Source organism: Tateyamaria sp., from assembly GCF_039945315.1.
Taxonomy (GTDB): domain Bacteria; phylum Pseudomonadota; class Alphaproteobacteria; order Rhodobacterales; family Rhodobacteraceae; genus Tateyamaria.
In genome coordinates this window covers 168,282-223,826 of record NZ_JBDUXB010000036.1, presented here as the reverse complement: position 1 = coordinate 223,826, position 55,545 = coordinate 168,282, and the positions used below count along the sequence as shown (strand labels likewise).

The window sequence follows — 55,545 nt, the reverse complement described above, 5'->3', positions numbered from 1 at the left end:
CAGGCTTATCTTTATGAATGCGCTTGGCGAGAATGAAAAAAACGGTGCGCGGATCATTGAAACAGCGGTAAGTTTTGATCCCGATGTTATCATCTTCGCAGAGAGCAGCGCCGTCGAAGATCACCTTGAGCCTTTAGACGGTCTCTACCGTTTCTTGTCGCCTTGCGCCGAACAAGAATGCGAACTGCTTGTCGCTTCCAAGGAGCAGCCAAAACGATTTTGGACTTTACCGCTGAATCCCTTCTGGGATGATCGATATGCGGTTGCTGAGCTTGAACTGCCGAATGGCAAGTCCTTCTTCTTGGCAGCCAGCCACCTGCTAAAGCCATGGCTGTCGGGCGTTGCGGAGTCAGAACTGGAAAAAGTGATTGCGCAATACAACTGGTTTTCTGGACCTTCCGTTGTGGTCGGAGATTTCAACGCAGCTCCATGGAGTCGGGCCATGTTGCACCTGTTGTCTTCAACCGAGATGCGGACTCTGCGCAATCCGAAAGGGACCTGGCCGACCTGGGCAGGCGACTACGGCGTCCCTTTAGATCATGTCTTGGTCAAGAACGGGGCTCGTGTTGTGAGTATCGCGTATTTTGGTGAGAACCTTGGGTCAAATCACCGAGGGTTTGTGGCGGACATAGCGCTGCCATAGCCCAAATATCGGGGACGCTTGTCGACCAAAGGAGTCGCACAGAAAATAAACTCCTAGTAATCTCGCAAGTCATCCAGCGTGTAAGACTGTTGCACCAAGAAGTTTGGGTCTTCCCGGTGGTCGGGGTCTGGGATCAGGCAATTCAATCCGCAGATCTGGCGTGCGATCTGTGAACGGGCGTCTACGTACCACATCCGGCCGCCGGGTGTTGCAATGTAACCGTCTGTTCCATCTTCGATATCGGTGCGCATGTCGTCAAAGGAAGGAATTTCGTTGAAATACTCCGTATTGAAGGACCCGTGCGTGTGAAAGGAGGCGAGCACTGTGAAATTGGCGTAGGCCGGATCAGGCGGCAGGCAGGTCGCAGTGCGCCCACGACGGGGTTCGGTGGCCACGTAGTTGCCCGCGTCGTCAATTCCGATGAGGCCGCAATATTCGCGATCTTCGGCAATGGATGGCACTTGAATATCGTTGAACAGGCGGCTGACGAACGCGATTTCAGTCTGGCTCTGCGCCACTGCGCGCGGCGCCATCTCAATCGAGGCGACGTCTTCGACAACGCAAGCGGACAGGGCAAACAAAAAAGGGAGGATGACAGTGCGCATGGCGCAGCTTTGCCGGGTGCGGCGCACGGTGTCAATTCGCTGACCCGTGCACACAAAAAAACGCCGCACCCCTCTGATTAAGGACGCGGCGCTGGCTTGATTTGTTACGAGGCTGCTTACGGCTGTGTCTCGTCCGAAGTATCGTCTTCCGGTGTGTCGACAGGCGCAACACCAGCAGATTCAGCCAGTTCGTCGTCTTCGGACGCAGCAGCGCCGATGTCGTCGAACAGTTCCTGAATTTCGAACTCGGCGGCGGCCTCTTCTTCGGCGGCCAGTTCCTGGATCGATTTCCCGGAGGCTTGCAGTTCGGCTTCTTCAGTCGAGCGAGCAACGTTCAGCTGAACAGTTGCGCTGACTTCGGGGTGCAGAACAACATCCACGTCGTGCAGACCCAGTTCCTTGATAGGCGTGGGGATGACGACTTGCTTGCGATCCACTGTGAAGCCTTCGGCAGTCGCAACTTCGGCAACGTCACGTGTGGTGACAGAACCGTAGAGGTTGCCGCCGTCAGAGGCCTGACGAATCACGATGAACTGCTGGCCGTTCAATTTGGACCCCAGCGCGTCGGCTTCTTTCTTGGTCTCGAGGTTGTTGGCCTCAAGCTGCGCCTTTTGGGTTTCAAAATGCGCGATGTTGGCCTGAGACGCGGTCAGAGCCTTTTTCTGGGGCAACAAGAAGTTGCGCGCGTAGCCGGATTTGACGTCGACGACGTCGCCCATCTGGCCCAGCTTGGCAACGCGTTCAAGAAGGATGACTTGCATGTGCTTTCTCCTTTTTAGACGGCGTAGGGCAGCAGGGCGAGGAAGCGGGCGCGTTTGATGGCACGGGCCAGCTCGCGTTGCTTCTTGGCCGATACGGCGGTGATGCGGGATGGAACGATCTTGCCGCGCTCAGAGATGTAGCGTTGCAGCAGACGTGTGTCTTTGTAATCGATTGCAGGTGCGTTGTCGCCCGAGAAGGGGCAGACTTTGCGGCGGCGGAAAAATGGTTTCGTGGCCATGGTTTAGCTCCCTTTCTTATCAGCGGCGCTCACGGCGTTCGCCGCGGCCTTCGCGCTCGTCACGCTTTTGCATTTGAACGGATGGGCCTTCTTTATGCTCATCCACTTTGATCGTCAGAACGCGCATGACATCATCATGCAGGCGCATCAGGCGTTCCATTTCCTGCACGGCAGGAGCAGGCGCGTCGGTGCGCAGAAAGGCGTAGTGGCCTTTGCGGTTCTTGTTGATCTTGTAGGCCATGGTTTTGACGCCCCAGTACTCGTTATCCACGAGGGTGCCACCATTGTCCGACAGGACGGTTCCAAAATGTTCGATGAGCCCTTCGGCCTGTGTGTTGGACAGGTCCTGACGGGCGATCATCACATGCTCATACAGAGGCATGGACGTACTCCACTTGTTTCAAGGCGCATTTCAAAGAGCGATCAAGTCACCCTGCGGATCGCTCACGAGAGGCTGCGCGGCAAAAGGTATTTGCAAGGACAGCGCCGTATAGGAGCGGCGTGCCGCCATGGCAAGAGAGAAGTGAACGCCCGGCATTTGTGGCCGCGATGTGGCGGGTCGTCCCAGCATAACCAAACGCGTGCCGCATTTTGGTCCAGTTTGGCTCGTTAATTGAAATTAACAAAGATACCGGGAGACGACGCTATGACTGCCATCACAGATATCTCGACCACGACGGGCGTGCCAGAGGCACCTCACATGATCGGTGGTGAGCGTTGGCTGGTAAGAGGGGCGCAAAGCGTCGGCGGCGTCGCACTGGTTTTGGCCGCTTTTGGGGTTTGGGTAGCACCAGGCGCCGGAATTGAACCTGACCTTGCCTTGTTTAAGCTTGGCGTTTCAGTCGCGCTCGGATTTGCCGGACTGGCCATCATGCAGGCGGGTCGTGCCCAACCGGCAGTCGAGTTTGAAATCGACACACTGCGCCGTGAAGTCCGCCTTGTACGCGGTAGTGGACGCAACCGTTCCTTTGTCAGCCGCATCTCAATTGCCGATCTTGGTCCAGCTGAGGTCCATGGCAACATGGCGCGCCTTTGGACTGTCGACGGCTCCCTCGTCGCCGAAGTCGCAATGAGCGATCCTGACTTGCGCCGCAGCCTGATGGGCGCGTTGCGCGATGCGGGTAAACTCTAACACTTGAACAGGCCAATTTATGCGCACGCCATCCTGTTCGCTGACGCGCAGGGTCTGTTGAGTCGTGTGTACTTGCCGGACCCCAGGACCGCCGCCATTTCTGCTCCACGTAACGCAACCTTTCGTGGAGCACCTCCCAAATGAAAACTATTCTTTTCGCCGCTGCCCTGACCGCATCTGCCTCTGTGGGCTTGGCGGCCGAACGCTACACTTTAGACGCTAGCCACAGTCAGGTCATATTTTCCTATGACCACCTGGGTTACTCGACCACTTTCGGCATGTTCTCTGGCTTTGAAGGTGAAATCACATTTGATCAAAACGACCCTTCTGCGTCGTCCGTCGCCGTGTCAATGCCGACAAAAAGCATGTTCACCGGTTGGGAACAACGCGAAGGCCATTTCATGTCGGACGACTTCTTTGGCGCGACAGACGAGGACGTGATCACGTTTGCCTCGACCTCCATCGAAGTGACCGGAACGGACACAGCATTGATTACAGGCGATCTGACCATGAACGACGTCACCAAGTCTGTTGTGCTGGATGCGACATTGAATCAGGTCGGCACTCATCCTCAGGCAAACAAAGCATGGGCCGGCTTTGATGCAACAACAACGTTGCTGCGTTCCGACTTCGGTTTGGGAGCGTTTGCCCCATATATCAGCGACGAAGTGGCTGTTCAGATTTCCGTAGAAGCTGGCATCGCCGAGTGATTTAGGTTTTACCTCGAAGCGATTAGTGGGGCCGCGCGACAGCTCGGCCCCTTTTTTGTGCCCGTTTTTGGTACCGGCGGAAGTTTATTTAATCAAACGAGCGCAGGGGGGGCACCAGCGTATCGGGTCAAAGAGCTGGCGGAGAGCGCAACTACGTTTGGAAACGCGATTTGGCCCTGCGCCCCATAGACTCTAGGCCTCAGTCTTCTCCTACGGCGCGAGTCGCCATCAACTCCACTTTGACCTCGACCGCGAATTTAAGGCTGGTTTCATCCGCCATGTTATCGCCAATCCCGAAATCCCGCCGATCAAGGGTGGCGTTGCCGGTCATCCACGCACCTTCCTCGGTGACCGACAGACCAAACGGCAAGGTGAGCGGCATGGACTGGTCCTTGATCGTCAGCGTGCCTCTGGCCTCATAACCATCCACTACCGAAATGATATCGGCAATAAATTCGGCTGTTGGAAAGCTTTCAGCGTTGAAGAAGTCGGGCCCCATTGCCTGCGAAGTCACCGATCCCAGTGTAAGCGAGCCTATCGAAACGTTGACCGCGACACTGCCTGCGGGACCATTGTCGACCTTCTCATCAAAGATGATTGCGGCCGTCCAGTCGGCAAAAGTCCCCGAGACCTCAGATCCCAACTGGGTCACCTCAATCGAGAGTGTCCCTTCCTGCACTTGCCAGTCTGATTGGACCTCCTCCAAGGCGATAGCCGTTCCTGGTGTTTCGTGAGGTGCGTAGGCTCCCAGTGCGCCCCCAACCGACAATGCAATGGCCCAGAAGGCAAGAGCGACGGCGATGGGCTTGGCATGGTTGTGACTGCCGGTTGTTTTGGGTGCATCAGTGGTCCCAAACCACATGCGCCGCAGAGTGGCATCCTTATCAATCACGTGGTGTTTGAGAGCGCCCGCAATGTGCAGCAAGAGCGACAGAGCCAGCACTTTGGTCAGTACAAAGTGCGCACCGCCAAATATTGAGGCGACAATTTCTGACTTTGGCACCGGCGGCAGGTTCTGCCCGAAAGGCCACCAGATGGGCGCAAATCCCGTTGTGGCAGCGTGATGTATCCAGCCCGAAAGCGGCACCACGACAAGGCTGCCGTAAAGCAGCCAGTGCACAGTTTCTGCCGCAAGTGTTTCGACTTTGCGATCCGGGTGCAGCAAACCCGGTTTGGGTTGGCTGATCGCCCAGACGATCCGCGCCAGTGCGACAAAGAAGACAGCCACACCAACTGTCTTATGAAGCGAAAACATCCATGCTTTGTCGGCCAGCTGCTCTGACGTCTCGTAGGGCATTCCGTTGGCGATGAGACCGAGCGGCATCAGCACGATGATCCCAAGGGCAGTGAGCCAGTGAAAGGTCTTGGACACAGACCCAAAACGGTCGGCGGTGTTGGTAAGAGGCATAGGAACACTCCGTTGCTGGTTCCATCAGTTAACACGTTGCCTATCAATGTTATGCGCTTTGTGCGCGAGGCAATTGCAAATTGGTGCACAGGGTCCGTGCAGCGGGTGCTTGTCTGGGAGGTGTGGGCCGATTACACCGAAATGCACGAACAAAAAGCGGGAGGGGCACAACATGAGCATCGCATTCGTATTTCCGGGACAGGGCGCACAGACCATAGGCATGGGCCGAGCGTTGGCGGACGCATATCCGGCGTCACGCGCTGTGTTTGAGGAAGTGGACGAGGCTTTGGGCGAGTCCCTGAGCGCGCTGATCTGGGAGGGGGATCAGGACACGCTGACCCTGACACAGAATGCGCAGCCTGCGCTAATGGCGACTTCGATTGCGGCAATGCGCGCACTGGAGGCCGAAGGGATTGGAATTGATCGTGCCTCTTATGCGGCCGGGCACAGTTTGGGTGAATATTCGGCGCTTTGTGCGGCCGGGGTTTTGAGTGTGGCCGACACCGCGCGTCTGTTGCGCACCCGTGGTCAAGCGATGCAGGAAGCCGTTCCTGTGGGCGTTGGTGCGATGGCGGCTGTGTTGGGGCTGGATTTTGCCGCCGTGGCTGAGGTTGCCGCTGAGGCGTCCCAAGGCGAAGTCTGTCAGGCCGCGAATGACAACGATCCGGGGCAGGTGGTGGTTTCAGGGCACAAAGCAGCTGTTGAACGTGCGTGCGAGATTGCCAAGGGCCGAGGTGCGAAGCGCGCGATGTTGTTGCCCGTGTCCGCACCATTTCATTGCGCAATGATGGAGCCAGCCGCGGCGGTCATGAAGGAGGCATTGGCTGGTGTGGATATGAAGGCGCCTGCGGTCACCGTTGTTCCCAATGTGCGCGCGGCAGGGGAAAGTGACCTGGCCGTTCTGCGCGGGCTGTTGGTGGATCAGGTTACGGGCGCAGTGCGCTGGCGCGAAAGTGTGATGTGGATGGCGGGGCAGGGCGTGACCGAGGTCTGGGAAATTGGAGCTGGCAAAGCCTTGTCCGGGATGATCCGTCGGATCGACCGCGAAGTCGCCACACGCGCAGTTGGAACGCCCGAGGACGTTGCGGCCGCACGCGATGCCTGATCTGATTAAGATTGCACCGGTGCAGATGGGCGGGATTGTACGGACCATTCCGATGGTCACCCGCATGCAACTGATACCGGTGCTGTTTGAGCGGCTCGATGATGCTCTGGACAAAGCGTCGGTGTTTTTTGCGGGTCCTCAAACGGCGCTTTACCGCATCGATGGAGACGAGATGGAAGTGCGTATCGGCGTGCCACTGTTTCAACCTGTCGACGGGTTCGAGATGTTTGATGCGCCGTGCGGCAATGCCTTGTGCCAACGGGTGTTGGGCCCGCTGGATGGATTGCCCGGCGTCTATCGCAGTCTTAGCGAGGAAATTTCTGCGCGTGGTCTGACGCGGGGTGTTTGGGCGCGTGAAGTGTACCGGTTTATTGCCAAGGATGCGTCGCTGAATGTCACGGATGTCAGCATTGATGTAACAGACGCGCTGCACTGAGAGTGTTGCGCTGGCTTGCGCTGCGCTGTTCGGCATGGCAGGGCAGGCAGCAAGATAACAGGTGAGGGATTAGATATGTTTGATCTGACAGGGAAATGCGCGCTGGTTACCGGTGCTTCGGGCGGCATTGGTGCAGATATCGCGCGTACGCTGCACGCCGCAGGGGCGACTGTGGGACTGAGTGGCACGCGAGTGGAGCCTCTTGAGGCGCTGGCAGCTGAACTGGGCGAGCGTGCCCATGTGCTTCCTTGCAACCTTGGGGATGCCGAAGCGGTTTCCGTCCTGCCCAAGCAAGCTGCAGAGGCGATGGGTGCCGTCGACATTCTAGTCAACAATGCCGGGATCACCCGTGACAACCTGTTTATGCGCATGTCGGATGATGAATGGCAGTCGGTGTTGGATGTGAACCTGACCGCCACATTCAAACTTTGCAAAGGTGTCATGCGCGGCATGATGAAGGCGCGTTGGGGGCGGATCGTGAATATCAGTTCCGTCGTGGGCGCGACCGGTAATCCCGGTCAGGCGAACTATGCTGCATCCAAAGCGGGCATGGTAGGTATGTCCAAATCCCTTGCCTATGAAGTTGCAAGCCGCGGCATCACAGTAAATGCTGTTGCCCCCGGGTTTATTACCACGGCGATGACGGACAAGCTGACAGACGACCAAAAGGCTGGAATCATGGGGCAAATTCCGGCAGGGCGCATGGGCGAGGCCAGCGAAATCGCTGCTGCTGTGCTGTACCTAGCCAGCCCTGAGGCTGCTTATGTGACGGGGACGACCTTGCACGTGAACGGCGGCATGGCCATGTTATGAGCGCTAACAGGTAACGCCTTGCCATCTTAACGGGATATGCTATAGGCGGCCCAGAATTCGGCGTTTGGCACGAAAATTGCCAATCGCTTCACCGCCCCAAGGGGGCAAGACCAGAGCCCCTATCGTAAGGGGACCCACTTGGGGGCGCAGACAATGCCCCGGCAGACATGAGGACAGTCATATGAGCGACATCGCGGACCGCGTGAAGAAGATCGTTGTGGAACATCTTGGTGTGGAAGAAGACAAAGTGTCTGACAACGCATCCTTCATCGACGACCTGGGCGCAGACAGCCTGGACACTGTTGAACTGGTTATGGCGTTCGAAGAAGAGTTCGGCATCGAAATTCCAGATGACGCAGCCGAAACTATCCAGACATTTGGCGACGCTGTGGGTTTCATCTCCAAAGCTTCCTAAGTCATTCGGCCTTCGGGCCGAAATATGCGGCGCTCTTTCTTGCGAAAGGGCGCCGTTTTTTGTGCGGACTTCAAACGTGGGTTGTATTTTGGTGAGGCGCCGCGCAATCTTTAAAAAAAGAACGGTGATCGGGCAGGACACCAAACATGAGCAGACACATTCCGACGATAAATACGGCGCGCATTACTTTGCGCGCGATGCGCCCTGACGACTTTGATCGTTTTGTGGAGATTTGGGCCATGCCGGAGGTCGTCCGTTTTACCAGTGGCGCGCCGCGGTCCCGCGATTTGTGCTGGCAGAAATTTCTAGCCAATGCGGGCCACTGGCAAATGACCGGTTTTGGCCAGTGGGCCATCGAGGAACATGGCAGCAAGCGCATGATCGGGCAGGTGGGTTTCTTTTACGGCGCACGTGGCATGGGCGAAGACTTTGATAGCATTCCCGAAGCAGGGTGGGTGCTGGTGCCGGATGTACACGGCAAAGGCATCGGCCAGGAGGCGGCGAAGGCGGCACATGATTGGTTCGATCGTGTGATTACCGGGCCGCTGACATGCATGGTTGAACCCGTCCACAAAGTTTCTTTGGGTCTTGCGCACCGTCTCGGATATGTCCCCATGCGAAGCGCTGATTACATGGGTGGGCCAGTAGAGTTGCTGTTGCGCAAATCTCCGCCGCAGGTGTGAGCGTGTTTGCGCTGGTCGGTCGGCGCGCCTTGCAGGCGCTTGTCCCTTTTGATTTGGCACTGCTGGATGACCTTCATGACCGAATTTTCGCGCCCAATTCACCTTTGCAGGGGCAAGGCCTCGCTTGGCCGGGGGCTTGTACACGGACCGTGCTGCGCGGTATGAGGCCAAAAGGCAAGTGAGAGGGCAGACCATGCGCAGAGTAGTGGTGACAGGGCTGGGGTTGGTGACGCCGTTGGCGGATGGGGTTGACGCCTCTTGGTCTCGGATTCTTGATGGGCTGTCGGGCGCTGGGCCGATTACCGGGTTTGACCCGGAGGGATTGGCCACCACGTATGCCTGCGAAGTCCCGCTTGGTGACGGCTCTGACGGCACCTTCAATGGCGATGCCTATATGGCGCCGAAGGAACAGCGCAAGGTCGACACCTTTATTCTCTATGGCATGGCCGCTGCGCAACAAGCGGTTGAGGACTCCGGTTGGATGCCAGAAGGGCGTGAAGCTCGTGAGCGCACGGGCGTTCTGATTGGCTCCGGTATCGGTGGTTTGAATTCTATCGCCAACACGGCTGTTATGATGGAAGAGAAGGGCCCGCGTCGCGTCAGCCCGTTTTTTGTGCCCGGGGCACTGATCAACCTGATTTCGGGTCAGGTCAGTATCCGCTATCAGTTCAAGGGACCGAACCATTCGGTAGTCACCGCATGTTCGACAGGGGCCCACGCGATTGGCGATGCGGCCCGCCTGATCATGTTGGGCGATGCCGATGTGATGGTGGCTGGTGGTGCTGAAGCAGCAATCTGCAAGATTGGGATTGCGGGCTTTAACGCCTGTAAGGCCCTTTCTACCAAACGCGCCGATGAGCCAACCAAGGCCAGCCGTCCCTATGATGCAGACCGGGACGGGTTTGTCATGGGCGAGGGCGCCGGCATTGTTGTGCTGGAAGAATACGAACACGCGGTTTCCCGTGGTGCGAAGATTTATGCCGAGGTTTGTGGTTATGGCCTGTCGGGCGATGCCTATCACATCACGGCCCCGTCCGAGGATGGTGAGGGCGGTGAGCGTTCCATGCGCGCAGCACTGCGCAATGCCGGGCTGGAGCCTTCGGACATCGATTATATCAACGCCCACGGCACCTCGACTATGGCGGACACCATCGAATTGGGTGCCGTGCAGCGGATGCTTGGAGATCACGCGGGCAATGTCACCATGTCATCGACCAAATCGGCCACGGGGCACTTGCTGGGTGCTGCGGGGGCGATCGAGGCGATATTCTCGATCCTTGCGATCCGTGATCAGGTTTGCCCGCCTACTATCAACCTCGACAACCCCGCTGTGGACACACCCATTGATCTGGCGCCCAACGCCAAACGCGAGCGGACGGTGAACTATGCCCTTTCCAACAGCTTTGGCTTTGGTGGCACCAATGCCAGCGTGATCTTTGGGAAAGTCAGCTAATGTGGCGATCCATCGCGTCTAACGCGTTGACCCTGCTCATTGTCGCCTTGTTTGTGTTGGGCGGCCTGATCCTGTGGGGTCGTGGTCAGTATGAAGGGCCAGGACCCCTCGCGGATGCGATTTGTGTGCAGGTGGATCGCGGGTCGAACTTTCGTCGGGTGAGCGAAGATTTGGCGGCCGAAGGTGCTGTTTCAAGCGCGTCAATTTTTCGGATGGGCGCAGACTATGCTGGCAAGACCAGTGAGTTGAAAGCCGGCAGCTTTTTGGTTGAACCCGGCGCGTCGATGGAAGAGATTGTCGATGTGGTTACACGTGGTGGGGCCAGCACTTGTGGTACCGAAGTCGTCTATCGCATTGGGGTTAACCGTTTGAGTGCGCTGGTGCGCGAATTGGATCCGACCACCAACCGATTTGTTGAGCGCGTTGAATTCGAGCCCGGTGTTGATGAGACACCTCCGCTGTATGCCGAAGTCAGAGACGCGCAGGACACCCGGTATCGCATTGCGCTGGCCGAAGGGGTGACCAGTTGGCAGATCGTGACCGCGTTGCGTGGCATGGACGTATTGCGCGGTGCGGTAGAGGAGATCCCGCCGGAAGGGGCGCTGGCTCCGGACAGCTATGAGGTCCGTCAGGGTGATGAGCGGGCCGACGTTCTGGCGCAGATGGCCGAACAGCAGGAGTTGTGGGTTTCTGCTGCGTGGGAAGCGCGTGATCCTGATCTGCCTTTGAGCAGCCCTGAAGAGCTGCTGACACTTGCGTCGATCATTGAAAAGGAAACCGGGGTGGCTGACGAAAGGCCGCAAGTATCCTCTGTTTTTGTCAACCGTCTGAATCGCGGCATGCGGCTGCAGACAGACCCCACGGTGATTTACGGCATTACCAAGGGGCAGGGCGTTTTGGGCCGCGGATTGCGCCGTTCCGAACTGCGCGCTGTGACCCCTTGGAACACCTACGTGATCGAAGGTTTGCCGCCGACGCCGATCGCAAATCCGGGCCGGGCCAGCCTGATGGCTGCCGCTCAACCGGCTGATACGCCTTATGTCTTCTTTGTCGCGGATGGAACTGGCGGCCACGCCTTTGCCGAGACTCTGGACGAGCACAATCGCAATGTGGCCCGCTGGCGTGAGATCGAAGCGGAGCGCGCATCACAGAGTGATGGCGGCTGAGTAGAGGTGTAACACACTTTAGGGTTGTGGTGCCTTATCAAGGCGGTAGTCGCGCAGGGTTCTGATAAATAGAGGTTTTGTTAACTGAAGCGCACGGTGCGTCCGTTGATGGAAACCGGATTTTCCTTGACTCTGCGCACGGTCACACGTATAACTTGTGGCAAGCTAGGAAAAGTGGGCAAGCGGCCGTCGGAGTAATCCGAGGTCGCTTTTTCATTTTGCTCGTGCGGGGGATACCCAACGCATGAGAGGTTTTGCACATATGACACTTATCACCCCGGGGCTTGAAGAAGCTCGCACGGATGAGCTTCTGCTCGACGTGCACAACTCACTCAGCGATCTGCGCCGTGAGTTCAGGGCCCTCAAAGAAAGGGCCGAAGCGGGGGAGGACGTCAGGGGTACAGAGCTCAAATCCAAAGGGACGGATTTGAACACTGTGCTTGTGAGTTGCCAAAGGTTGGAGACGACGCTTGCAGAAGTCAGACAAAAACGCAGCCGCATTGCTCAGGGCGGATATGCCCTCGACCTTGATGCTGCCGGAGTTGAGGTACGGTGCGCGCTTGGTCGCCTCCGCACCTGTGCAAGCGCAAGACACGTTTCTGAGTGAGTTGGGAGAGGGCGCCTTGCGCGCCCTCCCTTTTTTATTCGAGTTCTGGGCGATGCCGCATCAACTGCCGCCCGAAGGCGACTGGCGTACTTGGGTGATCATGGGGGGGCGTGGAGCGGGTAAGACGCGCGCTGGGGCCGAATGGGTGCGATCCATGGTCGAAGGGGCGACACCGTTTGACGAGGGGCGTGCGTGTCGTGTGGCTTTGGTCGGTGAAACGGTTGAGCAGGTCCGCGAAGTTATGATCTTTGGTGACAGTGGCATACTGGCATGTTCACCGCCTGACCGCCGCCCAAAGTGGGAGGCTGGACGCAAACGCTTGATCTGGCCGAACGGTGCTGTGGCGAGCGTGCATACTGCTTTTGACCCGGAAGGATTGCGGGGGCCACAGTTTGATGCTGCTTGGGTCGATGAGATGGCCAAGTGGAAGAAGGCGCAAGACACGTGGGACATGTTGCAGTTCGCGCTGCGTCTGGGTGAGAAACCGCAGGTTTGTGTGACGACGACGCCGCGCAATGTGGGCGTGTTGAAAACGCTATTGCGGTTGCCTTCTACCGTCACCACACACGCCCCGACAGAGGCGAACGCTGCTAATCTGGCAGGTTCTTTTCTGCAAGAGGTGCGAGATCGATATGCCGGAACACGTCTTGGCCGTCAGGAACTGGACGGCGTGTTGTTGAGCGATGCGGAAGGCGCGCTTTGGACCGGTGAGATGTTGGAGGCTTGCCATAGTAAGGCACCCATCGACTTTGACCGCATTGTTGTTGGGGTGGATCCAGCGGTCACCAGTGCAAAATCTGCTGACGAGTGCGGAATTGTCGTGGTGGGTGCGCAGATGCAGGGACCGCCGCAGGAGTGGACGGCGCATGTGATCCATGACGCATCGGTCCAAGGCGCGCGCCCGTCGGAATGGGCTGCTGCGGCGGTGGGTGCGGTAGATGCCTTTCAGGCGGACCGCCTGGTGGCTGAGGTCAATCAGGGTGGCCAATTGGTAGCCGAAGTCGTGCGCCAGATTGATCCGATGGTGTCTTACAAAGGCGTTCATGCCCGCCGAGGAAAGAGTGCACGCGCTGAACCCATTGCAGCACTCTATGAGCAGGGCCGAGTAAGTCATGGTCCCGGTTTGACGGCCCTGGAGGATCAGATGGTTCAGATGACGCGAGGAGGATACGTGGGCGATGGATCGCCTGACCGTGTGGATGCGCTGGTCTGGGCGTTGCACGAGTTGATGATCGAACCGGCAAAAGAATATCGCCGGCCAGGAGTCCGGCCACTTTAGATTTTAGTTTGGGTGGCACTTTTCCCTTTAGGGAAAGTTTTTGCGAAATGAAGCTGGGGATCGTTCCCCACGAGGAAGGGCGGCGCTGAAGAGGCGGGCGCCCTTTTTCTTTGTACATGGGCGGGCGATTTGCCTGACGGATAGGAGACCCAACATGGTGTTTGATTTCTTTCGGAGCCGGGCCGCAGTCAATGTGCCTGAGCAAAAAGCGAGTGCAACCGGCAAGGTTGTGGCCTGGCAAACCGGAGGCCGTGTGGCGTGGAGCCCTCGTGATGCTGTGTCGCTGACGCGCTCAGGGTTTTCGGGAAATCCGGTTGGCTTTCGCTCGGTCAAGTTGATTGCCGAAGCTGCAGCTGCCTTGCCTCTGGTTCTGCAGGATGGCGCGCAGCGGTTTGAGGTGCACCCCATCCTGGGGCTGATGAAGCGGCCCAACCCGGGTCAGGGTCGTGCCGAATTGCTGGAGGCACTTTATGCCCAGCTTTTGCTATCCGGGAACGCCTATATCGAGGCTGTTGCAGGAGAGAGTGGTGCGCCTTTGGAATTGCATGTGCTGCGGTCCGATCGGATGTCGGTTGTGCCTGGCGCGGATGGTTGGCCTGTTGCTTACGAATATGCGGTTGGGGTAAAAAACATCGCTTTGATGCCACAGGATCTGTCAGCCCGATTTGTCACATTAAGTCGTTCCATCCGCAGGACGATCATTATGGGTTTTCACCCATGCAAGCGGCGGCCATGGCGCTGGATGTGCACACAGCAGCGACGCGATGGTCGAAGTCTTTGCTCGACAACGCTGCGCGCCCTTCGGGTGCCATTGTCTATCGCGGGCAGGATGGGCAAGGCCAGCTGAGTGGGGATCAATACGATCGTCTTGTCAGCGAGATTGAGAGCAACCATGCGGGCGCACGCAATGCGGGGCGTCCAATGCTGCTCGAAGGGGGGCTGGACTGGAAGCCGATGGGCTTTTCGCCGTCCGACATGGAATTTCAGAAAACCAAGGATGCCGCTGCGCGTGACATCGCGCTGGCTTTTGGGGTGCCACCGATGCTGCTGGGTATTCAGGGCGACGCGACTTATGCAAATTATCAGGAGGCCAATCGTGCCTTTTACAGGCTCACCGTATTGCCGCTTGCCACACGGGTGACTGCGACGTTGGCCGAGTGGTTGGGCATGCATACAGGCGATGACGTCGTATTGAGCCCTGATCTGGATCAGGTGCCCGCCTTGTCAGTCGAGCGAGACGCACAATGGGCACGCGTGGTGGCCGCAGATTTTCTCAACACGTCCGAAAAGCGCCGCCTTCTTGGGCTGCCTGCCTTGCCCGAGGAGGGTGCGGATGGATGAACCAAAATACGAACGATTTGCCTGTGCGCCGGGGCTGCGTCTGGAGGCGCATGAACGGCTGACGGAGGTCCATTTCAGCAACCTCGTTCGTCGACTTGATCGGCTCGAAAAGTTGATGGAGCGGCTTGAGAAACGGTTGTGGCTGACGGTCTACGGCGTGGTCGCCGCGGTTTTGGCCACGGGGTTTCAATCAATCATGGCGGCGATTCCGCACTGAAATTCATTAGGAGTGAGATGATGCAGGCAGAGACTGGTCTGGAGACGAAGTTCGCCCGGTTCGGCAACGGTATCACCGTGAACGGTGATCATGTGATCGAGGGCTATGCCAGCCTGTTTGGCGCCTGTGATCAGGGTGGGGATATTGTGAGCAAGGGGGCCTATGGTGCCTCGCTCAAGGCCATCGCCGCCGAAGATCGCAGCGTCAAGATGCTTTGGCAGCATGACCCGGCCCAACCCATCGGCGTTTGGGACGAGGTGCGTGAAGATGCCCGGGGCCTGTGGGTCCGGGGCCGCCTTTTGCCGGAAGTCGCCAAGAGCCGTGAGGCGGCCGAACTGATCACGGCGGGGGCCATAGATGGGCTTTCCATCGGTTACCGTACGGTGAAGGCGACAAAGAATAACAAGGGCCAGCGGCTCTTGACCGAACTGGAGCTTTGGGAGGTGTCTTTGGTCACGTTCCCGATGCTTCCCAGTGCGCGCGTGGCGGCCAAATCCGAAGACATGACTTCGGAAGAGGACGCGATGTTGCGACAGACGGCGGCGGCCCTGCGGGGTGTTCGCGCGAGCCTGGCGCGGCGCTGACGCGCTTAGCCGTTACCAACCACAAATCGAAAGACATGCTTATGAGCAAGACCGAGACAAAGGCTCGGGCCGGGGAAGGTTTGTCCCCCGCCCAGAACGTGAGCGAAGCCATGCAGGGTTTCGTGCGCGAATTCAAAGGCTTTCAAGCCGACCTGACAACCAAACTTCAACAAACAGAAGAGCGACTGACCATGCTGGATCGGAAAACTATGACTGCTGCACGTTCGCCATTGGCGGGCGGAGTTGACCAAGGCGCCCCCCACCAGAAGGCGTTCAACGCCTACGTACGTTCGGGTGATGATGACGGCCTGCGTGGCCTTGAACTGGACGGCAAATCGCTGTCGACGGCCGTAAACTCGGACGGAGGCTATCTTGTCGACCCGGTCACATCCGAGACCGTACAGTCCGTCCTGAACGCGACGGCTTCCATCCGCTCGATTGCGTCGGTCGTGAATGTCGAGGCAACTTCTTATGACGTGCTGGTCGATCACAGCGACATCGGCTCCGGTTGGGCGACCGAAACGTCTAGCCTGACTGAAACCGACACGCCCTCAATTGATCGCATCACCATTGCCCTGCACGAACTGTCTGCGCTTCCCAAGGCATCACAGCGTTTGCTGGATGATTCCGCCTTTGACATCGAAGGTTGGTTGGCCGGGCGCATCGCTGACAAGTTTTCACGCGCAGAAGCTGCATCGTTTATCAACGGTGACGGGATAGACAAACCCAAAGGTTTTCTCGACCATACCTCCGTCGACAACGATGTCTGGGCCTGGGGCAACTTGGGATATGTTCCATCAGGTGTTGATGGTTCCCTGACGGCTGATTCAATCATCGAACTGGTCTACGCCCTTGGTGCGAATTACCGCGCCAACGCTACCTTCGTGATGAATTCCAAGACGGCTGGTCTGGTGCGCAAGCTAAAGGACAATGACGGTCGCTTCCTGTGGAGCGATGGTTTGTCTGCTGGTCAGCCTGCGGTTCTGATGGGGTATCCGGTTCTTGTGGCCGAAGATATGCCGGACGCGGCAACAGATGCGGACGCGATTGCATTCGGTGATTTTGCTGCAGGTTACACCGTCGCTGAACGCCCTGATCTGCGCATCTTGCGTGATCCGTTCAGCGCCAAGCCTCACGTCCTTTTCTATGCGACCAAGCGTGTTGGTGGTGATGTGAGCGATTTTGCTGCGATCAAACTGCTGAAATTCGCAACGGCCTAACGGTCTGAGCGGATGGCCGGGGGAGGCTGCAAGCCTGCCTCCGGTCTCCGGGTGCGTGCTGGAAGTGCGCCGTATTGTCTAGCTGCTCCCCTCCGTCCGAGCAATGCGGATTGGTGCGCGCCCGGACCAACGGAGGCGGGGGGCAGTTTATTTCTTGGAGATGTTCCATGACGTTGATCGAAGAGACCGTAGTGCCCGATGGGGCGCTCCCGGTCGAAAAACTGAAGGCGCATCTGCGTCTGGGAACTGGATTTGCCGACGACACGGTGCAGGATGGCGTGTTGGTCAGCTTTTTGCGAGCGGCCATCGCCTCTGTAGAAGTGCGCACCGGTAAGGCGTTGATTGAGCGTGATTTTGTGCTGTCGGTTACTGAATGGCGCGCCCCTGATGTACAGGTTTTGCCTGTCGCGCCGGCGGTGGTAGTCTCGACGATGACGTTGGTGGATAGGCTTGGTGCGCGCAACGATGTTGCCGCTGACGCCTATTGGTTAGAACGCGATGCACAGCAACCACGCGTCCGGTCAGTGGGTTGTTCCTTGCCCAGCATTCCAAAGGACGGAGCGGTCGACATCTCGTTTCGCGCGGGCTTTGGCCCTACTTGGGACGATATTCCACCCGATCTGGCGCAGGCGGTGATGTTGCTGGCCGCGCATTACTATGAGTTCCGAAATGAAACTACGCTGAGTGAAGGGTGCATGCCCTTTGGTGTTACCAGCCTAATTGAGCGCTACCGCGTGATGCGTCTGGGGGGGCGCACATCATGAGCGTGCCGCGTTTGAACAGGCGTTTGACCCTTGAAAGCCCCGGTCGTGTTCCAGACGGAGCGGGCGGGTTTGAGCAAAGCTGGACTGCTCTGGGAGACCTTTGGGCACAGTTAAAGGCCCGGACGGGTCGTGAAACCCAGGTAGCCGCTGCTGCGTTGTCCACGGTGCCCTACACCATTGTTGTACGGGCGGCCCCGGTCGGAGATCCGCAACGCCCGGTGCCTGAACAGCGGTTCCGCGACGGAGCGCGCGTGTTTCACATTCGCAGTGTTGCGGAGGCTGATCCTGAAGGGCGGTACCTGACCTGCATTGCGGATGAGGAGGTGGTCATATGAGCTATGCTGTGTCTGCCGCTTTGCAGAGCGCTGTTTTTGCTGCCATTTCTGCTGATCCCGTTGTTGCAGCCAGTGTTGGCAGTGCGGTCTATGACGCATTGCCCAGTGGCACCTTGCCCGGCCTTTACGTCAGTTTGGGGCCTGAAGACGTGCGTGTCGAAGATGACAAAACCGGATCGGGCAGCGCCCACAGGTTTGTGATTTCAGTGGTCACGGACGTGCCAGGCTTTCGCGCTGCCAAAGAGGCGGCGGGTGCTGTCAGTGATGTGTTGCACGAGGCTGACTTGACCCTGTCGAGGGGCCGCTTGGTGTCGCTGCGCTTTGTAAGTGCGCGCGCGTATCAGATCGACAAGAGTGCTGGCCGCCGGATTGACCTGACTTTTCGGGCGCGTGTCGACGACAACTAACTTCTTACTTTCAAACGGAGAAAACCCATGGGTGCTCAGAACGGAAAAGACCTGCTGATCAAGGTCGACATGACCTCGGACGGGCAGTTTGAAACTATTGCGGGTCTGCGAGCCACGCGGGTGAGTTTCAATGCAGAGACGGTGGACGTCACCAGCCTGGAGAGCCAGGGCGGTTGGCGCGAGTTATTGTCGGGCGCCGGTGTACGGTCGGCCAACATCTCGGGTTCGGGTGTTTTTAAGGACGAAAGTACGGACGAGCGCGCGCGCCAGATCTTCTTTGACGGAGAGACTCCGGATTTCCAGATCATCATCCCAGACTTCGGCATCGTTGAGGGGCCGTTTCAGGTCACGGCATTGGAATACAGCGGCAGCCACAATGGCGAGGCCACGTACGAGGTGTCCCTGGCGTCTGCCGGTGCGTTGAGCTTTACGGCGCTGGTTGCCTAGATGACCAATCCTTGGAGGGGCGAGGTGAGTTTGGTCATCGATGGCGAGCCGCGTGTCATGCGGCTGACCTTGGGCGCTCTTGCCGCGCTTGAGGCGGCATTGGATGAACCATCCCTTGTCTCGCTGGTTGAGCGGTTTGAGCAGAGCCGGTTTTCCAGCGCGGATGTTCTGGCACTTTTGAAAGCGGGTTTGCAGGGCGGTGGATGCGCTGAAGTAGCCGCGTCCCTCGATCATGCCGAAATCGATGGTGGCCCGATGGCTGCCGCCCGTGCAGCTGCACAGTTGATTGCCCGTGCATTCGTGGTGCCCGGGGCATGAGCATTGGATTGGACTGGCCCGCCTTGATGCGGGCCGGGATGCGGGGTCTGCGCCTGACGCCAGAGGCATTCTGGGCTCTGACCCCTGCCGAATTGCAAGTAATGCTGGGCGACCCGGGGCAGTCCAGCCCGCTGCTGAGCGATGGTCTGGACGCGTTGATGGCCGCCTGGCCAGACGAAGAACAGACATAGAGGGGAATTCAGATGAGTGATTACAAGGACGAGATCGAAGGTTTGGAAGAGACCGCCGATGGCTTGCGTGTGACGCTGGACGCGACATCGGCAATGGTCACCAGCTTTGACAGCGAGTTGCGCCGGATGCGAGAGAGTCTGTCGGCCACGAACAAGGATGTGTCGACACTGGAGAAGGGCATGTCGCGCGGCTTGCGCAAAGCCTTTGATGGTTTGGTATTTGATGGTGAGGGCTTGTCGGATGCGCTGGACACTCTCGCCACGTCGATGGTCAACGCGACCTACAACGCTGCGATCAAGCCAATCACCGATCATGCTGGTGGATTGCTCGCGTCTGGCGTGGGCAGTCTTGTGCAAAGCGTCCTTCCTTTTGCAGATGGCGCGCCCTTCAGCCAGGGCCGCGTGATGCCCTTTGCCACGGGTGGGATCGTAAGCGGTGCAACGCCGTTTGGCATGCGTGGTGGCATGGGTGTGATGGGAGAGGCCGGTCCCGAGGCCATCATGCCGTTGGCGCGTGGCCCGGATGGCAAGCTTGGCGTGCGTGGCGGTGGCGGTGCGTCTACCTCGATCGTGATGAATATCACGACGCCCGACGTGCAGGGCTTTGCCCGTTCACAAAATCAGATCGCCGCACAGATGAACCGCGCGCTTGGGCGTGCGGGTCGCAATCGCTAACTCTTGAGGGGAGCTAAAGATATGCAATTTCACGAGGTTCGCTTTCCTGCGTCCTTGAGCTTTGGCTCGGTCGGGGGACCGGAGCGTCGCACGGAAGTGGTGACGCTGGCCAACGGCTTTGAGGAACGCAACACGCCCTGGGCCCATTCGCGTCGTCGCTATGACGCCGGGCTGGGCATGCGGTCGCTCGACGATGTCGAGACGTTGATCGCTTTTTTCGAGGCCCGCATGGGCCAGATGTATGGGTTCCGCTGGAAAGACTGGTCGGATTTCAAGTCTTCGGCGGCAACTGGCACCCCGGTCTTTGATGACCAGACCATTGCGATCGGAAATGGGGAACAAGGTGTTTACCCGTTGATGAAGACTTATCGCTCCGGCCCTCACATCTACACCCGCCCCATTACCAAGCCTGTCTCAGGCACTGTCCGCGTTGGCCTTGGCCGCGATGAGATGAAAGAGGGCGTGGACTACGAGGTTGATCTGGCCAGCGGTTTGATCACCTTTCAGCATCCCCCAGAACGCGATGTGGAGATCACGGCGGGATTTGAATTTGATGTCCCCGTGCGCTTCGACACGGATCAGATCCAGACATCTGTCGCCAGTTTTCAAGCCGGCAGTGTACCGAACGTGCCCATACTTGAGGTGCGTGTGTGATGAGCGGGCAAAGTGAGGCGTTTCTGGCCCATGCTGCCACGGGTCTGACCACTTTCTGTCGGGCATGGGCGATTACGCGCAAGGATGGCACGTCCTATGGTTTTACCGATCACGACTGCGAACTGTTTTTTGACGGGATCACATTTCGCGCAGATTCGGGACTGACCGCAACGGCTCTCGCACAGTCCACCGGCTTGAGCGTCGACAACACCGAGGCGCTGGGTGCGCTGACGGATGCCGCCGTTCGAGAAGATGATATCGAAGCGGGGCGTTTTGACGGAGCAGATGTACGGGCCTGGATCGTCAATTGGGTTGAGCCGGACACCCGTTGGCTGCAGTTTAGCGGCACAATTGGTGAAATCCGTCGTGCGGGTGGCGCATTCCACGCCGAACTGCGTGGTCTGACCGAAACTCTGAACCGACCATTGGGGCGCATTTATCAAAAACCATGTACGGCCGTTTTGGGCGACGCAGCTTGCGGGTTTGATGTCACGCAGGCTGGCTATCGCCATGACGGCGCGCCGGATCGGGTGAAGGATGGCCGTGTTTTTGAGTGGGATTCTCTGGGCGGCTTTGACGACGGCTGGTTTCAAAGGGGGCGTCTGGACATGCTCACGGGCTCAAGCGCCGGTCTTTGGGGTATGATCAAGACGGACAACACAGAAAATGGCGTGCGTCGGATCGAGCTATGGGAGCCAATTCGTGGTGGAGTGGGGGAGGATAATGTTGTTCGCCTGACCGTTGGTTGTGACAAGCGATTTGATACCTGCCGCTTGAAATTTGACAACCTGCTGAACTTTCAAGGCTTTCCAGATTTGCCTGGCGATGACTGGGTCATGGCCTATCCCAATGGGACCGGGGCCAATAACGGGGGGAGCCTGCGATGAGCGCGTTTCATGATGCCATTGTGCATGAAGCACGTGCGTGGATCGGCACCCCTTATGTGCACCAGCAAGCGACAAAGAGGGGAGGCTGCGATTGCCTTGGCCTTATCCGTGGCATTTGGCGTGATGTGATTGGGTCGGAGCCTGAGCGCCTGCCTGCCTACTCCATGGATTGGTCCGAGCCGCAGGGCGAAGAAAAGCTGTGGGCTGCGGCTTTGCGTCATTTGAATGCGAAACCGCTGGATGATGCTGCCATCGGAGATGTGATCCTCTTTCGCATGCGCGCAGGGGCTGTCGCGAAGCATCTTGGTGTTCAGTCCTCAACAGGCGCATGCCCGACATTTGTCCATGCCTATAACGGTCATGGTGTTGTCGAAAGCCCGCTGAGTGCTCCGTGGGCCCGCCGGATCGTGGCTCGTTTTGAATTTCCGACCGAGGAGGTCTGCTGATGGCAACGGTTTTACTTTCAGCTGCGGGGGCAGCCATCGGCGGATCCGTTGGGGGGACAGTTCTGGGACTGTCATCGGTTGCGATCGGCCGAGCTGTTGGTGCCACTCTGGGTCGCGTTATCGACCAGCGGTTAATGGGGCAGGGGTCTGACGTTGTCGAACATGGCAAGGTGGATCGCTTCCGCTTGTCCAATTCGGGCGAGGGGTCTGCCATCTCGCAGCTCTATGGGCGGATGCGCTTGGGCGGGCAAGTGATATGGGCCTCCGACTTCCTCGAAACGGTCACCACAAGTGGAGGTGGTGGTGGGAAGGGTGCGCCCAAGACCCGTGAAACCCGCACCTACAGCTATTCTGTGAGCCTCGCTCTGGCAGTGTGCGAAGGCGAGATCACCAGTATCGGTCGTGTTTGGGCAGACGGCGAAGAGATATCCGTGAACGATCTGAACATGCGAGTTTATGCAGGTGCGCAGGATCAATTGCCTGATCCGCTCATTGAGGCCATCGAAGGTCAGGGATTGGTCCCGGCCTATCGCGGCACAGCCTATGTCGTTATAGAAAACCTAGCCTTGGGAGACTTCGGCAATCGGGTTCCGCAGCTTTCGTTCGAAGTGGTGCGTCCGGAACAGCCCGGACAGTTCGACGCCGAAGAAGAGATGACGCGCGCAGTGCAAGCCGTGGCGTTGATGCCGGGCACAGGAGAGTACGCGCTGGCGACGACCCCAGTGACCTATGTTGATGGCGACCGGGGGCGCTGGAGCGCGAACGTCAACACTCCCGCCGGGCAAAGCGATTTTTCCGTTTCACTTAATAACCTTGGCGACGAGCTCCCCAACTGCGAGGCGGCATCGCTGATCGTTTCATGGTTCGGCAATGACCTGCGCTGTGGTCTGTGCGAATTGAAACCGAAGGTCGAGCGCAAGGATATTGAAGGCAAGAATATGCCTTGGGTCGTCTCAGGGCTAAACCGTGCAAGCGTGGAGCAGGTTGATGAGGTGGACGACAGGCCGGTTTATGGTGGCACTCCGTCTGATGCATCTGTGGCTCAGGCGATCTGAGCACTGAATGACGCCGGCAAGGCAGTTATGTTTTATCCGTTTGTGTTAATGGATCAGCCAGAGGGTAACACCTTGCCCGATCCTTATGATCCCAGCGGCACGCAACAACATTTGCCCTGGCGCGGTCGAATTACGTTGTCCGTCGCTCCTGGCGTTGCTGGATCGCCAGATGGAACAGCGGCAGCGGATGCAGAAGTTGATGCCTTTTTTGGCTCGGCTACAGCCAGTGATTTCCAGTTTCAGGCAGAGAACACGTACTTTAACGGTGGCAGGGCACCGCCATCGTTGCTGGTGCAATATACTGGTTCTGAAGAGTGGAGTCTTTCCCGGTTCATTCTGCACTATGCCGCTTTGTGTGTGGTGGCAGGGGGGGTGGAGTCATTTTGCATCGGTTCGGAGTTTCGTGGCCTGACGCAAATTCGTGGGGTTGGAAACAGGTTTATCGTCGTCGAGAAATTGCGCGCTCTCGCCGCTGAGGTGCGCACCATCCTTGGCCCCGATACCAAGATTTCATATGCTGCGGATTGGACCGAGTACTTTGGTTATCAGCCGAAAGATGGCACAGGCGATCGATACTTTCATCTAGATCCATTGTGGTCTGATCCAAACATCGATTTCATCGGTATCGACAACTACATGCCGCTTTCGGATTGGCGGGATGGAACTGATCATGCGGATGCGCAGTGGGGCAGCATATATGATCTTGATTATTTACGCGCAAATGTCGCCGGTGGAGAGGGGTATGACTGGTACTATCGCTCTCCCGAAGCAGCTGATGCACAAATCCGAACCCCCATCACGGACGGTGCCTATAAAGAACCATGGGTGTTCCGCTTCAAGGACATTCGCAATTGGTGGCAGAATGCACACCACGAACGCGTAGGTGGCGAGCGATCCAGTGTAGCGACGGATTGGGTGCCCGGATCCAAACCTGTGTGGTTTACTGAGTTGGGATGTGCGGCCATCGATAAGGGCACCAATGAGCCCAACAAATTTCTGGATCAGAAGTCTTCTGAAAGCAGCGTACCGAAATACTCGAACGGTGCGCGTGATGACCTGATCCAAAAGCAGTATCTGCGCGCAATGAACACCTTTTGGGCCGACGTCGACAACAATCCTGAGGCCACTGAATACCTAGGCCGTATGGTAGACATGAGCCGCGCTTTTGTCTGGGCATGGGATACGCGCCCTTACCCCTTCTTTCCTAATGCCTTGAGTGTCTGGTCGGACGGCGAAAATTACCCGCGTGGGCATTGGATCAATGGGCGTACATCTGCACGTACATTGGCATCTGTAGTGGCAGAATTGTGTGATCGTGCTGGGCTGACTGCCTATGATACGTCCGACTTGTACGGGTATGTACGCGGCTACATGATTGATGATGTGTCTTCTGTCCGCTCAGGCTTGCAGCCCTTGATGCTGCGCTATGCCTTTGATGCGATTGAGCGTGACGGTGTGTTGCGATTTGTAATGCGGGATGGATTGGATCCGGTTGCTCTGGCTCCGGAGGCGTTGGCCATAAACAGTGACCTTGAGGGACGTTTGGAACAGTCCCGTGAGTCCGAAGCTGACCTCGCTGGCCGCGTTCGGCTCCGTTTTGTCCAGACCGACGGGAATTTCGACATCCTGTCCGAAGAGGCCATTTTGGCTGACGATGCGACCCATGCGGTGTCCACGACCGACCTGCCAATGGCATTGACGCGCCCTGAAGGCCGCCAGATTGCTGAACGTTGGTTGAGCGAGTCTCGGATTTCGCGGGAGACTGTACGCCTTGCGCTGCCGCCATCTTTGATTGGCGTTGGTGCGGGTGACGTTATCGAAGTGGCACCTGATCAGGCAGAAACACCCGGTCTATACCGTGTGGATCGGGTCGAGCACGGGGAAATGCAAATCATCGAGGCGGTACGTATCGAGCCTGAGATTTATGTGCCTTCAGAAATGTCTGACGAGCTTGCAGGTGTTCGTGAGTTTGTTCCGCCGGTGCCTTTAACGTGCGTCTTTCTCGATCTCCCCTTGCTGACAGGCGATGAGCTCGAGCATGCGCCCTACACGGCAATATCCGGATCTCCTTGGCCCGGAAGCGTGGCCATCTATCAATCGCCCACAGATTCCGGGTTCACTCTCAATTCTCTTGTTTCAGCGCGCGCGAGTATCGGGTTTACCAAAACCGCTTTGCCGCGAGCGCGCAGTGGCGTTGTCGATGTGGGGCCAGCCCTTGAGGTTGAGATGATCCATGGAGCTTTGGCCTCGACGACGGAAACCGCCCTGTTGAACGGAGCAAACCTGATCGCAATCGGTGACGGGTCGCCCAATAACTGGGAGTTGCTCCAATTTCGGGATGCCGAGTTGATCGCCCCGGGGAGCTACCTGTTAAGCCATCGATTGCGCGATCAACTTGGCAGCGAAGCCGTCGGTCCGGATACGTGGCCTGAGGGCTCATGGATTGTTGTGATGAATGGTGTGCCATCACAGATCGCACTTGCCCGAAATTTGCGCCGGGTGGCGCAGACCTATCGCATTGGCCCCGCCCGTCGCGGTTACGAAGATCCATCTTATGAAGAGTTTGTGCACGCATTCGATGGCAATGGATTGCGTCCCTACCGGCCGGCGCACTTGCGCTCCAAGCGCGCGGGCAATGGCGTTGAGATGGCCTGGATCAGACGTACAAGGTTGGATGGTGACGAATGGGATTTGCCCGAGGTGCCGTTGGGTGAGGACACCGAAAGTTATACTGTGCGCGTTTTGCAGGCTGGAGACGTCCTTCGGGAAGAGGTCGTGACTGCACCAAACTGGATATACAGTGACGCAGATCGTTTGGCGGATGGCGTAACGGGCCCATTTGAGGTCGCGGTAGCCCAGAATTCAGCCCGCTATGGTCCGGGGGTATTTGCCAGCCTGATGGTAGACCTCTGATGCGCCCCGTGGTCATGGCCGATCTGTTTTGTGCAGGCCGCGCCGTTTTGGTCGTTGCTTCAGGTTCGCGAGCACAAAGGGCCCGCGCATTGGTGCGCAATGCGTGTGTTGCTGACCGATTTCGAGACAGCAGCGGGGTGCGCCATGCTCAGTTCGGGGATGGTACGCTGGCAGCCGCGGCCCGTGGTGCGGGCATGATTGCCGAGCCGACGAAATGCAGCCCCGATTTTGCAAAAGCCCTTATTTTGGTTTTGCAAGTATTGGTCGAACATGGGTCCGACAACTGATCGCGTCTTTAGATGGCATGCATCACAGGTTTGCGTTTGGAAAAAACGTCTTATCTAGGGTATGCAGAACTCGAAAGGATGGGTCATGGCTTATCTCAAAACAAATATCGCAGCGATTGATCCCTTGTGGGAGCAAATAAATGATGAGGCGCGTCAAGCAGTTGTGGAAGAGCCGCTGATCGGTGGATTCGTCCATGCCTGTATTCTGCACCACAAATCCATCGAGAAAGCGTTGTCATACCGTATCGCCGCAAAGCTGGCGTCCAATGAGATGTCGATGGTGGTGGTGCGCGAAATTGTAGAAGAGGCGTACCAAAAATCTCCGGAGTTGGTCGATGCGGCCCGGTCTGATTTGGTGGCCGTCTATGAGCGTGATCCGGCCTGTCACCGGTTGGTGCAGCCAATTCTATACTTCAAGGGCTATCAGGCGATCCAAGCTTACCGTGTTGGCCATTTCCTTTGGACTGAAGGGCATCAGGACCTCGCCTATTTCTTCCAGATGCGGGTGTCGGAGATTTTTGGAGTGGACATCCATCCGGCTGCATCCATCGGGAAAGGGATCATGATTGATCACGCTCATTCCATCGTTATTGGTGAGACGGCCGTGGTGGGCAATGATGTTTCCATGCTGCACTCAGTAACGCTTGGCGGGACGGGCAAGGAAGAAGAAGACCGCCATCCAAAGATTGGCGATGGTGTTCTGATCGGGGCAGGCGCCAAGGTGCTAGGAAACATCCGCGTCGGCAATTGCAGTCGAATCGCCGCAGGATCCGTTGTTCTTGAGGAAGTCCCACCATGCAAAACCGTTGCTGGTATCCCCGCGCGGATTGTGGGCGAGGCTGGCTGTGACCAGCCTGCGGTGTCTATGAACCATATGCTGGGCAAAGATCAGTAAATTTCGTCATTTAGAACGAGAAGGGCCGGAGCAAACGCTCCGTCCCTTTTTGTGTTTTGGCTTTAGGTTAGGCCAGCATCGCCAGTGGGTTTTCAAGGTTCTCCTTGATGGCGTTCAGCAGTTGGGCCCCCAGTGCCCCGTCAATCACCCGGTGATCAACGGACAGGGTAACGGACATGACCGTCGCCACACCCAGTTCGCCATCTTTGCCAACAACCGGCTTTTTAACCCCGGCACCCACGGCGAGGATCGCGCCGTGAGGCGGATTGATGACGGCGTCAAAATTGTCGATTCCGAACATGCCGAGATTGGAGATCGCAAAGCTGCCGCCTTGATACTCATGTGGCGCGAGTTTGCGGTCGCGTGCGCGAGTGGCGAGGTCTTTCATCTCTGCTGAAAGGGCAGACAGCGACTTTTGATGGGCGTCTTGCAGAACAGGCGTGAACAAACCACCCTCAATTGCGACGGCAACGGCCACGTCTGACGGGGTCAGCTTCAACATCCGGTCACCGGCCCAAACAGCATTGGCATCCGGCACTTGTTGCAGCGCAATCGCGCACGCCTTGATGATGAAGTCATTTACCGAAAGCTTCACTCCGCGATCCGCGAGTTGGCCGTTCAAAGTACCGCGGAATTCAAGCAGTGCGTCGAGCTGAATGTCCCTGCGAAGATAGAAGTGCGGAACGGTCTGTTTGGCCTCGGTTAGGCGTGCAGCGATGGTTTTGCGCATGCCGTCGAGCTTGATTTCCTCATATTCCCGACCTTCATACATACGCGCGATGGCGTCGCTGGAAGGACCTGTCGGAGCTGCAGCCGCTGGTGCAGCGGCGCTTGGGGCTGCAGTCTTGGCAGCAGGAGCTGCTTCGGCTTTTTCCACATCCGCCTTGACGATGCGACCGTGCGGGCCGGAGCCTTTGATCGCGCTGAGGTCGAGACCTTTTTGCGAGGCGATGCGCCGCGCGAGCGGTGAGGCAAAGACACGGGTGCCATCCGCCGACGCAGGTGCGGCCGGAGCAGGGGCTGCAGCAGGAGCGCTTGCGGCTTCGGGCGTTTTGGCGGGTTCTGGAGCTACTGCCGGTGTGGCCGCCGGAGCGGACCCGATATCGTCGGCACTTTCACCATCTTCGAGCAGCACGGCAATGGCGGTGTTAACCTTCACGCCTTCGGTGCCTTCTGCAACGAGGATTTTGCCAACGACCCCTTCGTCCACGGCCTCGAATTCCATCGTGGCTTTGTCAGTTTCGATCTCGGCCAGAAGGTCACCGGACGAAACCGTATCCCCTTCTTTGACCAACCACTTTGCGAGCGTGCCTTCCTCCATCGTGGGTGACAGGGCGGGCATGAGAATTTCTGTAGGCATCTCCGGCTCCTTAGCGGTAAGTGACTTGTTTGACGGCGGCGATCACTTCGTCGGTCGTCAACAGCGCGTGTTTTTCAAGGTTCGCAGCGTAGGGCATTGGGACGTCCTTGCCGGTACAGTTGATCACCGGTGCGTCGAGATAGTCAAACGCCTCTTGCATGATGACCGAACTGATGTAGTTGCCGACTGAGCCTTGCGGCCAACCTTCTTCTACAGTGATACAGCGATTTGTTTTCATGACGGAATTCAGGATTGCGCCAGTGTCCATCGGGCGCAGTGTACGCAGATCGATGACATCGCAATTGATCCCTTCTTCGGCGAGCTTTTCAGCGGCGGCCAGCGCGTATTGCATGCCGATGCCAAAAGAGACGATCGTGCAATCATCGCCTTCGCGCCACATGCGGGCTTTGCCGAACGGCACTGTGTAGTCGTCCATATCCGGCACATCAAACGTGCGGCCATAGAGAATTTCGTTCTCAAGGAAGATGATAGGGTTGGGATCGCGGATAGCAGTTTTCATCAGACCCTTATAGTCAGAGGCCGAATAGGGCATCACGACCTTCAGACCCGGAATCTGCATATACCAGGCCGCATAATCCTGTGAGTGCTGCGCACCGACGCGTGCTGCTGCCCCGTTGGGGCCACGGAACACCATGGGCGCACCCATCTGACCGCCAGACATATAGAGCGTCTTGGCCGCAGAGTTGATAATGTGGTCAACCGCTTGCATGGCGAAGTTGAAGGTCATGAACTCGACAATTGGGCGGAGACCACCAAAGGCCGCGCCGACACCGATCCCGGCAAAGCCGTGTTCCGTGATGGGCGTGTCCATCACGCGTTTGGGGCCGAATTCGTCTAGCATGCCTTGGGAAATCTTGTAGGCGCCTTGGTATTCGGCAACCTCTTCGCCCATCAGGAATACAGTGTCGTCGAGCCGCATCTCTTCGGCCATGCCGTCTCGCAAAGCTTCGCGGACGGTTTGCTGCTTCATTGGCGTGCCTTCGGGCCAGTCGGGGCTGGTGTCGACCGATGGCGCGGCCGGAGCCTCGGATGCTGCCGGAGCAGCGGCCTCGGCAGGCGCGGGTGATGCGGCCGCGGGAGCAGGGGAGCCGGCGACGTCATCGACGCTTTCGCCTTCTTCGATCAGGATCGCGATGGCGGTGTTCACTTTCACGCCCTCGGTGCCTTCCTCGATCAGGATCTTGCCGATGATCCCCTCATCCACGGCCTCGAATTCCATCGTGGCTTTGTCGGTTTCAATCTCGGCCATGATGTCGCCGGAGGACACGGTGTCTCCCTCTTTTACCATCCACTTGGCCAATGTGCCTTCTTCCATGGTTGGAGAGAGGGCGGGCATAAGAATTTCGGTTGCCATTGTCGTCTCTCCCTTTACGCGTAAATGTCTGTCCAAAGTTCGTCGAGAGCCGGTTCTGGGCTCTCTTTGGCGAACTCGGCGCTGGCGTTCACAACGTCTTTGATCTGTTTATCGATGGCCTTCAGGTCATCTTCGGTGGCGTGCTTGCCGGTCAGCAGCATGGACCGCACGGCTTCAATGGGGTCACGCTCATCGCGCATCTTTTGAACTTCTTCGCGGGTGCGATACTTGGCCGGGTCGGACATCGAGTGGCCGCGATACCGGTAGGTCTTTATTTCCAGAATATATGGGCCTTTGCCCGCGCGGCAGTGCTCGACCGCCTTCTGACCGGCGGCTTTGACTGCCAGCACGTCCATTCCATCAACCTCTTCGCCCGGAATGCCATATGCGGCTCCGCGTTCCCAATAGCTGGGCGACTTGGTCGATCGTTTGGTCGAAGTGCCCATGGCGTATTGGTTATTTTCAATGACAAAAACCACAGGCAACATCCACAGTTCGGCCATGTTGTAGGCCTCGTAAACCTGACCCTGGTTCGCAGCACCGTCACCGAAATATGTGAAGGTCACATTGTCATTGCCTTTGTACATGTCGGAAAAGGCCAGACCGGCCCCAAGTGGCACCTGCGCCGCAACGATACCGTGACCACCATAGAAATGCTTCTCTTTCGAGAACATGTGCATGGAGCCGCCTTTGCCCTTGGAATACCCGCCCTCGCGGCCCGTCAATTCGGCCATCACGCCGTTAGGGTCCATGCCGCAGGCCAACATGTGGCCGTGGTCGCGGTAGGATGTGATGCGCTTGTCGCCTTCTTTAGCCGCGGCCTCGAGGCCAACAACAACGGCTTCCTGTCCGATGTAGAGGTGGCAAAAGCCGCCAATTAAGCCCATGCCGTACAGTTGACCGGCTTTTTCTTCAAACCGGCGGATCAAAAGCATGTCTTTGTAGTATGCTTTCAACTCCTCCGCAGACACATTCGGTTTGGTTCTGGCTTTGCGCGCGGCCATCGGCATCCTCCACGATAGATATAGTTTAGCGTTAAACTATCTCTTACAGGATTCGGAGCGGCGGCGCGAGTGTGAATGTGCCGCAGGGGCAACTGACCTTTAGGTGGTTGATCTTAAATGATATTAGCGGATTACGATTTCGTCGCTGCGTAGCATCCCAAGAACACTGCGAGCTTGTTCATCCAGTAAATCAAGATCGAGGTAGTCATCTGACAGGCGTTGGGTCAGGTTTTCCATCTCGGCTACTTCGAATTGCACGGCCATCAACTGAGCTGATAAATCGCGCGCTTCTGCATCGATTTCTGCGCGACGAAAAAGACCATAGTCACCCTGCACGGCGGCAAAAGTGAAATAAATGCCTAACGCAAATGCGACGGCGAAAAAAATAACTGTTCCCAATGCGGGGCGTGCTGTTCGGGTCATTGCCTCGTGCCTCTGTCCCGTCTCTGATGGACGGCTTTCAGCACTATGGCACATGCGAATCAGTCTGTGAATCCCTTTTCTCGCCCTAGAGCCTAGTGATCATTCATTATTTTGCCATTTAGCAGGGTTGTGAGTCGGCGCGGCGTAAGGCGCGGCAAAAAAGAGACGACTTTGTTCATGGCACCGGGCACCACAACCGGTTTCCCTATGCGGGACTGCAGCCAGCCCAGTTCGGCGACGACCTTGGCGTCTATGGGTTTGGCAAACTTGAGAAGCTTAGCGTCGGTCATCCCTGCGTCCTCAAAGAAATTTGTAGCCGTGGTGCCGGGGCAGAGGGCCGTTACCGTCACATTCGTGCCTTTCAGTTCATTGCCCACGGCCTCTGACAGGGACAGGACATAGGCCTTGGTCGCGCAATAGACCGCCATGCCTGGACCGGGCGCAAAGGCTGCGATCGAGGCGACGTTCAGGATGCGCCCTTTTTCAAGCTCTTTCATATGTGGAATAGCCAGCTTCATCAGACGGGTCAGAGCCAACATGTTGACGCTAATTGAACTCGTTTCGCGGTCCCATCCGTCGGCGTCGTCAAATGAGCCGTTAAATCCCAGACCGGCGTTGTTCACCAGCACATCAATATTTCGCCCATCCGTCGCTTCAGCCCAAAGGCGGTCCACTTCAGCCATGTCTGACAGATCCGCAGGTATCACCAGCGCCTCTACACCCAGAGCGCGCACATCGTCGGCGACGTTTTCCAATTTGTCCTTTGACCGGGCAGCGAGGATGACGTTGCGCTTTTCCTTGGCGGCGATATAGGCAAACTCTACGCCGAGACCTTCAGATGCACCCGTGATTAGTGTCCAGTTTACCATCTCGCATTCCCCCCTGGTCGGCCATGTGCGACTTTGCGCCTCGCCGTATTATTGCATCAGGGCGGCGACACCGGGCAACTCCTTGCCTTCCATCCACTCCAAAAAGGCGCCCCCAGCAGTAGAGATATAGGTGAAATTTTCAGCAACTCCTGCTTGATTGAGTGCCGCAACCGTATCCCCACCGCCCGCAACGGTGACGAGGCCATTTGATTTGGTCAGTTCAGCCGCCGCGCGCGCCGCCGCCATAGTCGCGGTGTCAAAGGGCGGAATCTCAAATGCGCCAAGTGGGCCATTCCAGATCAGGGTGTTCAGCGAGCCAAAGGTCTCGGCAATCTGTGCGGCGGATACGTCTCCTGCATCAAGGACCATCTGATCTGCTTCTAGTTTCGTTTCTGGTGTCAGGGCGATCACTTCATGGGCCGCGTTGGTGGCAAACTCACGCGAGACGCGCCCGTCGGTGGGCAGGATCACAGTGCAACCGGCACTTTCGGCTGCCGACATGATATCGCGTGCTGTGTTGTGCAGGTCGGCCTCTTGCAGGGACGCCCCCAGATCCGCCCCTTGAGCGGCCCAAAAGGTGTTGGCCATGCCACCGCCGATCACCAGCACATCGATCTTTTTGACAAGGTTTTCCAGCAGATCGAGCTTGGTGGACACTTTGGCGCCACCCACGACAGCACCCACTGGACGTTTGGGCGAAGACAGTGCTGCTTCCAAAGCCTGCAACTCAGCCTGCATCAAGCGGCCGGCGCAGTTGGGTAGCAGATGCGCGACGCCGGTGGTCGAAGCATGTGCGCGGTGTGCCGCCGAAAACGCATCATTGCAGAACACATCTCCAAGAGAGGCGAGGAATTGCGCCATTTGCGGGTCGTTGGCTTCTTCCATCGCCGTAAAGCGGGTGTTTTCCACTAGGATAACAGCGTCACTGGCTTGGGCATTGATAAACTCTCGCGAAGGACGTTCCACAAACACCACTGGACAGCCGAATGCCTCTTCAAGGGCAGGAACCAGCGGTTTGAGTGACATCTCGGGCACGTATTGCCCCTTGGGCCGTCCAAAATGGGCCAGAAGCACCGGGCTGCCGCCCTTGGCGCGAATGTCGGCAATGGTGGGGGCAATCCGTTCGATCCGGGTGGCGTCCGTGACGCGGCCATCTTCGACGGGGACGTTGATATCCACACGCGTCAAAACGCGTTTATTCTTCAGATCAACATCATCCAGTGTATTCCAACCCATCAGTCCCGCTCCATTGCTAAGTGCAGGGACGTTATGACCCCAAGTTAGGCGGTGGCGTCAACCGGCTGCATGCTGCGGGCGACGAATCCTGAGGAAAACGCCCAAGCCGGAAGCACGAACAACACGCAGCCCAAAATCGGTAACACGGAGTTGGCGATGAACAGCAGGCTCAGGACGGCCGTTGGCATTCCGGCAAATCCCACGAGGGTCAGCGCCGAAAGTGCGCCGGTTATCCCACCCGCGATCCGAATTCGCACGTCCGCGATTGCAGCGCTATGACGCTTGAATATCGTAGGGCCGCGGTCGCTTCCGATATGCGCGATGCGGGCCTTCATCGTCCCTTGGAATACGCCCAAGAGCGCGCCAACGATTTGTAACGCTGCGCAAAACAACAGCAGTTCAAAGCCGGAATAGTGGAACATGTTGGCAGCTTTCAGTTCACAGTGGCAACGGCCAAGCTGCGCCCAAATCCTGACATTTCTGGGACCGTATAAAGGAAAGACCGGGTCACCCTTTTCTCTATGCCTCAACCGTACTAGGGTCCGCCGAAATACACATACAGGAGCGCCAAAATGGCCGAGATCAAAGACCCCGAAAATACGATCCTCATGGAACTCAAAGGTGGCACGGTGACCATCGCGCTTATGCCCGATGTCGCTCCACAACATACCGAACGTATGAAAGAGCTGGCGCGTGCAGGTGAGTATGACAACGTCGCTTTCCACCGTGTGATCGATGGCTTCATGGCGCAAACGGGCGATGTGCAGCATGGCGATATGGAAGACGGGTTTAACATCCGCATGGCCGGAACAGGCGGATCAGACAAGCCTGACGTACCCGCCGAATTCTCCAAGATCCCACATGCGCGTGGATCTTTGGGCGCAGCGCGCTCGGCGAACCCGGACAGTGCCAATAGCCAGTTCTTTATCAACTTCAAAGACAACGACTTCCTGAACGGCCAATACACCGTATACGGCCAGGTCATTGAAGGCATGGAGCATGTGGACGCCATCACGCGAGGCGAGCCACCTGCCGAGCCTGACCGCATGATCTCCGTCAAGGTGGCCGCAGATGCTGAGTAAGGCAGTTGCTCTGCTCGCGCTGATGGCTGCGTCACCCGCGCTGGCCACTGGCATCGACATCACAGTGACGGGTGAGGCCAACGGCGTGATCTCTGTCGATCTGTTCGAGGATGTTGCCCCCCGCCATGTTGAGCGCATTACGACATTGGCTGAGACGGGGAAGTATGACGGTGTCGTCTTTCACCGTGTGATCGACGGGTTCATGGCGCAAACCGGCGATGTACAGTTTGGGCAAATCGATGGATATGACGCCCGGCGGGCCGGGCGAGGTGGGTCGGATATGGGCAATCTGCCTGCCGAGTTCTCCGAGATCACGTTCGATCGCGGTGTCGTCGGTATGGCCCGCAGCAGCGATCCGAACTCTGCCAATAGCCAGTTCTTTATCATGTTTGCACCGGGCCCGTTTCTGGACGGACAATACACCGTGGTGGGTCAGGTGACTGCTGGGCTGGAGGTGCTGGACTCCATCAAACGCGGGAATCAGCAATCGGGTGCGATCACCGGCGCGCCTGACATGATGTCCAAGGTAAGCGTGACCGAATAATCGTCTGACAAGATAAGAAAAAAAGGGAGCTGCATGGCAAATGCAGCGCCCTTTTCCTATAGATCGAAGCGTCGGCTTATTCTGATTTGGCCGCCGGTGCTGCGGCACCCTTGCCGCCGGAATTCAGCGGGTCGTCCTGACGCTGAACCGAGCCCTCGAAATGGGCGCCGGATTCGATTGCGATGGTCTTGTGGATGATGTCGCCCTCTACGCGCGCGGTGGAAGTCAGGCGGACCTTTAGGCCACGCACACGACCCACAATGCGGCCATTTACGACGACATCATCAGCGATCACTTCGCCCTTGATGGTCGCTGACTCACCGATCGTCAGCAGGTGAGCGCGAATATCGCCTTCAACTGTGCCTTCGACATTGATGTCGCCGGTGGTCTTCATGTTGCCTGTGATGTGCAGGTCCGCAGACAGGAGCGAGGCAGGGGGCTTGGCCTTTGGGGCGCTTGCCTTGAATTCGCTTGCCTTGGGCGCTGCAGGGGCAGGGCTGGCTGGAGCGGCGGTTTTGGGTTTGTCCGCGCTGGGGCCGGGTTCGTTGATTTTGCTTTTAGAAAACATCGTTCGCTGCCTTGATATAGATCATTGGGTTCACGGCCTTGCCGCCTACGCGCACCTCATAGTGCAGATGCACGCCGGTAACCCGTCCAGACGCTCCCATATCACCGATTCTATCCCCGCGCGAGACCCTTTGACCAACTTTAACGTTAAGTCGTGACAGGTGCGCATACCGTGTCTCAATTCCGAACTCGTGCTGAATTTTGACAAGCCGCCCAAATCCCCCAAGCCACCCCGCGTGGGTCACGACGCCGTCCGCTGTTGCATAAAGCGGCGTTCCGAGCGAGGAGGCAAAATCCACACCATTGTGCATGCGCCGACCACCAGTTTTGGGATCACGGCGGAACCCGAAGGACGACGTAAAGCGGAAGGACGATTTCACAGGCGTTGCAAAGGGCGCCTTTTGCGCAGCAATTCTATACAGATTGAGCGTATCCATCTGATTTAGAATGCGATTTGCGCGCAATGTGTCCGGGCTGGGTTCTTCGCCGCTGGTAGAAAAACTGAGCGGGGTAAGGGGGCCACCCTGACCGGAATAGCCCTGACGCACCTGCTCGATGATGCGTTCGGTTGGCATCCCAGCGGCCCGGAACATTTTGTCCAGCGGGGCCACAGATACGGTCATCGCTTCTTCAAGCTGGCGGAAAATCTGGTCGTTCTGTTCTTGCATCAGCGCGATTTCAGTCGCCATTTCATCGGCTGCCAGCAGCGCCTCCTGCGCATCTTCAACAACCTGATCACGCTCTGCAGCAGTTTTCGCCAGAGCGTCTGCCACGAAATCCATCGGCGCATTTGCGCCACCTGCCACCAGCGGACCCGCCGTTCCGCCGGATTGCAGCTGTGTTTCTAGGGTGGCAAGTTGCGTACGGGCCTCTTCGCGGGCCTGCATTGTATCCCGCAGTGTGGCCTGAATAACCTCAATACCTGTTTCCAGCTCACGGCGGCGCGTTTCAGAGGCCAGTAGTTCGGTCTGCATCACGGAAATCTGGGACAAAGCAGCGTTGAACCGTTCCTGTGCAGCCAATGCTTCTTCGGCGCGGCTGTCGCGCTGGCTGGACAGATCATTCAGGCGGGATTGATAGGTGCGCTGATCACGTTTGGCCTGTTCGCGGAAATTTCCCGCCCCAATACTGTCCATTAGCAAGATTGCGGTCGCAACGATCGCCCAGGCAACCACAAACGAACCGCCTGCAAAGGCAAACAGTTGCGTGCTTGGTCTTAGTCGGATGAACCGGGTGTCGTTGTCGGATTTCAGGAAAACACGCCGTTCCGGAAAATAGTGTTCCAGAAGTCCGTGCACTTTGATGCCGATACGTGTCCGCACTATGCGTTCCTTGTCCCGTCCCAATAGCGACACTCACGTCCCCCAACCCGGTGTCTTAGGGCGCGTGCATAAAGGTGTGAACACCCTGCGGCAAGGGTCATCCTTTTCACCTTCGCGTAACCGGCAGCAAACTGTAACATTTTGCCTAAAAATTAGGCGCAAAGAACATACGGTTCAGTCTGCCACCGCCAACGGCCAATAAAAATCTGGGGGCAAACCCGCCTCCGCTCGTTTTTCCTCGTTGAACGGAGGTTTAAGCGGGCTGTGGAAATATCGCTGCACCAGTTCATGGAACGTATCTTTTGGATCCATCTCGTGACGGCCACACAAGAAGTGAAACCATTTGGACCCATAGGCCACATGCGCCACTTCCTCGGCATAGATGGTCTCAAGTGCCGCGACCGCCTGATCTGCCTTGGCTTTGCGGAACACCGCTATCATCCCCGGAGAGACATCCAGCCCACGAGCCTCCAACACCATCGGCACAACGGCCAATCGCCCCATAAAGTCCTCGGCGGTGTCTTCCGCTGCTCGCCACATGCCAGCATGGGCCGGCAGAGCGCCATAGTGACTTCCCGCGGCTTCAAGGCAATCGCACATCAAATTGAAATGTTTCGATTCTTCGTCTGCTGCCTTCACCCAGTCGTCATAGAATCCTATGGGCATCGCCACGTTCGTAAACCGCGCGATGATGTCCCAGTGCAAGTCTACTGCGTTCAACTCGATATGCGCGACTGCATGCAACAGCGCGATTCGGCCTTCGGGGCTACCGGGGCGGCGGCGGGGCACATCGCGGGGGCTGAGCAACTCGGGGGCTGCAGGGCGCGCGGGGTGCATTGGGGGATCGGCCTGACCAATTTCGGGGCGCGCACCTGTTGCGCGCGCCTCACGCCACTGAGTTGCCAGCTTGCGCGACAGCGCTGTCTTTTCCCGCCCGTCCGCCGTGCGCAGCACTGCTTCTGCCATCTGCGCAAGAGGTTGCATCACAGGGCCTGAACTGCAGCGAGAACAGCTTCAGCATGACCCGGGACTTTGACCTTTGGCCAGACCATTGCGATGTGACCGGTTGCGTCGATCAGGTATGTTGTGCGTTCTATCCCCATGTACTTCTTACCGTACATGTTCTTTTCCTTCCACACACCGTAATCTTCGCACACGCCGCCATGTTCGTCAGACAGCAGTGGAACAGTCAGTTCTTTCTTGGCCGCGAACTTGGCGTGGCTGGCCACAGAGTCTTTCGAGATGCCGAACACTTTGGCGCCAGCAGCTTCGAACGCGGCCAGATGTTCGGAAAAGGCGATGGATTCTTTTGTGCATCCGGGTGTGTCATCACGGGGATAAAAGTACAAAACCACGGCACCTCCTTGCAGGTCGGACAGGGTCACATCGGTGCCTGCACCGTCGGGCAGCGTGAAATTAGGGGCAGGTGTTGCTATGTCGAGCATGATTTTGGCCTTTTCGTCGCAAAAAAGAAGGAGTTGTGACTGGCATGATAGGTCAGGGCAGACAAGAATAAAGGTATGAGCAGTTCTGAGCCAACATCCGTCGCACCCAGCGTGCGGCGCAAGAACCTGTGGCGTCGCCATCGGGTAGGCAGTCTGCTGACGACTTTAACGTTTACGGCTCTCTTGGGGGCTTTGATCTATGTGATGATCGGACGGCCCGTTTCGGCGCCCGACTGGTTGCGTACAGAAATCGAGACAAGGGTCGCCGACGCGCTTGGGGCCGCCAGCATACGGTTTGATGCCCTCGATCTGGTGGTTGAGGACGCGGCGCACCCGCAGGTGCGTATGACAAACGTGCAACTGGTTTCGGATACCGGCGCGGAAATCGCGGCCTTTGGAGAAATGCGCGCCAATCTATCCTTTGCAGGCCTGTTGTCTGGAAAGATGCAGCCCACACATTTGTCTGTCACTGGAGTCTTTGCCCAGCTGCGCCGCCGGATGGATGGGACAGTTGTTTTGTCGGGCGGGCTGGATCTGTCGGCCCCCAACAGGCAGGCCGCCAGTTTGGCCGAACTGATAGCAGGGATAGACACGATCCTGTCACACTCCGGTTTTGACGCGCTGCGCAGTGCCGAAATCCGTGCGCTCACTCTGCAGGTCGAAGATGTGCGGGCTAACCGGGCCTGGACGATCGATGGAGGGCGCGCGCAGCTGACCCTGACGGGTGATACTGTTCGCATCACCACCGACCTCGCTCTGCTCAGTGGAGGACAGGGGGTCGCGACCTTAGCGGCAAACTACGAAAGCAACATGGGCGATGTGGCGGCCACATTTGGGGCGTCTATAGAGGGAATAGATGCGGGGGACATCGCCACACTCGCTCCGCCATTTGCTTGGCTTGACGTATTGCGCGCGCCGATCTCGGGCGCGATGCGCGCAGGAGTGAACGCCGACGGAGAGCTTACGCCCCTGAACGCGACACTTACCATCGGGGAAGGGGTTATTCAGCCTACCGACGCCGCCCGGCCTGTGCCGTTTTCTTCGGCGCGAAGCTATTTCAACTACGATCCGGCAGCGCGTGTACTGACTTTTGATGAACTCTCCGTCGTCAGCGCGTGGATAACTGGCCGGATCGAAGGACAGACCGTGCTCGGGCTCACTCCGGACGGGCAGCTTAATGATCTGGTGGGGCAATTCCGCTCTTCTACGCTGACGGCCAACCCGGACAACCTCTATGATACGCCTGTCAGCTTTGAGGCGTCCGAGATGGATTTCCGCCTCGAGCTTGAACCGTTCCGTTTTGACGTGGGGCAGGCGGTGTTTCAGGATCAGGGCCAAACCGTTCTTGCGCGCGGTGTGCTTGAGGCGGGCCCGGAAGGCTGGAGCTATGGTCTGGACGCGCAAATGGACGGTATTTCGCCGGAAAGATTGCTTGCCCTTTGGCCGGAAGGGGCGGTTCCTAAAACGCGGACATGGCTTGTAGATAATTTGTTGGGGGGCAGGCTCAGCAACTTGGATGCCGTGCTGCGGGACGCGCCCGGGTCGCCGCTCAATGCGTATATCAGCTTTGACTTCGAAGACGCCCATGTTCGCTATACCAAAACGCTGCCGCCGGTCACTGAGGCGCGGGGTACGGCCAGCCTGCTTGATAATCGGTTTGTGGTGACGGTGGACGCAGGCAAGGTCATCGCGCCCGAGGGCGGGGCGATTGATGTGGCGAGTTCGTCATTTATCATCCCGGATGTGCGCGCAAAACCGAACCCGCCTGCGATCGTCCGCCTGCAAACTCGCGGCACCGTCACTGCAGCACTGGCCATGCTGGATGCCCCACCGCTGAGCATAATGTCTAAGGCGAATCTGCCGACTGCCATCGCTGACGGATATCTGCAAGCCGAAGGGACACTGGCGCTGCCTTTGCGCAAGGGATTGAAGCCGGGCGAGTTGATATTTGACGCCCGCGGGACTGCGCGCGAAGTGACAAGCACCCGCCTGATCGAAGGGCGCACTCTTGCCACAAGCACGCTTGAGGTCGTGGCGAACAACGCGGGTGTGGAGATTTCGGGCCTTGGCACGCTCGACGGAATCCCATTTCAGGCCATATGGGAGCAACCCATTGGCACGGGTCCGCAGCCGAGCAACGTCACTGGTACGATGGAACTGTCCGAGCGCACGGAAACAATCTTGGGTCTGGGACTGCCGCCGGGTTTGTTGACGGGTCAAGGTACGGGCCGTATCCGAGTGACCCTGCCAGTGGACGACACGGTTCCGACATTTCAGGTCGAAACGGATTTGCGTGGTATCCGCCTGTCCTCCCCGCCATTGGGATGGAGCAAAGCGGCCCAAACCCCGGCGACTTTGTCGGTCACCGGGCAGTTGGGAGAAACCCCGCGGGTCGATCGGTTGGAACTGGACGCGCCGGGGTTGCGGGCCAGCGGCGCTATTACTTTGCGCCCGGATGGCGGATTAGAGCGTGCCCGGTTTGACCGGGTGCAGGTCGGTCAGTGGCTGGATGCCCCGGTTGATCTGGTCGGGCGAGGGGTAAATGTGCCCCCGGCGATCAATGTGCGGGGCGGCAAGCTTGACTTGCGGCAAGCTGATTTTGGCGGCTCCGGATCAGGCAGCGCAGGCGGGCAGGGCGGTGGGCCCCTAAGCTTGGCGCTGGATCAGTTGCTGATCACTGACACCATCCGGCTCACCGGTCTTGTGGGCGAATTTGACATGGCGCGCGGCTTGAGCGGCACATTTCAGGCCCGCATCAACGGGGCGACGCCCATTCGCGGTGAGGTTCTGCCGGAAAACGGGCGAAGCGCCATCCGTATCACGTCAGATGATGCCGGTGGGGTTGCGGCCTCTGCAGCGATCCTCAAGCAGGCGCGTGGGGGGACATTGTCGCTGACCCTGCGGCCCGTAGGATCAGCAAGCTTCGATGGCAGCCTCAGTATCCGGGAAACCCGTATTCAGGATGCGCCTGCCATCGCCGCCCTTCTGAATGCGCTCAGCATCGTGGGCCTTTTGGAACAGATGGGCGGGCCGGGCATTCATTTTCAGGAAGTCGAGGCCGCGTTTCGTCTGACGCCATCGATTATGACGCTGACACAGGCCAGTGCTGTCGGGCCGTCCATGGGGCTTTCGATGTTTGGCACTTATGATGTGAACCGCTCAATTCTTGATATGCAGGGGGTCATCTCGCCATTGTACCTGATCAATGGGATTGGCAGTATCCTTACGCGCAAGGGTGAGGGGCTGATTGGGTTCAACTACGCTCTGCGCGGGGCGGCTTCCAATCCTCAGGTGCAGGTCAATCCACTCTCGGCCCTCACTCCGGGTATGTTCCGTGAAGTTTTTCGCGCCCAGCCCCCCACGTTGCCAACCGTTACAAACGAAATCGACCCAGTCGTTCCTGAGGCAAGCGCGCTGAGCGAACCCAAAGAGAGCGACCTGACCGAGCCTGTAGAAACAGATGCACAACGACGTATGCGCCTGCGTCAGGAAGAGAGTGACAGCCGCTGAGAGCGGGTGTAGAGCGCGGGCATGAAACTCAGCGATTTCGACTTTGATCTACCTGAAACTCTGATTGCGACCCGGCCTGCGGTGCCGCGCTCCTCTGCACGCCTGCTGGTTGCGGAGGCTGACAATATCCACGATCAGCATGTCACTGATCTGGTGGACTGGCTGCGCCCCGGTGATCTGCTGGTGCTGAACGACACCAAGGTCATCCCGGCGCGCCTTTTCGGCACCCGCGCGCGGACCTCTGCACAGGGTGAAACGACGGCAAGGATCGAAGTCACGCTGCTGGAACCGCGCAGCGACGGCACATGGTCGGCGCTGGTCAAACCGCTCAAGAAACTGCGGGTAGGCGAGGAGGTGCGCTTTTCCTCGGATTTGTCAGCGACGCTTGCCGGCACCGCAGACGGGCAGGGCCACTTGCAGTTTAACCTGGCTGGCGACGACTTTGATGCGGCGCTTGCCCAAGCCGGGGCCATGCCGCTGCCGCCCTACATTGCTGCCAAACGGGCGGCGGATGCGCGCGATAAAGTGGACTACCAAACCATTTGGGCGGCCAACAGCGGGGCGGTGGCCGCCCCGACGGCGTCGCTGCACTTTGACGTCGCCCTCATGGACGCGCTGAAAGCGCGGGGCGTCGCGACGACCTATGTCACGCTGCATGTGGGCGCTGGCACTTTTTTGCCGGTCAAGGTTGATGATGTAACCACCCACAAGATGCATGCCGAATGGGGGCAGGTCAGCGCGCGCGCCGCACAGGACATCGCAGACGCAAAGGCGCAAGGTGGGCGCGTAATTCCCGTGGGCACCACAGCGCTCCGCCTGATCGAAACTATGGCGCGGGACAACGGGGTGAGCCCGTGGGAGGGGGAGACGGATATCTTCATCTACCCCGGTTTTCCTTTCCGTGTTGCTGATGGTCTGATGACCAATTTTCACCTGCCAAAGTCGACACTGATGATGCTGGTGGCCGCGCTGATGGGACAAGACCGGATCAAACACATCTACGATCATGCGGTTGCACAGGGCTATCGGTTCTTTTCTTACGGCGATGCGTCGTTGTTACTGCCCGAGACTCACACAGACAAAACCGACACGACAAAGTCGTAATATGCGGCGACTCAATCGCGCAGGTCGTGCCATCGGTGACTCCGACACAGCGCGCAGGAGGCGAGCGTCATGATCCAGGTCATCACAAGCGCGTGGGCGCTACTCTTGGGCATGTGCCTTTTGATGGTGGGCAACGGCATGCAGGGCACGTTGCTGGGTATTCGGGGCGAGATCGAAGGATTCTCGACGCTCGAGATGTCGATCGTAATGTCGGCCTATTTCGCAGGGTTTCTGTTCGGCAGCCGGATGGCTCCCAACATGATCCGACGTGTTGGGCATGTGCGCGTGTTCGCAGCCCTTGCCTCGCTGATTTCGGCTGTCATCCTGCTTTACCCGACATTCGCCAACCCGTGGGTCTGGGCGCTTGGGCGGGTGGTGATCGGGTTCGGGTTCTCAGCCGTCTATGTGACAGCGGAAAGCTGGCTGAACGATGCCGCCGACAACTCCAACCGGGGTAAGGCGCTGTCGCTCTACATGATCGTGCAGACATCCGGGATCGTAATAAGTCAGGCGCTGCTGCTGACGGCAGACCCTTCGGGCTTTGTGCTGTTCGTGATTCCGTCCGTGCTCGTGTCGCTCGCAATCACACCCATTCTGTTGTCGATCACGCCGACACCGGCCTTTGATTCAACCAAACCGATGACGCTGAGCGACCTCTTTGGCAAATCGCCCCTGGGCTGTTTCGGGATGTTGCTGCTGGGCGGCGTGTTCTCGGCTCAGTTCGGCATGTCATCGGTTTACGGGGCGCAGGTCGGCCTAAGTGTGGCCGAAATCTCGACCTTCGTGGCAACCTTCTTTGTCGGGGCGATGGTGCTGCAATACCCGATAGGATGGATATCTGACCGGATGGATCGACGGCAGTTGATCATCATTGTATCGGCTATCGGCTTTGCAGGCGCAGTTGCAGGGATGCTGTTTGGCCCGAACCTCACATGGTTGCTGATCACGGCCTTTTTGGTGGGGGGGATGTCGAACCCCGCTTATTCGTTGCTATTGGCGCACACAAATGACTTTCTCGAGCATGAAGACATGGCTGCAGCCTCTGGCGGGCTGGTTTTCATCAGTGGTCTGGGCGCCGTATTTGGCCCGCTTGTGGTTGGAGCGCTGATGGAGAATGTCGGACCAAACGGGTTTTATCTGTTTATTGGCGTTTTGTTCGCCGTTCTCGCAGGTTATGCCATCTACCGCACCACTCAACGTGAGGCGATTTCGGTCACAGAGACCGGCGCCTACGTGGCCATGGCTCAGAGTGTCGTGACGCCGGTCTCGATGGAAATTGCACAAGAATACGCCATTAGTGCGGATCAGGCCGGAGATGATGACGATAAAACTGCATAATGTTGTATTTCGTGATTGGGCGGACCACATGTTGACGTGTAACGATTTGATGACGGGGCATGGGAGCAGGAGTGAAAAACCATGGTAGGTCCGGACGAAATACTGAAGTTCTGGTTGGATGAGTGCACACCTGAACAATGGTTCAGGATGGATGCTGATTTTGATGACACCATACGCCAGCGCTTTGGGCGGACGTGGCATGGCGCAACTGAGGGGCAATATGCGCTTTGGCTGACGTATCCCAACGGGGCGCTGGCCTATACGATCCTCACAGATCAGATGTCGCGCAACATGTTCCGGGACTCCTGCGAGGCCTTTGCCACGGACCGTGCCGCACTGGCTGCTACAAAATCCGCTATAGCTAAGGGCTGGGATTTGCGGGTCGATCCCCCCGCGCGCGTTTTCTTCTATATGCCGCTTGAGCATTCCGAAAACCTCAGTGATCAGGATCGCGCCGTACGCCTAATCAGCGAGCGGATGGGGGACGCAACATTCCTGCTGCACGCACGTGCTCACCGCGAGGTGATCCGCCAGTTTGGGCGCTTCCCACACCGCAACGCCTGTCTGGGGCGCAAAACGACGAGCGCTGAACAGGCGTTCCTTGACCGGGGTGGTTACGGGGAAATCCTGCGCGAGTTGGAACAAGCCAGCGCAGCCGCCTAATTCACCTGTCTGCTCTGTCAGGTCGAAGTGTCGCGCACGAGTCTCGTTGAGGTCTGCTCAAAAGTGGTTTACCGTTAAACTAATTCTGATCAGAGTTTGACGAGGACACTAGACATGGCAGCGAAATCCTTTGACGTGGTGGTGGTCGGCTCCGGCCCAGGCGGATATGTGGCGGCAATACGTGCGGCACAATTGGGCCTGAGCACCTGTGTGGTGGAACGCGAACATCTGGGCGGCATCTGCCTGAACTGGGGCTGCATCCCGACCAAAGCGATGTTGCGCTCGTCCGAAGTGTTCCACCTTATGCATCGCGCCAAGGAATTTGGCTTGAAGGCAGACAATGTTGGCTACGATCTGGACGCTGTGGTCAAACGCTCGCGTCAGGTTGCGGGCCAATTGTCAGGCGGCATCGGCCATCTGCTGAAAAAGAACAAAGTGACCGTGATTATGGGCGAGGGCACGATCCCCGCCAAAGGCAAAGTGTCCGTCAAAACCGACAAGGGCACCGAAGAACTGACTGCCAAAAACATCATCCTCGCAACCGGTGCACGCGCGCGCGAATTGCCGGGTTTGGAAGCGGATGGCGAACTGGTCTGGACGTACAAAGCGGCGCTGACACCTAAGCGGATGCCAAAGAAGCTGCTGGTCATTGGGTCTGGGGCAATCGGGATCGAATTTGCGAGCTTTTACAATACGCTGGGCGCCGACACGACTGTGGTTGAAGTCATGGGCCGGGTGTTGCCTGTCGAAGATGAAGAAATCAGCGCCTTTGCGAAAAAGTCTTTTGAAAAGCAGGGCATGAAGATCATGCAAAAGGCGATGGTGAAACAGCTGGATCGCGCCAAAGGCAAAGTCACCGCCCATATCGAAGTGGGCGGCAAGGTCGAAAAGCACGACTTTGACACCGTGATTTCTGCCGTCGGCATCGTCGGCAACGTCGAAAATCTGGGTCTCGAAGCCCTCGGCGTGAAAATCGACCGCACCCACGTGGTCACAGATGAATACTGCCGCACCGGCATCGATGGGCTCTATGCCATCGGCGACATCGCGGGCGCCCCATGGCTGGCACACAAGGCGTCCCACGAGGGGACGATGGTTGCAGAGTTGATTGCAGGCAAAAACGACGTGCACCCGATCAAACCCAACTCCATTGCGGGGTGCACCTATTGCCATCCGCAGGTGGCAAGCGTGGGCCTGTCCGAGGCCAAAGCCAAAGAAGCGGGGTACACCATTAAGGTCGGCAAGTTTCCGTTCATCGGCAACGGCAAGGCGATCGCTTTGGGCGAGCCTGAGGGGCTTATCAAAACCGTCTTTGACGCCAAAACAGGTGAGCTTTTGGGCGCGCACATGATCGGCGCCGAAGTGACCGAGTTGATCCAGGGTTACGTGGTGGGTCAGGCGCTCGAAACCACAGAAGAAGACCTGATGCACACTGTCTTCCCGCACCCAACGCTGTCAGAGATGATGCACGAAAGCGTTTTGGATGCCTACGACCGTGTCATCCATATGTAAGTGAGACCCGTGCCTGACGGCATGGAAATCAAATCACAGCTTGAAGCCCCGGCGCGTGCGGCGTAGCCGGGGCTTATGACCCAGCACACCAACTTTCCACTCGTATTCATCCTTTGGGGGGCAGGATTGGGAGCAGCAGGGCAATATGCCAAGATCAGTGTGATCTTTGACCAACTCGGGCCATTCTATCCGGATGCGGGGGTTGCTCTTGGGTTTATCGTTTCTCTTGTCGGTTTTGTCGGCATCCTGTTGGGTGTCTTTGCGGGCCTCGTCGTAGCGCGAATCCGTTATCGGCGTGCGATGCTGTGGGCGCTTTGTGCTGGGGCGACGATGTCGCTGTTTCAGGCCACATTGCCTGCGCTGCCTTTGATGTTGGCCAGCCGTGTGGTTGAGGGGATGTCGCACCTCGCTATCGTCGTCGCGGCCCCCACACTCATCGCTGGCCTAAGTGCGGCGCGCCACACCGGTTTCACCCTCACGCTGTGGAGCACGTTTTTCGGCGTCGCCTTCACCCTTTTGGTCGCGCTGGGCCTACCGCTGGTCGCCGCATACGGGGTGCCGGCGCTCTTCATCGCTCATGCCATTTGGATGGCTGTTTTTGCGATTGTGTTGAAGCAGTTTCTTAGTCCAATACAGGACCGAGCTGAGGGCGCTCTGTCCTTGCGTGGTCTGCTGTTTGATCACCTCACCATCTACCGCTCGCCGCGCATTGCAGCACCCGGGGCGGGCTGGTTGTTCTATACCTTCTGTTTCCTCGCCATTCTGACGGTTTTGCCGCCATACATTGCACCAGAGTGGCGGGCGTGGGTCATCGGGGCGATGCCGTTGGTGTCGATTGCTGTATCAATGACACTGGGGGTTTTGGCGCTGCGCATGATCTCGGCGGTGCAACTCACTCAAGTGGGCTTTGTGTGCAGTGTCGCAGCGCTCATTTGGTTGCTGATGGCACCGGGTCTGCCTGCTGCCTGCCTTGGGCTTGCGGCGGGGTTGGGTCTGGTGCAGGGGGCGACATTCGCGTCGATCCCCCAATTGAACTCAACGTCCACCACACAGGCCCAAGCCTACGGAGCGCTGGCCCAGACCGGCAACTTGGGCAACACCATTGGAACGCCTGCGCTTTTGGCAATTCTTGGGGTGGCCGGTTACGCAGGCATGATCTGGACAGCGATATTCGTGCTCATGGGCGGCTTTTTTGTGCACGCATGGATGGCGATGCGCCGCCGCCACTGACATCCCATGGCAGCAACGCGCATGTTCACGCCATGTTCTCATTTTTCCATTGGCCCGACAGCGCCTCTGGCCTATGTACGAAGTGTTAACCGGGGGGCTGATCATGGCCGAGCTAAAGAACATCGAGGTGCGCGGCGCGCGCGAGCATAACCTTAAGTCCATCGACGTGGATATTCCGCGCGACCAACTGGTTGTGATCACTGGGCTTTCGGGGTCAGGCAAGTCGTCGCTGGCGTTTGATACGATCTATGCCGAGGGCCAGCGTCGCTACGTGGAATCTCTGTCCGCATATGCGCGCCAGTTCCTCGACATGATGCAGAAACCGGATGTGGATCACATCAGCGGCCTCAGCCCTGCCATTTCGATTGAACAAAAGACGACATCGAAGAACCCCCGATCGACCGTCGGCACTGTGACCGAGATTTACGACTATATGCGCCTGCTGTTCGCGCGCGTCGGCACGCCGTATTCCCCCGAAACGGGCAAGCCCATCGAGGCCCAGCAGGTACAAGATATGGTGGACAGGGTGATGGGCCTTGAAGAGGGCACACGTGCCTATCTGCTTGCGCCGATCATTCGTGATCGAAAGGGCGAATACCGAAAGGAATTCATTGAGTTACGCAAGCAGGGCTTCCAGCGCGTCAAAGTCGACGGTACCTTTTACGAACTCGACGAACCGCCCACGCTGGACAAGAAGTTCCGCCATGACATCGACGTGGTCGTGGACCGGATCGTGGTGCGGGAAGGATTGGAAACCCGGCTTGCGGATAGCTTGCGCACAGCACTGGATCTGGCCGACGGTATTGCCGTTCTGGAAACCGCTCCAGCAGAGGGGGATCCCGAACGCCTGACGTTCTCAGAAAAATTTGCATGCCCGGTCAGTGGATTTACCATCCCAGAGATCGAACCACGCCTATTTTCGTTCAACGCGCCCTTCGGTGCATGCCCATCTTGCGATGGGTTGGGGGCTGAGCTGTTCTTTGACGAACGCCTCGTTGTGCCTGACCAGAACCTGAAAATCTATGATGGCGCGCTGGCCCCATGGCGCAAAGGCAAATCCCCGTATTTCCTGCAAACCATCGAAGCCATCGCAAAACATTACGAATTCGACCAGCAAACCAAGTGGAAAGACCTGCCAGCCTTTGTGCAACAAGTCTTCCTCTACGGCTCTGGCGATGAGGAAATCCCGTTCCGCTACGACGAAGGAGGACGGGTGTACCAAGTCACGCGCGTCTTCGAAGGGGTCATCCCCAATATGGAGCGGCGCTACCGCGAGACAGACAGCAACTGGATCCGCGAAGAATTCGAACGCTATCAAAACAACCGCCCTTGCGGGACTTGCAACGGTTACCGTCTGCGCGCCGAGGCGTTGGCAGTGAAAATTGGCCCGGCTGATGACCCGGATAAACTGCTACACGCAGGTCAGGTTGTACAGATGTCGATCCGTGAGGCTTATGACTGGTGTTCAGCCGTGCCTGACTACCTGACATCGCAGAAAAATGAGATTGCGCGGGCCATTCTCAAGGAAATCCGCGAGCGCCTTGGGTTCCTGAATAATGTGGGTTTGGAATACCTTACGCTTTCCCGCTCAAGCGGTACGTTAAGTGGTGGAGAGAGCCAGCGCATCCGGCTTGCTTCTCAGATCGGCTCTGGTTTGACAGGCGTGCTTTATGTCTTGGACGAACCGTCAATTGGCCTGCACCAGCGCGACAATGACCGATTACTTGGCACGCTCAAAAACCTGCGCGATCAAGGCAATACCGTGATCGTGGTTGAACATGACGAAGAGGCGATCCGAGAGGCGGACTACGTGTTCGATATCGGCCCTGGTGCAGGCGTGCATGGCGGCGAAGTTGTCGCCCACGGCACTCCGGCCGAGGTCACAGCCAGTGGTTCGATCACTGGCGACTACCTGTCCGGCGTGCGCGAAATTGCAGTGCCCGCCACGCGGCGCAAAGGCAAGAAGGGAAACAAGAAGGTCACCGTGGTCAAGGCGACGGGCAACAACTTGCAAAACGTGACCGTTGATTTTCCACTGGGAAAATTCGTCTGTGTCACAGGTGTGTCGGGCGGGGGAAAGTCCACGCTAACCATCGAAACGCTGTTCAAGACGGCCTCGACGCGCTTGAACGGGGCGCGCCAAACCCCCGCACCATGTGAGACGATCAAAGGGCTCGAACACCTCGACAAGGTAATCGACATTGACCAACGCCCGATTGGACGCACTCCACGATCCAATCCTGCCACCTATACAGGGGCCTTCACGCCAATCCGGGACTGGTTTGCTGGGCTGCCCGAAGCCAAGGCGCGCGGTTACAAACCTGGGCGCTTTAGTTTTAACGTCAAAGGCGGGCGTTGCGAGGCTTGTCAGGGCGACGGTGTGATCAAGATTGAGATGCACTTCCTTCCCGATGTCTATGTGGAATGCGAAACCTGCAAAGGCGCGCGTTACAACCGCGAAACGCTCGAGATCAAGTTCAAGGGCAAGTCCATCGCCGACGTGCTCGGCATGACCGTGGAAGACGCGCAGACCTTCTTTCAGGCCGTTCCGACCATCCGCGAAAAGATGGATGCGTTGATGCGCGTCGGCCTTGGCTACATCAAGGTTGGTCAGCAGGCGACGACCCTATCGGGCGGTGAGGCACAGCGGGTAAAGCTGTCCAAAGAGCTCAGCAAACGCTCAACCGGGCGAACGCTTTATATTTTGGATGAGCCCACGACCGGTCTTCACTTTGAAGATGTGCGTAAGTTGTTGGAAGTGCTTCATGAACTGGTGGATCAAGGCAATTCCGTGGTGGTGATCGAACACAATCTGGACGTGGTCAAAACGGCCGATCATATCATCGATATCGGTCCCGAAGGTGGGGATGGCGGCGGTAAGGTCGTGGCCACCGGCACACCCGAAGAGGTGGCCGAGGTCGTCGACAGCCACACGGGCCACTATCTCAAGTCGATGTTGTCAGCTCGCAAGGTCGCCGCAGAGTAGCGGCGTGCCTACGGGGGAGAAATAAACCCGACTGTTTCGGTCAGAATGCCGCATTCCGCAATGTGGTAGCCGTACTATCTCCATCCTAACATCAGATGGAGAGGTGACCGATGACCACCAACACCACGAACGTTGCTGTACCAGTTGTCCCGGCACAAAGCGCAGGCGACTTGGCGCGCACCTTTGGAAGGACCTTGTTTGGGACGGAGTTGCGGGTTCTTCTGTTTGTTTTTGCGCTGATCGTGACCTGGGGTCTTGCCATCGCCACATGGGGCTATCCTGCGTTAATTATCGTGGCGTTGTGCCTTGTGCCCGTGATGTTCACGGTCCTGCTGTTGATCACGGTTGGCAAGTAGGGCTCAGGAGCGTCCGCGCGTTTCAAACCGGGGCAGCATTGCGCTGAAATCCTTGCCTTTTCCGTCTTCGTCCTCGACGAACTGACGGTACAATTCCAGCGCGCGTTGGCCCATCGGCGTGTCCGCATCCACGGCCGCTGCCGCTTGCTGGCTCAGGCCAAGGTCCTTGAGCATCAGTTCGGCTGCAAAGCCGGGGGTGTATCCGTTGTCCGCAGGGCTGGTTGGACCAACGCCGGGGGCAGGGCAGTAGGTGTTCATTGACCAACTGAACCCCGACGACGTGCTGACAACGTCAAACATCTTTTGGCGCTCAAGCCCCAGCTTGTCGGCCAACGCAAAGGCCTCGCAGGTGGCGATCATCGTGGCACCAAGGATCATGTTGTTGCAAATCTTGGCGGCTTGACCGGCCCCAGCATCGCCGCAATGCACGGCCTTTTGACCCATGATGTCGAATAGGGGGGCTGCGCTGGCAAATGCGGCTTCGCTCCCGCCCGCCATAAAGGTGAGCGTGCCGCCTGCGGCCCCACCAATGCCGCCCGATACAGGCGCGTCGACGCACAAGATACCCGTTGCCTCGGCCATCGCGGCCACAGCGCGAGCGCTGTCTACATCCACGGTCGAGCAATCAATGAAAGTGGTGCCTGCGCGCATGGTGGGGATTACTTCTGCTGCGACGGCGCGCAGGATGTCTCCGTTAGGCAGCATCGCGATCACGATGTCTGCGCCGTCAGCGACCTCAACAGCGCTGGTGGCAGAACTAACGCCTTTGGCCGTCGTGCCTGCGACATCATAGCCAGAGACATCGTGCCCCGCAGCCGCCAGATTGGCAGCCATTGGCGCGCCCATATTTCCAAGTCCGATAAACCCGATTTTCATGCCCGTTTCTCCCAATTTCAACGCCAATTCCCCCAGCGGCATCAGCATCTTGGCCACGGCTGTGGCAGGCACTGCACCATCGGCAAACCGCCACTTTGGATTTCGATCCTTGTCGATGATAGCTGCACGAATCCCTTCGAGGAAATCGCCATGCTCCATTGCGCGTGCGGTGAACCGGTATTCCAGATCCAGCGCCTTTTCCAAGGTCAGGGTTGGACCACGCAAACGGTGCAACGCCTCGATCGTGCAGGCCATAGACAGGGGGCTGTTCCGCCCCATCCTTTTCAGCGTGTCGCGTGCAAAGTCGCTGTCTTCGGCGCGCAAGGTGGTGAAGACATCGCCAAGGGCGGCCCCATGAAAGTGCCGGTCGATATCTGGCATCGCTGCTTGTAACGGACCGGGGGCTGGGCGCGTGGCAGCGTCCGCGATGTGGGGAATATCGCCGGTCTGTTCGAGGGTGGTGATCAAGTCTGGCCATTGCGCTTGCGGAATAAAGTGGTCTGCAAAGCCTGCAAAAATCGCATCCCCCGCGTCCATTCGCGCCGCTGTTGTCCCAAGGTATTCCCCCAGCCGGCCGGGCGCGAGAGCCAGCATAAGCGTGCCCCCAACATCGGGCATCAATCCGATCCCGCATTCCGGCATTGCGATCTGGCTGCTTTCCCCCACAATCCGGTGCGACCCGTGGCAGCCAAGCCCAACCCCGCCACCCATGGTAAAGCCCTGCAGAAAGCTCACAACAGGCTTGGAGTATTGGAAAATCTTGTGGTTCAGGCGGTATTCGTCGCCCCAGAATTTCTGACCGTAGCCGAAGTCGCCTTTGGTGCCGGTCTCGTACAGTTCGGCAATATCACCGCCTGAGCAAAACGCACGGTCGCCTTCTGCGTCCAACACCACCAGTGTTACTGCGTCGTCCTGTGCCCATTTATCAAAGGCATGCTCAATCGCCACGCACATCTCGTATGTCATGGCGTTGAGTGCTTCAGGGCGCTGCAAGGTGATACGCCCGGCGCACCCCTCGATGCGGATAGAAATATCGCTCATCGGTTCTTCAACATGTCGCGGGCTACAATCACGCGCATGATCTCGTTGGTGCCTTCAAGGATCTGGTGGACGCGCAGATCGCGCACCAGCTTCTCGATCCCGTAATCGGCAAGGTATCCGTATCCGCCATGCAGTTGAAGACACTGATCAACGATACGCGACCCGGCTTCGGTCACGAACTTCTTGGCCATGGCGCAGAATTTGGTAGCGTCAGGCGCGCCGGTATCAAGCTTCCATGCCGCTTGGCGCAGGAAAGTACGGGCCGCCTGCAACTCGATCTCCATATCGGCAAGGCGCCATTGCAGCCCCTGAAACTGATCAATGGGCTGACCAAAGGCCTTGCGTTCACCCATATAGGCGAGAGTGCTGTTGAGGGCAGTCTGTGCAGCCCCTAGCGAGCAGGCGGCAATGTTCAGACGCCCTCCATCCAGCCCCATCATCGCATATTTGAAACCCTGACCCTCTTCACCGACAAGATTAGCCGAAGAAATGTTGCAATTGTCGAACTGTACCTGCGCCGTAGGTTGGCTGCGCCAGCCCATTTTGTCTTCCAAAGCACCGAAACTCAGCCCATCCACACCGTCATCTACGTAGATGCACGAAACGCCTTTGGGCCCATCCTCGCCGGTGCGGACCATGCAGACATATGCGTCCGAATATCCGCCACCCGAAATGAACGCCTTGGTGCCGTTCACAACGTACCCCTCATTTGTGCGCTCGGCCCGAGTGCGCAGGGCAGAGGCGTCTGACCCGCTGCCGGGTTCCGTCAGGCAATAGCTGAGCACCGTGTCCATGCTGAGTACGCCGGGCATGACCCGGGCCTTCAGATCATCGCTGGCGAAGTTGTCGAGCATCTTGGCGCACATGTTGTGGATCGAAAGGAACGCCGCGACAGACGGGCAGGCCATGCTGAGAGCCTCGAACACCAGCGTCGCATCCAACCGGGACAGACCGGAGCCGCCCGCGTCTTCGGACACATAGAGCGAGGCAAAACCCAGCGCGCCGACCTCGGGCCAGAGTTCTTTTGGAATAGTACCTTGGGCTTCCCAATCGCGGGCGTGGGGCGCGATATTATCCTGCCCGAAAGCATGCGCCATGTCGAAGATGGCGGTCTGTTCCTCTATCAGGGCGAAATCCATGTATCCTCCTGTGTTTGGCTGGAATATGCCACGTTCGTCTCGGAATGGAACTCCCATATCGCAAGCCGTACGGGGGGCTGATAGATGCCTGCGCTCGCTAGCGGGAGGATGCGCCTAGTCCGATGGCAATCAGCATGCACGCGAGGCTGACAAGCAGATGTGGTTCGGGAGTGCCCGGGGCTGTCAAAAACACGGTTTGCAGGGGCATCTGTCTAACCCACAGAGCATCTTTCGCGCAATTGCGAGGCCTGACTACCAGGGGCGCTATTCGCGGTGCTGAACACAGGGGCCATTCAAGTGATTCGGGGGAGCGCGGTGACAAACAGGTCGAGAGTTTCACTTTCAAAGACCCGCAAAGCGCGAGGGTTACTACCCTCACGAGAGTTTCGCGGCGCTAAGTGCGGTAAAATTCTCGCTCTGGCTGAATGTGGCAACATTTAGGCGAAAGAGTGTCCAGCTTCCATCAAAGCATGATATAAAAAGGCATTTGATGAATGGATTTGCTGGTAGAGGCGGTTAGGAACTTAGAAATGCGGTATTTGAATCTAAAAACCACTCTTGCAGCATTGTCGGTTGGCGCGGTGTTGGCGTTTTCGGGCGCTGCGAGCGCTGCCACATTGACTGGTGCTTTATGCGGGAACAAATGGATTGGTCTTTCTCAAAACGGTACGGAACTGAGCGCCCTGATGTGCCAAAATGGTAATACGACAGGTGGTAAAAACAGTCCGATCGGGCAGTTAGGCTGGACTGACCTCGCTGAATTGAACGGTTCTGGAACTTCAGGGATCCTGACGGTAGATGGATCTACGAAAACATGGTCGCTTTCGTCGACCAGTGGCTATGAGATGATTGGAATTTCCGTCAAACAGGGGAACGGTTTTGCGTTTTTCAAACTCGATTTGGACGATGCGCTGACTGGAATGTTTGGGACGGGCAACAACGCGCCAAACGGTTCCGTTTTCTCGCACTATAACGCATGGGGCATGGGCTCGTCATCTACAGTGCCGCTTCCCGCCGCAGCTTGGATGTTGATTGCCGGACTTGGTGGTCTTGCTGCGCTAAAACGCCGCAAACGAACCTGATTGCAAATTCTTTGCTACGATAAAAGGCGGCTCATTCGAGCCGCCCTTTTTCATTTGATCCCGCTGTTGAAACTGCGGCGCACTTCTCCTGCGCGCCACCCGCTAGGTTTGAACCCCGGCGGCGCGTAGCATCTCATCAATGCTGCCCTCTGGTTGGCCGAGCAATGTCAACGCTTCGGCTTGGGTGTCTTGCACCATAATCACAACATTGGTGATGTCCGCCCATGTGCGGGTGAACAGGATGGCGATCTCTTTGGCGATTGGGGTGGGGGCCACATAGACGCACAGCGATTGCACGCCCACACCCGCCAGGCGTTCTGCTTTGGCCGCTTGTATCTCCATGAAGCGAACATAGTCTTTTTCAAATCCAGCGATATGGGTCATGTCGAC

56 protein-coding genes and 3 pseudogenes (2 of these 59 running past the window's edge) are annotated in these 55,545 nt (G+C 57.8%); 39 read left to right on the top strand and 20 right to left on the bottom strand.

Going from position 1 to position 55,545, the window contains the following annotated elements; genetic code table 11:
• A protein-coding gene (locus ABJD00_RS11155; protein WP_413834915.1) for an endonuclease/exonuclease/phosphatase family protein crosses the window boundary here: on the top strand, positions 1-643 show its 3' portion. It extends 146 nt beyond the left edge of the window; the window shows 643 of its 789 coding nt (coding positions 147-789); the start codon falls outside the window, past its left edge; the stop codon is at positions 641-643.
• Between the two features lie 53 nt (positions 644-696).
• Here the strand turns inward: ABJD00_RS11155 and ABJD00_RS11150 are convergent, their stop codons facing one another.
• From ABJD00_RS11150 to rpsF, 4 genes are all read right to left on the bottom strand, one after another.
• Positions 697-1,248: a DUF4329 domain-containing protein gene (locus ABJD00_RS11150; protein ID WP_413834913.1), complete on the bottom strand. Its 552-nt coding sequence runs from the start codon at positions 1,246-1,248 to the stop codon at positions 697-699.
• A 116-nt stretch (positions 1,249-1,364) separates the two neighbouring features.
• Positions 1,365-2,009: a 50S ribosomal protein L9 gene (gene rplI, locus ABJD00_RS11145; RefSeq protein WP_413834911.1), complete on the bottom strand. Its 645-nt coding sequence runs from the start codon at positions 2,007-2,009 to the stop codon at positions 1,365-1,367.
• A gap of 14 nt (positions 2,010-2,023) precedes the next feature.
• Complete coding sequence (rpsR, locus tag ABJD00_RS11140; protein ID WP_108835836.1) at positions 2,024-2,248, bottom strand: 30S ribosomal protein S18; 225 nt, start codon at positions 2,246-2,248, stop codon at positions 2,024-2,026.
• 19 nt (positions 2,249-2,267) lie between these two features.
• Positions 2,268-2,630, bottom strand: a complete 363-nt coding sequence (gene rpsF / locus ABJD00_RS11135; protein WP_108835835.1) for a 30S ribosomal protein S6 — start codon at positions 2,628-2,630, stop codon at positions 2,268-2,270.
• A gap of 264 nt (positions 2,631-2,894) precedes the next feature.
• Here rpsF and ABJD00_RS11130 point away from each other — a divergent pair, with 264 nt between their 5' ends.
• Positions 2,895-3,380: a hypothetical protein gene (locus ABJD00_RS11130; RefSeq protein ID WP_413834907.1), complete on the top strand. Its 486-nt coding sequence runs from the start codon at positions 2,895-2,897 to the stop codon at positions 3,378-3,380.
• Between the two features lie 140 nt (positions 3,381-3,520).
• Entirely contained in the window at positions 3,521-4,090 is a 570-nt protein-coding gene (locus ABJD00_RS11125) for a YceI family protein (protein ID WP_413834905.1), read from the top strand.
• Between the two features lie 199 nt (positions 4,091-4,289).
• On the opposite strand, the gene ABJD00_RS11120 is transcribed toward ABJD00_RS11125, so the two are convergent.
• Positions 4,290-5,498: a cytochrome b/b6 domain-containing protein gene (locus ABJD00_RS11120; RefSeq protein ID WP_413834902.1), complete on the bottom strand. Its 1,209-nt coding sequence runs from the start codon at positions 5,496-5,498 to the stop codon at positions 4,290-4,292.
• A 172-nt stretch (positions 5,499-5,670) separates the two neighbouring features.
• Here ABJD00_RS11120 and fabD point away from each other — a divergent pair, with 172 nt between their 5' ends.
• The 25 genes and pseudogenes from fabD to cysE all read left to right on the top strand — a co-directional run bounded on the left by fabD (position 5,671) and on the right by cysE (position 27,091).
• Positions 5,671-6,603 carry an ACP S-malonyltransferase gene (gene fabD / locus ABJD00_RS11115; protein ID WP_413834899.1) on the top strand — a complete coding sequence of 311 codons (933 nt, stop codon included), beginning with the start codon at positions 5,671-5,673 and terminating at the stop codon, positions 6,601-6,603.
• Positions 6,596-7,039 (top strand): hypothetical protein, encoded by a 444-nt coding sequence (locus tag ABJD00_RS11110; RefSeq protein WP_413834896.1) that lies wholly within the window; start codon positions 6,596-6,598, stop codon positions 7,037-7,039. The genes fabD and ABJD00_RS11110 overlap by 8 nt, the downstream gene beginning before the upstream one ends.
• 75 nt (positions 7,040-7,114) lie before the next feature.
• Positions 7,115-7,852 carry a 3-oxoacyl-[acyl-carrier-protein] reductase gene (fabG, locus tag ABJD00_RS11105; protein ID WP_413834893.1) on the top strand — a complete coding sequence of 246 codons (738 nt, stop codon included), beginning with the start codon at positions 7,115-7,117 and terminating at the stop codon, positions 7,850-7,852.
• A gap of 181 nt (positions 7,853-8,033) precedes the next feature.
• Entirely contained in the window at positions 8,034-8,267 is a 234-nt protein-coding gene (locus ABJD00_RS11100; RefSeq protein ID WP_413834891.1) for an acyl carrier protein, read from the top strand.
• Positions 8,268-8,413: 146 nt separating this feature from the next.
• Positions 8,414-8,950, top strand: coding sequence for a GNAT family N-acetyltransferase (locus ABJD00_RS11095; protein WP_413834888.1), 537 nt, complete (start codon positions 8,414-8,416; stop codon positions 8,948-8,950).
• A gap of 193 nt (positions 8,951-9,143) precedes the next feature.
• The gene (fabF, locus tag ABJD00_RS11090; protein ID WP_413834885.1) at positions 9,144-10,403 is read left to right on the top strand and encodes a beta-ketoacyl-ACP synthase II; all 1,260 of its coding nucleotides are present in this window, start codon (positions 9,144-9,146) and stop codon (positions 10,401-10,403) included.
• Positions 10,403-11,569 (top strand): endolytic transglycosylase MltG, encoded by a 1,167-nt coding sequence (gene mltG / locus ABJD00_RS11085; RefSeq protein ID WP_413834882.1) that lies wholly within the window; start codon positions 10,403-10,405, stop codon positions 11,567-11,569. Before fabF ends, mltG begins: the two co-directional genes overlap by 1 nt.
• 659 nt (positions 11,570-12,228) lie before the next feature.
• A complete protein-coding gene (locus ABJD00_RS11080; RefSeq protein WP_413834975.1) occupies positions 12,229-13,455 on the top strand; it encodes a DNA-packaging protein in 1,227 nt (408 codons plus the stop codon).
• Between the two features lie 154 nt (positions 13,456-13,609).
• Positions 13,610-14,796: pseudogene (locus ABJD00_RS11075) on the top strand (phage portal protein).
• Positions 14,789-15,013, top strand: a complete 225-nt coding sequence (locus ABJD00_RS11070; RefSeq protein ID WP_413834879.1) for a GTA head formation protein, RCAP_rcc01685 family — start codon at positions 14,789-14,791, stop codon at positions 15,011-15,013. The pseudogene ABJD00_RS11075 and the gene ABJD00_RS11070 overlap by 8 nt, the downstream one beginning before the upstream one ends.
• A 20-nt stretch (positions 15,014-15,033) precedes the next feature.
• Positions 15,034-15,597, top strand: a complete 564-nt coding sequence (locus tag ABJD00_RS11065) for an HK97 family phage prohead protease (RefSeq protein WP_413834972.1) — start codon at positions 15,034-15,036, stop codon at positions 15,595-15,597.
• A 41-nt stretch (positions 15,598-15,638) separates the two neighbouring features.
• A complete protein-coding gene (locus ABJD00_RS11060; protein ID WP_413834876.1) occupies positions 15,639-16,817 on the top strand; it encodes a phage major capsid protein in 1,179 nt (392 codons plus the stop codon).
• Positions 16,818-16,984: 167 nt separating this feature from the next.
• Complete coding sequence (locus ABJD00_RS11055) at positions 16,985-17,581, top strand: head-tail connector protein (RefSeq protein WP_413834873.1); 597 nt, start codon at positions 16,985-16,987, stop codon at positions 17,579-17,581.
• Positions 17,578-17,916, top strand: a complete 339-nt coding sequence (locus ABJD00_RS11050) for a head-tail adaptor protein (protein WP_413834870.1) — start codon at positions 17,578-17,580, stop codon at positions 17,914-17,916. The genes ABJD00_RS11055 and ABJD00_RS11050 overlap by 4 nt, the downstream gene beginning before the upstream one ends.
• Positions 17,913-18,323 (top strand): DUF3168 domain-containing protein, encoded by a 411-nt coding sequence (locus ABJD00_RS11045; protein ID WP_413834868.1) that lies wholly within the window; start codon positions 17,913-17,915, stop codon positions 18,321-18,323. The genes ABJD00_RS11050 and ABJD00_RS11045 overlap by 4 nt, the downstream gene beginning before the upstream one ends.
• A 27-nt stretch (positions 18,324-18,350) precedes the next feature.
• Positions 18,351-18,770, top strand: a complete 420-nt coding sequence (locus ABJD00_RS11040; protein ID WP_413834866.1) for a phage major tail protein, TP901-1 family — start codon at positions 18,351-18,353, stop codon at positions 18,768-18,770.
• Positions 18,771-19,088, top strand: a complete 318-nt coding sequence (locus tag ABJD00_RS11035) for a gene transfer agent family protein (RefSeq protein WP_413834863.1) — start codon at positions 18,771-18,773, stop codon at positions 19,086-19,088.
• Entirely contained in the window at positions 19,085-19,279 is a 195-nt protein-coding gene (locus tag ABJD00_RS11030; protein WP_413834861.1) for a rcc01693 family protein, read from the top strand. The genes ABJD00_RS11035 and ABJD00_RS11030 overlap by 4 nt, the downstream gene beginning before the upstream one ends.
• A gap of 12 nt (positions 19,280-19,291) precedes the next feature.
• Positions 19,292-19,954, top strand: a complete 663-nt coding sequence (locus tag ABJD00_RS11025; RefSeq protein ID WP_413834859.1) for a phage tail tape measure protein — start codon at positions 19,292-19,294, stop codon at positions 19,952-19,954.
• Positions 19,955-19,975: 21 nt separating this feature from the next.
• Positions 19,976-20,608, top strand: coding sequence for a TIGR02217 family protein (locus ABJD00_RS11020; RefSeq protein WP_413834857.1), 633 nt, complete (start codon positions 19,976-19,978; stop codon positions 20,606-20,608).
• Positions 20,608-21,495 carry a DUF2163 domain-containing protein gene (locus tag ABJD00_RS11015; RefSeq protein ID WP_413834855.1) on the top strand — a complete coding sequence of 296 codons (888 nt, stop codon included), beginning with the start codon at positions 20,608-20,610 and terminating at the stop codon, positions 21,493-21,495. The genes ABJD00_RS11020 and ABJD00_RS11015 overlap by 1 nt, the downstream gene beginning before the upstream one ends.
• Positions 21,492-21,941, top strand: a complete 450-nt coding sequence (locus tag ABJD00_RS11010) for an NlpC/P60 family protein (RefSeq protein WP_413834853.1) — start codon at positions 21,492-21,494, stop codon at positions 21,939-21,941. Before ABJD00_RS11015 ends, ABJD00_RS11010 begins: the two co-directional genes overlap by 4 nt.
• Positions 21,941-25,909, top strand: a pseudogene (locus tag ABJD00_RS11005) (baseplate multidomain protein megatron). Before ABJD00_RS11010 ends, ABJD00_RS11005 begins: the two are co-directional and overlap by 1 nt.
• Positions 25,909-26,196, top strand: a complete 288-nt coding sequence (locus ABJD00_RS11000) for a hypothetical protein (protein ID WP_413834850.1) — start codon at positions 25,909-25,911, stop codon at positions 26,194-26,196. Before ABJD00_RS11005 ends, ABJD00_RS11000 begins: the two are co-directional and overlap by 1 nt.
• Positions 26,197-26,281: 85 nt before the next feature.
• A complete protein-coding gene (cysE, locus tag ABJD00_RS10995; protein ID WP_413834847.1) occupies positions 26,282-27,091 on the top strand; it encodes a serine O-acetyltransferase in 810 nt (269 codons plus the stop codon).
• A 67-nt stretch (positions 27,092-27,158) separates the two neighbouring features.
• Here the strand turns inward: cysE and ABJD00_RS10990 are convergent, their stop codons facing one another.
• The 7 genes from ABJD00_RS10990 to ABJD00_RS10960 all read right to left on the bottom strand — a co-directional run bounded on the left by ABJD00_RS10990 (position 27,159) and on the right by ABJD00_RS10960 (position 33,780).
• Positions 27,159-28,451, bottom strand: a complete 1,293-nt coding sequence (locus ABJD00_RS10990; protein ID WP_413834844.1) for a pyruvate dehydrogenase complex dihydrolipoamide acetyltransferase — start codon at positions 28,449-28,451, stop codon at positions 27,159-27,161.
• Between the two features lie 10 nt (positions 28,452-28,461).
• Positions 28,462-29,826, bottom strand: a complete 1,365-nt coding sequence (locus ABJD00_RS10985; RefSeq protein WP_413834841.1) for a pyruvate dehydrogenase complex E1 component subunit beta — start codon at positions 29,824-29,826, stop codon at positions 28,462-28,464.
• A gap of 14 nt (positions 29,827-29,840) precedes the next feature.
• Positions 29,841-30,830, bottom strand: a complete 990-nt coding sequence (pdhA, locus tag ABJD00_RS10980) for a pyruvate dehydrogenase (acetyl-transferring) E1 component subunit alpha (protein WP_108835819.1) — start codon at positions 30,828-30,830, stop codon at positions 29,841-29,843.
• A gap of 123 nt (positions 30,831-30,953) precedes the next feature.
• Positions 30,954-31,253 (bottom strand): FtsB family cell division protein, encoded by a 300-nt coding sequence (locus tag ABJD00_RS10975; RefSeq protein WP_413834837.1) that lies wholly within the window; start codon positions 31,251-31,253, stop codon positions 30,954-30,956.
• Positions 31,254-31,345: 92 nt separating this feature from the next.
• On the bottom strand, positions 31,346-32,122 hold the full coding sequence (locus ABJD00_RS10970; RefSeq protein WP_413834834.1) for an SDR family NAD(P)-dependent oxidoreductase: 777 nt from the start codon (positions 32,120-32,122) through the stop codon (positions 31,346-31,348).
• Between the two features lie 48 nt (positions 32,123-32,170).
• A complete protein-coding gene (locus ABJD00_RS10965; RefSeq protein WP_413834831.1) occupies positions 32,171-33,358 on the bottom strand; it encodes a phosphoglycerate kinase in 1,188 nt (395 codons plus the stop codon).
• Positions 33,359-33,402: 44 nt separating this feature from the next.
• Positions 33,403-33,780, bottom strand: coding sequence for a hypothetical protein (locus tag ABJD00_RS10960; RefSeq protein ID WP_413834828.1), 378 nt, complete (start codon positions 33,778-33,780; stop codon positions 33,403-33,405).
• A gap of 150 nt (positions 33,781-33,930) precedes the next feature.
• Between ABJD00_RS10960 and ABJD00_RS10955 the strand changes: the two genes are divergently transcribed.
• Both ABJD00_RS10955 and ABJD00_RS10950 read left to right on the top strand, forming a co-directional pair.
• Complete coding sequence (locus ABJD00_RS10955) at positions 33,931-34,440, top strand: peptidylprolyl isomerase (RefSeq protein ID WP_413834826.1); 510 nt, start codon at positions 33,931-33,933, stop codon at positions 34,438-34,440.
• Positions 34,430-34,984, top strand: a complete 555-nt coding sequence (locus ABJD00_RS10950) for a peptidylprolyl isomerase (RefSeq protein ID WP_413834823.1) — start codon at positions 34,430-34,432, stop codon at positions 34,982-34,984. The genes ABJD00_RS10955 and ABJD00_RS10950 overlap by 11 nt, the downstream gene beginning before the upstream one ends.
• Positions 34,985-35,060: 76 nt before the next feature.
• Here ABJD00_RS10950 and ABJD00_RS10945 read toward each other — a convergent pair whose 3' ends face one another.
• The 4 genes from ABJD00_RS10945 to bcp all read right to left on the bottom strand — a co-directional run bounded on the left by ABJD00_RS10945 (position 35,061) and on the right by bcp (position 38,318).
• On the bottom strand, positions 35,061-35,552 hold the full coding sequence (locus ABJD00_RS10945; protein WP_413834820.1) for a bactofilin family protein: 492 nt from the start codon (positions 35,550-35,552) through the stop codon (positions 35,061-35,063).
• A complete protein-coding gene (locus tag ABJD00_RS10940; RefSeq protein ID WP_413834817.1) occupies positions 35,542-36,873 on the bottom strand; it encodes a DUF5930 domain-containing protein in 1,332 nt (443 codons plus the stop codon). Before ABJD00_RS10940 ends, ABJD00_RS10945 begins: the two co-directional genes overlap by 11 nt.
• A 174-nt stretch (positions 36,874-37,047) precedes the next feature.
• Complete coding sequence (locus tag ABJD00_RS10935) at positions 37,048-37,857, bottom strand: ferritin-like domain-containing protein (protein WP_413834815.1); 810 nt, start codon at positions 37,855-37,857, stop codon at positions 37,048-37,050.
• Positions 37,857-38,318 carry a thioredoxin-dependent thiol peroxidase gene (gene bcp, locus ABJD00_RS10930; protein WP_413834812.1) on the bottom strand — a complete coding sequence of 154 codons (462 nt, stop codon included), beginning with the start codon at positions 38,316-38,318 and terminating at the stop codon, positions 37,857-37,859. The genes ABJD00_RS10935 and bcp overlap by 1 nt, the downstream gene beginning before the upstream one ends.
• Positions 38,319-38,393: 75 nt before the next feature.
• Here bcp and ABJD00_RS10925 point away from each other — a divergent pair, with 75 nt between their 5' ends.
• From ABJD00_RS10925 to ABJD00_RS10890, 8 genes are all read left to right on the top strand, one after another.
• The gene (locus ABJD00_RS10925) at positions 38,394-41,828 is read left to right on the top strand and encodes a DUF3971 domain-containing protein (protein WP_413834809.1); all 3,435 of its coding nucleotides are present in this window, start codon (positions 38,394-38,396) and stop codon (positions 41,826-41,828) included.
• Positions 41,829-41,849: 21 nt separating this feature from the next.
• A complete protein-coding gene (gene queA, locus ABJD00_RS10920; RefSeq protein WP_413834807.1) occupies positions 41,850-42,932 on the top strand; it encodes a tRNA preQ1(34) S-adenosylmethionine ribosyltransferase-isomerase QueA in 1,083 nt (360 codons plus the stop codon).
• 69 nt (positions 42,933-43,001) lie between these two features.
• Entirely contained in the window at positions 43,002-44,270 is a 1,269-nt protein-coding gene (locus ABJD00_RS10915; RefSeq protein ID WP_413834805.1) for an MFS transporter, read from the top strand.
• Between the two features lie 81 nt (positions 44,271-44,351).
• The gene (locus ABJD00_RS10910; protein ID WP_413834802.1) at positions 44,352-44,933 is read left to right on the top strand and encodes a DUF924 family protein; all 582 of its coding nucleotides are present in this window, start codon (positions 44,352-44,354) and stop codon (positions 44,931-44,933) included.
• A gap of 114 nt (positions 44,934-45,047) precedes the next feature.
• The gene (gene lpdA, locus ABJD00_RS10905; RefSeq protein WP_413834800.1) at positions 45,048-46,445 is read left to right on the top strand and encodes a dihydrolipoyl dehydrogenase; all 1,398 of its coding nucleotides are present in this window, start codon (positions 45,048-45,050) and stop codon (positions 46,443-46,445) included.
• Between the two features lie 75 nt (positions 46,446-46,520).
• Positions 46,521-47,675 (top strand): MFS transporter, encoded by a 1,155-nt coding sequence (locus tag ABJD00_RS10900; RefSeq protein ID WP_413834798.1) that lies wholly within the window; start codon positions 46,521-46,523, stop codon positions 47,673-47,675.
• Positions 47,676-47,778: 103 nt separating this feature from the next.
• Complete coding sequence (uvrA, locus tag ABJD00_RS10895; RefSeq protein ID WP_413834796.1) at positions 47,779-50,661, top strand: excinuclease ABC subunit UvrA; 2,883 nt, start codon at positions 47,779-47,781, stop codon at positions 50,659-50,661.
• A gap of 110 nt (positions 50,662-50,771) precedes the next feature.
• Positions 50,772-51,017: a hypothetical protein gene (locus tag ABJD00_RS10890; protein WP_413834793.1), complete on the top strand. Its 246-nt coding sequence runs from the start codon at positions 50,772-50,774 to the stop codon at positions 51,015-51,017.
• Between the two features lie 3 nt (positions 51,018-51,020).
• Here ABJD00_RS10890 and mmsB read toward each other — a convergent pair whose 3' ends face one another.
• From mmsB to ABJD00_RS10875, 3 genes and pseudogenes are all read right to left on the bottom strand, one after another.
• A complete protein-coding gene (gene mmsB, locus ABJD00_RS10885; protein WP_413834969.1) occupies positions 51,021-51,893 on the bottom strand; it encodes a 3-hydroxyisobutyrate dehydrogenase in 873 nt (290 codons plus the stop codon).
• Positions 51,894-51,986: 93 nt separating this feature from the next.
• A pseudogene (locus ABJD00_RS10880) lies at positions 51,987-52,934 on the bottom strand (enoyl-CoA hydratase/isomerase family protein); the annotation flags it as partial.
• The gene (locus ABJD00_RS10875) at positions 52,931-54,073 is read right to left on the bottom strand and encodes an acyl-CoA dehydrogenase family protein (RefSeq protein WP_413834791.1); all 1,143 of its coding nucleotides are present in this window, start codon (positions 54,071-54,073) and stop codon (positions 52,931-52,933) included. The gene ABJD00_RS10875 and the pseudogene ABJD00_RS10880, both read right to left, overlap by 4 nt.
• 494 nt (positions 54,074-54,567) lie before the next feature.
• Here ABJD00_RS10875 and ABJD00_RS10870 point away from each other — a divergent pair, with 494 nt between their 5' ends.
• The gene (locus ABJD00_RS10870; protein WP_413834789.1) at positions 54,568-55,155 is read left to right on the top strand and encodes a VPLPA-CTERM sorting domain-containing protein; all 588 of its coding nucleotides are present in this window, start codon (positions 54,568-54,570) and stop codon (positions 55,153-55,155) included.
• A gap of 102 nt (positions 55,156-55,257) precedes the next feature.
• On the opposite strand, the gene ABJD00_RS10865 is transcribed toward ABJD00_RS10870, so the two are convergent.
• Positions 55,258-55,545: the 3' portion of a hypothetical protein gene (locus ABJD00_RS10865; RefSeq protein ID WP_413834787.1), read on the bottom strand. The gene runs 141 nt beyond the window's last position; 288 of the gene's 429 nt are visible here — the last part of the coding sequence; the start codon falls outside the window, past its right edge — the gene reads right to left on this strand; it ends in the stop codon at positions 55,258-55,260.

What these genes read in the sequence shown, in the direction of transcription:
- ABJD00_RS10935 (WP_413834815.1), bottom strand. Translation starts at nt 37,857, where the DNA reads ATGCAACCTCTTGCGCAGATGGCAGAAGCAGTGCTGCGCACGGCGGAC.
- pdhA (WP_108835819.1), bottom strand. Translation starts at nt 30,830, where the DNA reads ATGGCCGCGCGCAAAGCCAGAACCAAACCGAATGTGTCTGCGGAGGAG.
- ABJD00_RS11065 (WP_413834972.1), top strand. Translation starts at nt 15,034, where the DNA reads ATGCAGGCAGAGACTGGTCTGGAGACGAAGTTCGCCCGGTTCGGCAAC.
- ABJD00_RS10955 (WP_413834826.1), top strand. Translation starts at nt 33,931, where the DNA reads ATGGCCGAGATCAAAGACCCCGAAAATACGATCCTCATGGAACTCAAA.
- mmsB (WP_413834969.1), bottom strand. Translation starts at nt 51,893, where the DNA reads ATGAAAATCGGGTTTATCGGACTTGGAAATATGGGCGCGCCAATGGCT.
- ABJD00_RS10990 (WP_413834844.1), bottom strand. Translation starts at nt 28,451, where the DNA reads ATGCCTACAGAAATTCTCATGCCCGCCCTGTCACCCACGATGGAGGAA.
- ABJD00_RS11040 (WP_413834866.1), top strand. Translation starts at nt 18,351, where the DNA reads ATGGGTGCTCAGAACGGAAAAGACCTGCTGATCAAGGTCGACATGACC.
- ABJD00_RS11015 (WP_413834855.1), top strand. Translation starts at nt 20,608, where the DNA reads ATGAGCGGGCAAAGTGAGGCGTTTCTGGCCCATGCTGCCACGGGTCTG.
- ABJD00_RS10925 (WP_413834809.1), top strand. Translation starts at nt 38,394, where the DNA reads ATGAGCAGTTCTGAGCCAACATCCGTCGCACCCAGCGTGCGGCGCAAG.
- ABJD00_RS11130 (WP_413834907.1), top strand. Translation starts at nt 2,895, where the DNA reads ATGACTGCCATCACAGATATCTCGACCACGACGGGCGTGCCAGAGGCA.
- ABJD00_RS10915 (WP_413834805.1), top strand. Translation starts at nt 43,002, where the DNA reads ATGATCCAGGTCATCACAAGCGCGTGGGCGCTACTCTTGGGCATGTGC.
- ABJD00_RS10890 (WP_413834793.1), top strand. Translation starts at nt 50,772, where the DNA reads ATGACCACCAACACCACGAACGTTGCTGTACCAGTTGTCCCGGCACAA.
- ABJD00_RS11070 (WP_413834879.1), top strand. Translation starts at nt 14,789, where the DNA reads ATGGATGAACCAAAATACGAACGATTTGCCTGTGCGCCGGGGCTGCGT.
- ABJD00_RS10910 (WP_413834802.1), top strand. Translation starts at nt 44,352, where the DNA reads ATGGTAGGTCCGGACGAAATACTGAAGTTCTGGTTGGATGAGTGCACA.
- queA (WP_413834807.1), top strand. Translation starts at nt 41,850, where the DNA reads ATGAAACTCAGCGATTTCGACTTTGATCTACCTGAAACTCTGATTGCG.
- ABJD00_RS10975 (WP_413834837.1), bottom strand. Translation starts at nt 31,253, where the DNA reads ATGACCCGAACAGCACGCCCCGCATTGGGAACAGTTATTTTTTTCGCC.
- ABJD00_RS10970 (WP_413834834.1), bottom strand. Translation starts at nt 32,122, where the DNA reads ATGGTAAACTGGACACTAATCACGGGTGCATCTGAAGGTCTCGGCGTA.
- ABJD00_RS10950 (WP_413834823.1), top strand. Translation starts at nt 34,430, where the DNA reads ATGCTGAGTAAGGCAGTTGCTCTGCTCGCGCTGATGGCTGCGTCACCC.
- ABJD00_RS11035 (WP_413834863.1), top strand. Translation starts at nt 18,771, where the DNA reads ATGACCAATCCTTGGAGGGGCGAGGTGAGTTTGGTCATCGATGGCGAG.
- cysE (WP_413834847.1), top strand. Translation starts at nt 26,282, where the DNA reads ATGGCTTATCTCAAAACAAATATCGCAGCGATTGATCCCTTGTGGGAG.
- ABJD00_RS11080 (WP_413834975.1), top strand. Translation starts at nt 12,229, where the DNA reads ATGCCGCATCAACTGCCGCCCGAAGGCGACTGGCGTACTTGGGTGATC.
- lpdA (WP_413834800.1), top strand. Translation starts at nt 45,048, where the DNA reads ATGGCAGCGAAATCCTTTGACGTGGTGGTGGTCGGCTCCGGCCCAGGC.
- ABJD00_RS11000 (WP_413834850.1), top strand. Translation starts at nt 25,909, where the DNA reads ATGCGCCCCGTGGTCATGGCCGATCTGTTTTGTGCAGGCCGCGCCGTT.
- bcp (WP_413834812.1), bottom strand. Translation starts at nt 38,318, where the DNA reads ATGCTCGACATAGCAACACCTGCCCCTAATTTCACGCTGCCCGACGGT.
- ABJD00_RS11100 (WP_413834891.1), top strand. Translation starts at nt 8,034, where the DNA reads ATGAGCGACATCGCGGACCGCGTGAAGAAGATCGTTGTGGAACATCTT.
- fabD (WP_413834899.1), top strand. Translation starts at nt 5,671, where the DNA reads ATGAGCATCGCATTCGTATTTCCGGGACAGGGCGCACAGACCATAGGC.
- ABJD00_RS11150 (WP_413834913.1), bottom strand. Translation starts at nt 1,248, where the DNA reads ATGCGCACTGTCATCCTCCCTTTTTTGTTTGCCCTGTCCGCTTGCGTT.
- ABJD00_RS10945 (WP_413834820.1), bottom strand. Translation starts at nt 35,552, where the DNA reads ATGTTTTCTAAAAGCAAAATCAACGAACCCGGCCCCAGCGCGGACAAA.
- ABJD00_RS11020 (WP_413834857.1), top strand. Translation starts at nt 19,976, where the DNA reads ATGCAATTTCACGAGGTTCGCTTTCCTGCGTCCTTGAGCTTTGGCTCG.
- ABJD00_RS10985 (WP_413834841.1), bottom strand. Translation starts at nt 29,826, where the DNA reads ATGGCAACCGAAATTCTTATGCCCGCCCTCTCTCCAACCATGGAAGAA.
- ABJD00_RS11110 (WP_413834896.1), top strand. Translation starts at nt 6,596, where the DNA reads ATGCCTGATCTGATTAAGATTGCACCGGTGCAGATGGGCGGGATTGTA.
- ABJD00_RS10875 (WP_413834791.1), bottom strand. Translation starts at nt 54,073, where the DNA reads ATGGATTTCGCCCTGATAGAGGAACAGACCGCCATCTTCGACATGGCG.
- fabG (WP_413834893.1), top strand. Translation starts at nt 7,115, where the DNA reads ATGTTTGATCTGACAGGGAAATGCGCGCTGGTTACCGGTGCTTCGGGC.
- ABJD00_RS11025 (WP_413834859.1), top strand. Translation starts at nt 19,292, where the DNA reads ATGAGTGATTACAAGGACGAGATCGAAGGTTTGGAAGAGACCGCCGAT.
- rpsF (WP_108835835.1), bottom strand. Translation starts at nt 2,630, where the DNA reads ATGCCTCTGTATGAGCATGTGATGATCGCCCGTCAGGACCTGTCCAAC.
- rplI (WP_413834911.1), bottom strand. Translation starts at nt 2,009, where the DNA reads ATGCAAGTCATCCTTCTTGAACGCGTTGCCAAGCTGGGCCAGATGGGC.
- rpsR (WP_108835836.1), bottom strand. Translation starts at nt 2,248, where the DNA reads ATGGCCACGAAACCATTTTTCCGCCGCCGCAAAGTCTGCCCCTTCTCG.
- fabF (WP_413834885.1), top strand. Translation starts at nt 9,144, where the DNA reads ATGCGCAGAGTAGTGGTGACAGGGCTGGGGTTGGTGACGCCGTTGGCG.
- ABJD00_RS10960 (WP_413834828.1), bottom strand. Translation starts at nt 33,780, where the DNA reads ATGTTCCACTATTCCGGCTTTGAACTGCTGTTGTTTTGCGCAGCGTTA.
- mltG (WP_413834882.1), top strand. Translation starts at nt 10,403, where the DNA reads ATGTGGCGATCCATCGCGTCTAACGCGTTGACCCTGCTCATTGTCGCC.
- ABJD00_RS11050 (WP_413834870.1), top strand. Translation starts at nt 17,578, where the DNA reads ATGAGCGTGCCGCGTTTGAACAGGCGTTTGACCCTTGAAAGCCCCGGT.
- ABJD00_RS11045 (WP_413834868.1), top strand. Translation starts at nt 17,913, where the DNA reads ATGAGCTATGCTGTGTCTGCCGCTTTGCAGAGCGCTGTTTTTGCTGCC.
- ABJD00_RS10870 (WP_413834789.1), top strand. Translation starts at nt 54,568, where the DNA reads ATGGATTTGCTGGTAGAGGCGGTTAGGAACTTAGAAATGCGGTATTTG.
- ABJD00_RS11010 (WP_413834853.1), top strand. Translation starts at nt 21,492, where the DNA reads ATGAGCGCGTTTCATGATGCCATTGTGCATGAAGCACGTGCGTGGATC.
- ABJD00_RS11125 (WP_413834905.1), top strand. Translation starts at nt 3,521, where the DNA reads ATGAAAACTATTCTTTTCGCCGCTGCCCTGACCGCATCTGCCTCTGTG.
- ABJD00_RS10900 (WP_413834798.1), top strand. Translation starts at nt 46,521, where the DNA reads ATGACCCAGCACACCAACTTTCCACTCGTATTCATCCTTTGGGGGGCA.
- uvrA (WP_413834796.1), top strand. Translation starts at nt 47,779, where the DNA reads ATGGCCGAGCTAAAGAACATCGAGGTGCGCGGCGCGCGCGAGCATAAC.
- ABJD00_RS11060 (WP_413834876.1), top strand. Translation starts at nt 15,639, where the DNA reads ATGAGCAAGACCGAGACAAAGGCTCGGGCCGGGGAAGGTTTGTCCCCC.
- ABJD00_RS10965 (WP_413834831.1), bottom strand. Translation starts at nt 33,358, where the DNA reads ATGGGTTGGAATACACTGGATGATGTTGATCTGAAGAATAAACGCGTT.
- ABJD00_RS11055 (WP_413834873.1), top strand. Translation starts at nt 16,985, where the DNA reads ATGACGTTGATCGAAGAGACCGTAGTGCCCGATGGGGCGCTCCCGGTC.
- ABJD00_RS11030 (WP_413834861.1), top strand. Translation starts at nt 19,085, where the DNA reads ATGAGCATTGGATTGGACTGGCCCGCCTTGATGCGGGCCGGGATGCGG.
- ABJD00_RS11095 (WP_413834888.1), top strand. Translation starts at nt 8,414, where the DNA reads ATGAGCAGACACATTCCGACGATAAATACGGCGCGCATTACTTTGCGC.
- ABJD00_RS11120 (WP_413834902.1), bottom strand. Translation starts at nt 5,498, where the DNA reads ATGCCTCTTACCAACACCGCCGACCGTTTTGGGTCTGTGTCCAAGACC.